Below are 57,671 nucleotides of genomic sequence, written 5' to 3'. Positions count from 1 at the left end.
AATCAAATTATGATTCAAATAAGCTATCTATTCAAATCAAATAGTGATTCAAATAAGCTGTTTATTTGCATCACGAGATAAAACAAAGGCAGAACAAGTGCGCATGTAATGATCATGAGCGCTAAATTCTGCCTCGGGAAATAACTTAATGTCAGCGTGCTAGCTCAGCGCTAAGTGACTATTGATTAACTACGGCGCTTTCACTGCCCAACCAATCTGATTTGGATAAACACGGTTGAATACCGCTTTGTGTTTGCGCTTGAGCAAGATATGACAACTTTCCATGACCAGTCCGAAGGCCATCGCAAAGTACACATACCCTTTGTTAACGTGAATCGCAAAACCTTCAGCCATCAGCAAACCACCAAGCAAGACTAAGAACAGTAGCGCAAGTGTTTTAAAGCCCGGGTAGTCCGTCACGCAGCGGTTAATTTTCTCAGCACATAGCACCATCACTACGGCTGATGCCAAAATCGCGGCAACCATCAGTGGTACTTCGTCTGTCATACCAACGGCGGTGATCACTGAGTCCATCGAGAATACGGCATCAACCGCAACAATCTGCAATAACACCAGTGCAATACCAGCTCTAACTGTACTTGCGGTTTGTTGTTCATCGTGTAGCAGCCACATCCATAATTCTTTTAAGCTTTTTGCTAACAAGAATGCACCGCCGAAGATCATAATCAGATCACGACCATTGAACGCACTGCCAAAGACAGTAAATAACGGCGTGGTTAAAGACATAACCCAACTGATTGAGAATACCAAACCAATACGTGTTAACACGGCTAAACCGATGCCAAGATTACGTGCGAGTTTACGTTGATGAGCTGGTAGGCGTTCGCATAATACAGAGATAAACACGACGTTATCGACACCTAATACCACCTCTAGAGTGAACAAGGTTGCCAAAATAATCAGCGCTTCAGGTTGAAGGAAAAGTTCTAGCATGATGCATACTCCAGGAAAATGGAGTAAGTAAGGAACGAGCGACTCGTGGGGTCGTCCATATAAGTTATTTTTGCCTCTTGGTTAGAATGAGTCTGTAGTAAGCCACCAAGCTAAATTCTCAGCAATATTTTAGTTGTAACAAGCTGTAACCAAGAGTAGCGTGTAAATAACACAAAAAGAATAACGCATTGAGAACGAAATGATTTCACTCGTAAAAAACTGACTATTCAAGTCAATATTTTGTGCAAAATGTTAACTGGATTTCATAATGAAAAGAGAGGCTCATCTATACTCAAGGCGTAAACCCTGCTCTTTCAAGGAACCAACATGAAATACAAAGCACATGATTTAAATTACAAAGGTGAAAACAGTGGCGTCCACAACTGGATCACCGAAGATGGGAAGAGTTACTACTGGCACCCTGATTGGCTACACATTGCAGAAGACCAAACTGGTTTGCACGCCAAAGAACAACTTGAAGTAAAAACTGGCGATCACGGTACAAAAGATCACGCAATCACTGCGATTTTGAAGCACCTAAATAACTGGGTTGTTGATGGATTCAACAAACACCAACAAGTTGAAGACTTTGCCAAGCTTTCTGAGCAAGATCTAACGAAGCAAGACAAAAAATAATCTGATATTACGGGTAAACGCCTGATGCTAAAAAGCCTGCCACATTACATGTTGCAGGCTTTATTCTTTTCTTGTCTCACTTAGCTAACAAGAACAAGCGTTACTTGTATTTCTCAGCCGTTGTTTCAGCTAGTTTAACAATCACTTTCACCGCAAGTTCCATACCTTCAACGGTAATGAACTCGTGAATGCCGTGGAAGTTATAGCCGCCAGTGAAAATGTTTGGACAAGGCAAGCCTTTGAAAGACAAGCGAGCACCATCTGTACCGCCACGAATTGGCTTGATGTTTGGTTGCACATCACAGGCAATCATCGCTTCTTTCGCGTACTCAATGACGTGTGGATGAGGCTCAACCATTTCACGCATGTTGTAGTAGCTGTCTTGAAGTTGTAGCTCAACATGACCTTTTTCAAGCGCCGCATTTAGCTCATCAACTTTTTGCTGCATGAAAGCTTTACGCTGTTCTAAACTGTCGCGGTCGAAGTCACGAATGATGTACTCAAGTTTAGTGTTCGCTACACCGCCATCCATTGATGTTAGGTGATAGAAACCTTCGTAACCTTCTGTGCACTCAGGGGTTTCTTCCGCTGGCATCATTAACTGGAATTTCGCTGCGATAGCCATGGCATTCACCATTTTACCTTTCGCAGTACCTGGGTGTACGTTAACACCATGACAGATCACATTCGCTGATGTTGCATTGAAGTTTTCGTACTCCAATTCACCGATTGGACCGCCATCAATGGTGTAAGCCCACTCTGCTTTAAACTTCTCAACATCAAACAGATTCGCACCACGACCAATTTCTTCATCTGGTGTGAAACCAATGCAAATGTCGCCATGTTTGATTTCAGGATTTGCTTTAAGGTGCGCGATGGCTGTCATGATTTCAGCAACACCGGCTTTGTTATCTGCACCCAGCAAGGTTGTACCATCAGTTGTGATGATGTTGTGACCGTGTAACTTGTTCAAGTCTGGGTACTGTATTGGTGATAGGATTTCATCACCCACACCCAATGCAATATCACCACCACGGTAGTTTTCAATGATTTGTGGTTTTACATCTTTACCTGACGCATCTGGCGCGGTATCCATGTGAGCAATAAAGCCAATGGCTGGTACATGATGGTCCACATTTGAAGGCAAGCGAGCCATTAGGTAACCGTGCTCGTCGAGCGTAACGTCGCACAGTTCCAGTTCTTCCAATTCACGTTTGATTTGCTCTGCCAGAACCATTTGCCCAGGAGTACTCGGACAGTGTGTCACTTGAGGGTTAGATTGAGAGTCAAAGCTAACGTATCGTAAAAATCGCTCAATTAATTTATCCATGATCCACTCTTATAAGTAACAATAAATCGTATCAGAGCAGCCATCATAAGATGAAATTGTAAATGAAAATTGCGGTGGGTCAGCTTTTACTAAAAAAAAGCGATAAAACTTAAACCCAGCACACAAAACAAGAAAATAGTTATTGGTAATTAGGATGTTAGACAAAGTAATAAATCATCATTACGTCTTAAAGACGTCCTAATAATGCGTTATTAACCTGTTAATCATTAGAAACTCACCCCTGTTTTGCTCACATTTTGTAAATGGAGTACCACTTCTTGAGGTGTAATACTTGGGTCATTAAAAAAGCGATATAGCTCACCCAATGCTGCTTTTTGGATCAAGGGGCTCACAGCCATTGAGTCGACAATACTAGGCATCACAGTGCCCTGCTCTATTGCTAAGTGAAGGTCTTGCTTTGACTTCACCGCGCAGCGATTGTAACCCGATAAAGAAATATCATGACGTGCAGGAATTGAACCTTTCACCTGATTAAAATCATAAAGAAACTCAGATTTTGCCAACGCTTCTGATACCAGCTTAGCTTTCGTCTTTTTGAAAGTAGCGTTCTTAAAGAACGCGAAGCTATCAATGTTATACAAAAAGCCGCTGTTTTTTGATGGTACCGGATAACAGCTAATCTCAGCAGGTAGCACCCCATCTTGCATTAACTCGCCAGCAATCCAGTCTCCAGAGATCTGAAAAACATATTCACCACGCAATAAATCGTGCGTTGCTTCATCCCACTGTTTCTTGGTGACATAGTCAGATAATAGATCACTCAGCGCGCGAAACTTGGCTAGCGCTTCATAGGTGATATCGCTACCTAGCGCCTCACTATCGAGTTCAATAAAAGCTTTGCGATAATAATTGGCGCCACCCAAGCTAAAGGCGATATTTTCAAATAACTGCACCACCTGCCACGATTCATTTCCCAAAGCTAATGGCTTAATACCTTGTTTTTTTAACTCCGCAAACGTCGATAACATCTCGTCCCAAGTCGTTGGCACACTGAGCCCTGCTTGCTTGAGTTTTTGGGTGTTGATCCACATCCAATTCAGTCTATGAACGGTTATTGGCACCGCATAGTAGTCCTGCTGGTAACGGTGAATACCACGGATAAATGGATAAAGATTAGCATCCCAGTTTTGTTGAAGCGCAGCACTTGTTACTGGATACAAAAAACCAAGCTTTGCCCAAGCTCGAATTGCAGGGCCTTCCATTTGAGCGATATCAGGTGGATTACCAGCAATCGCTCGCGCTTGTAAGATTGATTTTGCAGGTAAACCACCGCCACCTTTTACTGGTACATCGATCACCTGTAAGCCTTGATCTTTAATGGTGCTTTTCAAAATTGCGTTCGCCGCTATCTCACCTTTAGATGTCCACCAATGAAGAAAATGTATCGCATCACCTTGCTGCGTATCAGATACCTGTTCTGGCGCTATTGTAGGTGCTGACAACGCAGCGCCTGAATATAAGCCAACCAATAATGCTAATTTCTTCATGTTTCTCTCGATAGAATGACTTGTACTTCTAGCCCTTGCTCTGCATGGTTACGTAGCAATAAATCACCACCATGAGAACGCGCAATACTGCGTGAAATTGTCAGGCCTAATCCTGAGCCCGACTGGTCTTTGCGATCCGCTCGATAATAAGGTTCAAATACACGATCAATTTGCTGCTGAGTGAGCCCTTCGCCAAAGTCTCGAATAATCACGACCAATGCTGATTCACTGGTACTGGTATCAATTGTCACCGCCACCTTATTGCCGTAGCGCACTCCGTTATCGATTAAGTTGTGAAGACAGCGTTTGATAGCGACAGGTTTACCCAGATATAGAACGTCTTTTTCACCAATAATTTCCACCCTTGGCGAATTGATCGCGGCGTCAAAGTTATAATCATCGGCAATATCAGCCAACAGACGACTAATGTTGATCTGCTCTAACGGCTCGTGCGCATCGGTATCACGAATACACTGTAAAGCGCCGTGGAGCATGGCATCCATATCGTTGAGCAACTTTTCAAACTTAAGCCGAGTCTTGTCGTCATCAAGCATTTCAGTTCGAAACTTCAGGCATGCTAACGGGGTTTTTAAATCGTGTGAGATGGCACTAAACAGCATGTCGCGATCAGCCATATATGCCTGAATACGGCGATTCATCTTGTTAAAGGCGTGAATGGCGGCACGTGTTTCGTTACTGCCTTCTTCTTTAATCTCCATCAAACTCAATGTAGAGCCCATTAAAGTCGCTGATTTAGCGAGCTTTTTAATAGGTCGAAACTCACGCTGCAACAAACGCGTGGTACACAACATCAACAATGCGGTAGCGATAATAAGAAAGATCACTTGGCGCATATCGATAAACTGAGTCGTAAGCGCTGAAAAAGATAACGGCAAAACAGAGGCAATATAGAACCACTCATCAGGCTGCATTTCGATTTGTATAACGACTATCGGTAAATCCAACTCACTCAGCGCTAAGCCGTACCGCGTCCAAATTTGTGGTAATTCGTTCAACTTAATGCCGCTGTTAAAAAGCTTTATCTCGTCGCGATTAGTGATAGAAACGCGAATATCACCGACATTATCTAATTCTTCTTGCAATAGGTCGTGCGTGTAATCAGTTAACCAATCAGCAAAAGTTATCTTCGCCAAATTATCGATCTCTAATGGGTTGCTGTTAATTGAGATGAAAAAGCGTGTCGCCCCCGCCTCTCGCAGTTGACCTAAAATCAAGTGACGATAATTAACAGGTAATGATTGGAAATACTCAAACGTTTCCACAACTGAGCCAGACAAGCTCACCATGGTGTCTTTGGCGGTATCTTGTTTATCAACTTTGCTGGCATAAAACCAAATGGCCCCTGCAACGAGTTCAGCCGCAGTGATCACGACCAATAAAGCAAAGCTAAAACGGAAAATTAAAGAGTTGCGAATAGATTTACTCATGCCTTTATTCTTCGCTAATGGCATCAACCGCTAACATATAACCTTTGTTTCGCACGGTAACGATTAATGAACGATCGACATCATTAAAGTGCTTACGTAAGCGGCTCATTTGCACATCAATACCACGCTCGAAAGGATCGGCATCACGTCCCCAAATACATTGAGCAATATCATCTCGACTGAGTAACTTGTTAGGGTTTTGCAGCATCATAAGCAACAAAGAATAATCACTGCCCGACAGTTTTATTGCATTGCCATCAATATGACTGAGTTGCCGTTTTACAGTATCGAAAGTCCAATCTAAAAATCGTAATTTTCGGTTAAGCGGAATGGTCGAGGTAAACTGACTACGGCGCAGTAAGGCCTTTATGCGTGCTAGCAGTTCTCGTGGGCTAAAGGTTTTGGTGATGTAGTCATCTGCCCCTATTTCCAACCCAGCAATACGGTCTATCTCATCAGTAACTGCGGTGAGCATGATAATAGGCACATGCGAGGTTTGGCGGATTTTACTACAAAGGGTCAAGCCATCATCACCGGGTAACATGATGTCAAGAATGATCAAGTTCACATCATGTTTTGCTAAACACTGCCACATGGCATCACCGTCTTCAGCAAGGTGAACAATAAAGCCTGAACGAGTTAGATACTCACTCAGCGCGTCTCTAATTTCTTCATTGTCATCAACAACTAACAGTGTCTTTTGTTCCATGATACGGCTCGCATTTTCAACTCGTTGCATTATATACAGCTGATCCATGTATCGCGAGTCAGGTAGCCGAAAGTTTTGTAAGCACTCTCTTACAAACCGCTGACGATCTTTAACCTTCACCAAGAGCACGTTCGATATTCTAAATAGCGTCTGTTGACCCTAGTACGTGAATCAAAAAAGGATGACTACAATGATCAGCGCAACATTTGGACTCTTACAAAGGATCGGACGGTCGCTCATGCTACCCGTCGCTGTACTACCTATCGCCGGCTTATTGCTTGGTATCGGCTCAGCAAAATTTGAATTTCTGCCCACCGTAGTATCTGAAATTATGGCAATGTCAGGTGATGCTGTTTTCAGTAATCTGGCATTAATCTTTGCGATTGGTGTCGCTCTCGGGCTTAGTGATAACGATGGTGTTGCAGGTCTTGCTGCAACCGTTGGCTTCGCGATTTTAACTGCCACCATGGGTGTGATGGCGAAGATTCACGGTATCGAAACAGCGCAAGTGATCGGTATTCCAACCATAAATACCGGTGTGTTTGGTGGTATTGCCATCGGTGCTATCGCCTCTGTAATGTACAACAAGTTCTACAATATCAAGCTTCCTGAATACTTAGGCTTCTTTGCGGGTAAACGCTTTGTACCTATCGTGACAGGCTTAAGCGCCATCGCCCTCGGTATTGTTATGAGCTACGTTTGGCCGCCAATTGGCAACTTGATCAACACCTTCTCTCATTGGGCTGCTTACCAAAGTCCAACGCTTGCTTTCGGTATTTACGGCTTTGTTGAACGCTCACTGATCCCATTTGGTTTACACCATATTTGGAACGTACCGTTCTTCTTCGAAGTAGGTGAATATGTGAATCCAGAAACCGGTGCGGTGATCAAAGGGGAAATCCAACGCTACCTTGCTGGTGACCCAACGGCTGGTAACCTTGCTGGTGGCTATATGTACTCTATGTGGGCGCTACCTGCGATTGGACTCGCGATCTTCCACTCTGCTCGTCCTGAAAAACGTGCGTTAGTGGGCGGTATCATGGCATCGGCAGCACTGACATCATGGTTAACAGGTATCACTGAGCCAATGGAGTTCTCTTTCTTGTTCGTTGCACCTGTGCTTTATGTACTGCACTGTATCTTTACAGGGATTGGTTTTGCACTGGTTAGCGCATTGGATATCCATCACAGTGTCACTTTTGCTCATGGTGCCATCGACTTCTTGATCTATTACCCACTCTCGCAAAACGCTTGGTTGTTTATCATCATAGGTCCACTATGGGCACTGATGTACTACACAGTGTTCCGCTTGTTAATCAGCAAACTGAATCTAATGACTCCAGGACGTGAAGCGGATGAAAAAGACGTCAGCCAAATTGCAGAAATTGGTACAGAACTGGCTGAAAACCTTATCCAAGCGTTAGGTGGTAAAAGCAACATCAAAAGTGTCGATGCTTGTATCACTCGCTTGCGAGTAACACTTCATGCGATGGAAAAAGCTGATATAGAAAAGATAAAACAGCTCGGTGCACGCGAAGTTTTAGTCATTGGCGATAACTTACAAGCGATTTTCGGCACCCAGTCAGACAATATCAAAACGGAAATCAACCAAGTCCTGCTCGCGAGTTAATTGACCTCCCCCCCTGAAAAAGGTCGTGAAACTCACAAGCCCCTGAGACCTAAACCTAGCTCCAAAAACAACAAAGGCTTTCAATCTGAAAGCCTTTCTTTGTTTCATTCAAAAATAAGCGTCTAAGCAAAACTTATTGATTAGGCGGTAGCACTATTAATTAGGTGGTAACCATGGAGTCACTTTTGAAGGTGGTACAGGTAATGGCAGTGATTCATTAGCCTTAAGCTGACTTAATTTTAGTACTAGCTTGCCATCTTGAAGCTGAAATGGCGTATCCTGATTCGATACAATCTTAGCGTCAGCTTGTTCAGGGAAATGCAGCACCACGCCCTCTACGCTTGGCATGAACCAAGATGAAAACATACCACCTAAATCAGACAGCATATTATTCATTTGCGGCACCAAGCTCATGATGTCTTCGCGAGAGATATGCTTGCCATATTCAGTATTCGCAATTACCTGCATCGACATATCACACGTCACGCCATCATCAATAACAAAAGTCACGTCAGGGTTTGCTTGGCGTAAATTCTTATCAACAGGTACCACCAATTCGTTATTAGCAGGGATCACCAACTCTTCAAAATGCTCTTCTTTCTGCATCCAACCTTTGTAAACTTTGCATGCTTTGCCTGTTTGTTGATCAAGCAAGAACAAAGCGATTCGGACATCATCATGCCCTTCTTTGTAATTTTGTTTGAGCTTACTGTATAAGTTGCTATAGCGCAGTTGAACTTCTTGCGCTTGAGTGACGCTCGAAAATACCAATGCAGAGGCACAGCACCCAGCAACTAGCCAATGACTAAACTTCATTCCTTTCCTTGGCTCCTTTCTTTTATTCCTGAAATCAGGGTTTAACTCCACTTTATCACTCTTCACTGCTGACACTAAGCTGGAATCTATTAAAGCGTGATAATGGCGTTGTATCTTTACTTATGACGAAAAACTTTCAGGGGAATAGTCACGCACAAAAAAGCCCCTGTAAAAACAGAGGCTTTCGCATTGAACTTGTTGCAATTACGAGTGACTACGCTTTGTTATGCATCAAAAACATCACCGCGTTGGCTTGGTTTGCTATTTTCGCCTGAACCATTGTCTGCGTCACCGTTGTCGCTAGGTGGATTCTGATCATCAGAGCTTTTCGCAACTGACGTAACCTGCAGCGTGATACCAAACAGGTTACGATAAATAATGCCTTTCACGTTGAAGAAGAAAGGAATCGTCCACAGTAAACCTAACCCCGCTGTCGCAAACGAAACCATGAACATGATCAGCACAACAAGGTAAATCGCTGTCATTGGCATCAGCTTACGTACCGTAGCCATCAAAGAATATTGGATCGCTTTTAACGGTGAAGTGCGTTTCTCACACACCAAAATGATTGCCATCCCAAACGCCATCGATAGGAACATACCGATAATTGGGAATAACGTGTTGCCAATGCCTTGGATTGAAGATGTCAGCAACATCGTAATGATAGACACGATAGCAAACGGGAAACCTTTCACTAGATGGCTTGGTTTTGATGGCAAACCAACCGCGTGGTTAAGCGCCATTAAACTCACGCCAACATACAACGGTGCACTTAATACATCTGACCAAAAGTTTGAAATATAACCTGCTTGAACGATTTCAGCCGTCAACTCTTGACCATTGGTAAAGGTATCAAAGAAAACTGCAGGGTTACCGAGCTGTATTTTTAGCCCTAACATCAGCAAAGCAACTTGTGCTAAGAACAAACCAATAATGGCAGGCAGGAAAGTGAGGAAATGGCGAGCAGTGATTTTCCATGCTTCTTGCAGCACGCTCACTGCTTGTAGGTCAGCTTCACCTTTGAGGGCTTTTTCGACAGAGCCGCCAATGTGGAAGCTTTTCTTCAGATTATCATTCATAACCGATCACGTATTACATCAGAAGGCGCACATTGTACTCAGCCATAGGCTGTAAAGCATCAAAACCCTGTAAATAAATGGGCGGCTTTGTTGAATTGTGCAATTAATAGCCGATAATAACAGGGTTGTAAGTTTATGTAACGCATATTCAGAAAGAGGTGATAGAGGCAACGCAACGCGCAGTTATTAGGCATATCGAATGCAAAGATATATGAGAAGAATCCGAGACTTAATTCACGTGGAAATTTTCGTGCTTTTTTGCAAAAAAAACGCTTTTATTTGACAGAGCTGCGGTCTATTATGCGCCTCCTGAATTTTAGCCTTTATATTAGGGACTTCCCCATAAGTTCCGAGGTGGAGATAACGTAGAATTGAACGCTGCACACACATCTAAGAAACCTGTGATTCAACTTAAGAATCTATGTAAGAGTTTCGACGGCAAACAAATCATCGCGGGTTTGGATTTAAACGTAAATGATGGTGAGTTCCTTACCATTCTTGGCCCATCGGGTTGTGGTAAAACCACGGTATTACGTTTAATTGCTGGTTTTGAGAATGCTGATGATGGTCAGATCATTCTTGCCGACAACGACGTTACCGCGATTCCAGCCGAACAACGCCATGTAAACACTGTATTCCAAAGCTATGCCCTATTCCCGCACATGACTGTGTTCGAGAACGTGGCATTTGGCCTGCGCATGCAGAAAGTTGCTGAGAGCGAAATTGAACCGCGTGTAATGGAAGCATTACGTATGGTTCAGCTTGATAAGTTTGCCCCACGCAAACCGCATCAACTGTCGGGTGGTCAACAGCAACGTGTTGCGATTGCGCGTGCAGTTGTAAACAAACCTAAAGTTCTGCTGCTGGATGAATCTTTATCTGCGCTTGATTACAAATTACGTAAGCAAATGCAGATCGAACTTAAACAGCTTCAGCGCAAGTTGGGTATTACCTTTATTTTCGTTACCCACGACCAAGAAGAAGCACTGTCGATGTCTGACCGCATTATTGTTATGCGTGATGGTCACATCGAGCAGGATGGTTCACCTCGTGAAATTTACGAAGAGCCGAAGAACCTGTTTGTTGCTCGCTTCATTGGTGAAATTAACGTATTCGATGCAACGGTAATTGAACGCCTTGACGAAAAGCGCATTAAAGCGAACGTTGAAGGTCGTGATTCACTGGTGCACTGTGATTTGGATGTTCAGGCTGGCGATAAAGTGAAAGTACTACTTCGCCCTGAAGATATTCGCATTGAAGAATTGAACAACGGTGACCAAGCCAAAGGCATTATTGGTTATGTACGTGAACGTACCTACAAAGGCATGACATTAGATTCAGTTCTTGAGCTTGAATCTGGAAAGTCTGTGATGGTTAGCGAATTCTTCAACGAAGATGATCCAGATGTTGATCACTCTTTAGATCAGAAAGTCGCTGTTACCTGGGTTGAAAGCTGGGAAGTGGTATTGGCTGATGAACAAGAAGCTTAATCTACAAAACATCATCATCACCGTCATTGTTTCGTGGCTGGTGCTGTTTGTCTTCATGCCAAACTTGATGATTATCGGTACGAGTTTCTTAACTCGCGATGATGCAAACCTGATCGAGATGACGTTCACGCTGGATAACTATATCCGCCTGTTCGATCCACTTTACGCAAAAGTAATGTGGCACTCGTTCTACATGGCAATTATCGCTACTTTCTTGTGTTTGCTGATCGGTTACCCGTTCGCTTACATGATTGCGAAAATGCCTGAGAAATGGCGTCCTTTCATGCTGTTTTTGGTGATTGTTCCATTTTGGACAAACTCACTGATCCGTACTTACGGCTTAAAAATCATGTTAGGTACACGTGGTGTGTTCAATAACACCCTACTGTACTTAGACATTATCGATAAGCCGCTACGTATCATGTACACCGAATACGCTGTAATGATTGGCTTGGTTTACATCCTGCTGCCATTTATGGTGCTACCACTTTACTCTGCAATTGAGAAACTGGACCACACCTACATTGAAGCCGCACGCGACTTAGGCGCAAGTAAGCTACAAACATTTACCAAAGTGATTATTCCGCTAACTATGCCGGGCATTATTGCTGGCTGTTTATTGGTACTGCTACCGGCACTCGGTATGTTCTATGTTTCCGACCTTCTGGGTGGTGCGAAGAACCTATTGATCGGTAACGTGATTAAGAGTCAGGTACTGAACGCGCGTGACTGGCCATTTGGTGCCGCAACAAGTATCGCGCTAACAGCTGCAATGGCAATCATGCTTTATGCCTACTACCGTGCAGGCAAGTTGCTCAACCGTAAAGTGGAGCTGGAATAATGTTAGGACGTACCGGTAAATTTAGCTTTATGACATTGGTATATGCCTTTCTGTATATGCCAATCATTATCCTGATTGTGAACTCATTTAATGCCAGCAAATTTGGTATGAAATGGGGAGGCTTCACCACTAAGTGGTATGAGCAATTAGTAAATAACGATAGCTTGATGCAAGCAGCGTGGCACTCAATCAATATCGCGGTTTTCTCTGCGACTGCAGCAGCAGTGATTGGTAGCCTGACAGCCGTTGCCCTATTCCGCTACCAGTTCCGTGGTAAGAACTTCGTGAACGGTATGCTGTTTGTGGTAATGATGTCACCAGATATCGTGATGGCAATTTCATTGCTAGCACTATTTATTTTGCTAGGTGCTGAACTTGGTTTCTTAACCTTGCTACTGTCTCACATTACATTCTGTCTACCCTTTGTAGTGGTAACAGTGTACAGCCGATTAAAAGGCTTCGATGTGAAGATGCTAGAAGCGGCGCGTGACCTAGGTGCAAGTGAGTGGGTGATCCTAAAACAAATCATTCTACCATTGGCAAAACCAGCGGTTGCAGCAGGTTGGCTACTAAGCTTTACCCTATCGTTAGATGACGTAATTGTAAGTTCGTTTGTAACAGGCCCAACTTACGAAATTCTACCGCTGAAGATTTACTCCATGGTTAAAGTGGGTATTTCACCAGAAGTGAATGCGTTAGCAACGATCATGCTGATTGTTTCTCTGGTCTTGGTTGTGTGTTCACAGCTACTGGCGAAAGAGAAAATTAAGTAATTCGCCTTTCGGCAACGTTTTTAAATTTGGCTAAGCCAAAAGATGCAAGTGGTTCAATATGAACCACTTGTTTTTTATTAACACCTCGTTGAGGTTTTGGAGTTGATACAAACATGAAAAAATTGTCCGCTTTTCTAGCCGGCACTGCGTGTGCTGCTGCTTTGTTCTCTAACATGGCAACAGCTGCAGATAAGGAACTAGTCTTTATGAACTGGGGTCCGTACATTTCAACGGAGCTACGTGAACAGTTCACCAAAGAAACGGGTATTAAAGTGATTTATTCGACTTATGAGTCGAATGAGACAATGTACGCTAAGTTAAAAGCTCACCCACAGGGTTATGACTTAGTGGTGCCATCAACTTACTTCGTTGCCAAAATGCGTGATGAAGGCATGCTACAGAAGATCGATAAATCGAAGCTTACCAACTTCAAAGAACTCGATAAGAACTACTTGGACAAACCTTTTGATCCAAACAACGACTACTCTATCCCGCACGTAATTGCGATGACTGGTCTAGCCGTTAACACTGATATGTATGATCCTGCTGATTTCCAAAGCTGGGCTGACTTATGGAAGCCTGAGCTGAAAGGTCAGCTAATGCTGATGGACGATACGCGTGAAGTATTCCACATCGCATTACGCAAATTGGGTTACTCAGGTAACACAACGGATCCTAAACAAATCGACGAAGCACACGAAGAGCTGAAAAAACTAATGCCAAACGTATTGGTATTCAACTCTGACAACCCAGCAGCTCCTTACCTAGCAGGTGAAGTGGGCTTAGGTATGCTTTGGAATGGTTCAGCGGCTGCAGCACAGAAAGAAGGTCTTCCAATTGAGCTAGTATGGCCAAAAGAAGGCGGTATTTTCTGGGTTGATAGCCTAGCGATCGCGAAAAACGCACAAAACGTTGAAGCGGCGCATAAGATGATCGATTTCTTGCTTCGCCCTGATGTAGCAGCAAAAATCTCAGAAGAGACGGGTTACTTAACCGCTGTAGAGAAATCTAACGCTAAGTACAAAGACAACCCTACTCTATTCCCACCTCAAGAAGATCTTGACCGTGGTGAATGGCAGGACTCTGTTGGCGACATGAATATTCACTACGAAAACTACTTCTTGGAGCTTAAAGCGGGTCAATAATTGCCTCTTTAATGGTTCAGAATTCATCTAAGGCTTCCCTCGGGAAGCCTTTTTTGATGCACATATCACCTACCAAATTGTTTTTATACGATTAATCACCTTTTTGTTATTTGCGTCTGTTATAATTCGCGCGCTTTAAATTTCTTAAATCTACACTAAGGAGAGACGGTTTCGCCGTCCGAGAACACCTAATACTTTAGTTGGAGCTATAAACAATGAAAAAATGGTCTTCCCTCGTCACTGGTGGCGTATGCGCTATGGCAATGATGGCTAACACAGCCGTGGCTGCGGATGAAGAACTGTACTTCTATAACTGGTCTGAATACATTCCTAACGAAGTGCTAGAGCAGTTCACCAAAGAAACAGGCATCAAGGTGATCTACTCGACTTACGAGTCGAACGAAACCATGTACGCCAAGTTAAAAACTCACGGTGAAGGCTATGATCTTGTTGTTCCTTCAACTTACTACGTATCTAAGATGCGTGAAGAAGGCATGCTACAGAAAATTGACCGTAGCAAACTTGCTCACTTCAAAGACTTGGATCCAAACTTCCTAAACAAGCCTTTTGACCCAAGCAACGACTACTCTATCCCATACATCTGGGGTGCAACCGGTATCGGTGTGAACACAGAGATGATGGATAAAGGCGAAATCAAAGGCTGGGCCGACTTCTGGGATACCAAGTGGGAAGGTCAGCTAATGATGATGGATGACGCACGTGAGTTCTTCCACATCGCGCTACGTAAACTGGGTTACTCTGCGAACACTCAAAACCCAGACGAAATCAAAGCGGCTTACGAAGAGCTGAAAAAGCTAATGCCAAACGTGTTGGTATTCAACTCAGACTACCCTGCGAACCCTTACATGGCTGGTGAAACATCACTAGGTATGCTTTGGAATGGTTCGGCATACATGGCACGCCAAGAAGGCGCTGAAATCGACATCGTATGGCCAAAAGAAGGCGCTATCTTCTGGATGGATAGCCTAGCAATCCCTGCAAGTGCGAAACACACTGAAGCCGCTCACAAGATGATCGACTTCCTACTTCGCCCTGAAAATGCAGCGAAAATTGCGATGGAAATTGGTTACCCAACGCCAGTTGAAACAGCAAAAGACAAACTACCAAAAGAGTTTGTTAACGATCCAAGCATCTACCCACCACAAGAAGTGATGGATGCTGGTGAATGGCAAAACAGTGTTGGTAGTGCAAATACCCTTTACGAAGAGTACTACCAAAAGCTAAAAGCGGGTCAATAATCGAATCGCTTATAATATAAAAAAACCAGCCAAACACGGCTGGTTTTTTATTTGTTAAGCAAAAACTAGATGCCATCGCGATGGTAAACATCACCATTCATGATTGTCATCAGCACGGGCACTTTGCTAATTTCGTACACATCGACATCAAATAAATTCTTCTCAAGCACCACAAGATCAGCAGCTTTACCGACTTCTATTGAACCGACGTTGTTCTCCTGCCCTAACGAATATGCCGCACCCATGGTATGAGCATGAATTGCTTCATCTAAAGTTAAGCGCAGTTTCTCCCCGCCTAATGGTGGTTTACGAGGTGGCTTAACGAACTGACGTGTAACCGCAACTTGAATTGTCACTAAAGGTTCGTGGGTTGCACTCCAACCTGCAACGGGCCAATCTGAACTAATCGCGACTCGCCCGCCGTTCTCGATTACAGCTCGAGGGTTAATAGTCGACTCCAGACGTTCTTTACCAACTCGACGCAAAGTGACGTTTTGTAATAACGCATCTCGCGCAGCCCAGTTAGTTTGAAAATCTGCAATTACATTCAGCGCTTTAAAGCGTGGCAAATCATCAGGGTGAATGAAATTGACATGACTTGCGGTATGACGGCGATCTCTCACCTCATTCTTCTTCGTTGCCGCTTCAACAGCATCTAAATAAATACGCGTAGCACCGTCACCAAAACAGTGGCAATAAGTATCAAACCCCGCAGCATCAGCTTCTGTTACCACCTTTGTTAAAACATCAGCAGGAATGATGGGCTCACCTTTCCAGCCATCATCACGATCACTGTATGGTTTTACAAATACTGCGTTTTGTTTATCGTCACCACCATCAACATTCACTTTTAAGCGTAAAACTTTGACCAAATCTGAGTTGTATTCCTTATGAACACGCTTCAGTTCAGGGATGGGGTCAACACTCGGGTCATTCCAATAAAAAGATGTCCAGGTTTTAAATCCAAGCTTCCCTTCTTTCTCTAGCTTTTGGTAAAGCTGCAAGCCTTCGTCTGTCGAAACACCTTGAATACCTGCATCAAATACCGTGGTAATTCCCGCTTGAGAAAACTTCGTAACCCAATTACGAAACCCTGCTTCTACATAGGCGGTATTCACGTCGGTTAATTTGGAAAGTACTGCTAGTTGCGCGGGTATTTCCACTATCCAGCCAGTTGGCTCACCATTTTCATCACGTTGAAAATAACTAAATGGTGGCTGTGTATCTGGCGTATCTTTGGTAATACCTGCAACTTCTAATGCTTTAGTATTTACCCAAGCAGAGTGACCATCAACAGCCCATAAATACACAGGACGCTTACTTTCAATCGCATCTAACTCTTCCTTGGTTGGCCCTGTTTCTGGAAACACATTAATGCGCCAACCATAACTTATTACTGGGTTTTGCTTAGGGTTATCCGCTAAATGCTGTTTAATTTTCGCCATCAACTCAGCTTTATCATCCGTTTCTAAGCGACTACCACTGGCGATTAACGACCCCGCCAAAGGATGAATATGATTATCAATAAACCCCGGAAGTACCATTTTCCCTTTTAAGTCGATCACTTCCGTTGTATTCCCGACCATTGGCGCAACTGCGTTATCATCACCAACAAAGATAATTTTACCGTCCTTAATCGCGACACTCTGCGCCCAAAGAGAAGCAGTATTAACCGTATAGATCTTTCCGTTTTTTAATACTTTATCAGCCACTGTAACATCGGCATTTGCGCTCATGCCCGCCACCATAAATAGCAACGCCATCACAACACTACATGCATGATAAAACCGAGAATTTAATCTGTTAAACATAAGCTACCTTCAAAGAGCTAATCGTGTTCAAAGTATAGACTCAGTAAAACAGTTAGAATGAGAAAGGAAGTTGGGACGAGAATCTTTTACTCACCAACATCAGTTATATTAATCTTCTTCTGGACGGCGATTAGAGGGATAAGTTTGCTTGTTAAACATGGCTTTGGTTTCTTCAGCGCTAAACTCAGGAAACGGATACGCCTTATTATCACGCCACTGCTGAACATCATGATGAGCTTGCTGCCGCTTTTGCAAATCTGGCTTATAGCCCTTTTCGACAAAAATCGTTTGGGATGGAAAGGCAAATTCTGTACCTGACTTATTTACTAATTCAAACAACTTCAACAAAATATCTTCACGTATTGCCCTATAAGTCAGCCAATCATTAGTGTTAATTTTTGCATAAACCTCAATATCAACCGAATGATCACCCAACTTACACAAGCGAACATTCAGTTTTTCTTCTAACACTAACGGATGCCCTATCATGAACTTACGCAATGACACGAGCAACAGCCGTAATTGTTCATCTGTTACATCGTAACGTATTGCAAGTGAGGTTCGCAGTAACCTATGCCTAATCAGCGAGTAGTTTTCAATTTCCATCTGACAGAAATCTGCATTGGGGATCGTCACCAACTTATCATCTAACCGTCTAATACGCGTTGAGCGCAGACCTATCTCTTCCACCGTACCTTGCTGCTGACCAAACTTACAAAAATCACCAATGCGCACTGGTTTATCCGCGAATAAAGTAAAGCCAGCAATAATATTTTCTAACGTCGGCCTTGCTGCTAACGCAATGGCTAATCCTCCAAGCCCGACCCCAGCTAATACTGGAGTTAAATCAAAACCAAGGTACTTAGCAGCAAACAAGATGAGAGTCAGACTAACCACAACCCCACTTAATCTAGCAACCGCTTTAATTAAGTGTGCATCAATACTTTGATAGAGTATTTTTTGTGAAACGATAAGGTATTCAGCGATCAGCTGCATGAAAAGGTACACCGCCCAAATAGACGAAGCGAAGCTGATCACCCATAAACCCTTTGATGAAAATGCCATTGCGCCAAAACGCAATGCGATAACATCCGACAGTATCAAGCTAACAACCGTAGGCAACACCGCCAAGAGCAGCGACAAGATAAATTGATTTTGAATACGTGCAGGAAGTTTATGGCTAAAGAAGTGTTCTCGTTTAACAAACATTTTAATCGCAACAATGCCAGCAACGAGGATAATCACTGACGCAACCCACTTCCATACAGGGTTACGTAAAACCTGATAAAGCGCCAAATCTGGCAAACGATTAACCCACTGATAAGGAAAATAAATATCTGGACGATTTACAAACTGCTCATAGTTACCCGCATGATAATGAGTGCGAATGGGTAAGTGTTTTACGGCTTCATAATAATGGTAGATATTTTCAATCGTACTCGGACTAAACAAAAATTCACCCGACCGTTCACCATTTGCTACACGATGAATGAGAATATTTGTCTTCGGTAATTTCCATTGCTCAATCTCATCACGCAGGGTTTGTTGTTTATTGGGAATCGCTTCAACGTCAGGTAAACCAATTCGATTGATTACCTCATAAAGCAACAAGCTAGCTTCTATTGCTGTCGTTTGCTTCAAATCTGGTGAAACTTGGCTAAGGTCGAGATAATACTCAGCCCGTTGAAAAGACTTAATTAAGTATGAAGGATGCTGCCCTGCATCAAAGGAAGCGAGTGAATCTGAGGTATAACGCATAAAGCTCTCAATTGTGGTTCGAGGGCTTGAGGTGTCAGGCATTTCTAATGGCGAGTCTTGTAGCGGTGCCGCTTGCAGTGAAAACACACAAGCGAGCACCATTACAACGAGTTGACTCATTATTCGGTTAAGAAATAAGATGACCTCTTGCCTACTACTAGGCAAGCTTCTGTCTTGGTTTTTACCCAACATCCACTTAGCATTAACTCGTATAAATAAAACATCATTAACGCTAAGTGTAATAATTAGGATGTCATTCGGTTTTCTTTAATCTAATAATCTTGTCAGTTAATACCAACAAATAACGGAACATCCATATTCTTCAATAGCACTTAACTCATAGGAACAACTTGGTAATCCTGAATCTTAATTTCACCATCAGAAGTTGATACCAGCCAAGTTTCATTTACATTTAAATCAATTGTTTCGCCTTTAAACACAGACTCCATAAAAGTCTCAGCCTTTAAGCGAACACGAAGTTCGAGTTGATAGCCTTGCTCTGATGGCTTCATCGTAAATTGTTCAACCAAATGTTCACAGCCTGATTTAAAGGTAGCCTTCAGGTTTGAATACCATTCACTAAACCCTTCATGACCTTTGAAATTCCCCTCAGGCGTACTCAGTACAGCATCTGAAGCTAAAAACTGTGTAAAGTATTTTTCGTCATCTGACAACACATCGAATTTAGCAAACCATTGATGAACAAAATTACGTAAAAGACGTTCATCTGATTCAGTTACACGACGGATCTCCGACACAAGACGATCTGTGTGTGCTCGTGCTCTTGCTTGAACTTCATCCAGCTCGTTATATACGCCAGGAATGTACACCATACGATGAGTGTACACTGGCTTGTGGTAATTCATGCCAGCCAGATAAGCGGTCTGCTGTAGGGGGTATATAAACTGCTCAATTGTGAAGTGGTTATAGCCTTGAGGATCGTATGACTCTTCAGGCCCACCAATCGTAAAAGATAAGAAGAAATCTTTACCTTTTAGCTTATTACCCTCAGGTCCATAGGCAAAATTAAAACTCATCACGTCATCCACCCACTTTTTTAGCAGCGCCGGAACGGAATACCAATAAAATGGGAATTGAAGAACGATCACATCAGCTTCAAGCAATGCAGCCTGCTCGGCTTCAACATCAATCTGGTAATCAGGATATAAACGATCAAGACGACGAACCGACACATCATCTAGTTGAGTTTGCAAGCCATCAAGAATAACCGTATTGGTGAATGACGCTTCTAGATTTGGATGACCAGAAATCACAATTGTTTTACTCATAATACTGTCTCTATCTGCTTAGTCTCATTTGATAAGACAATTCTATGAGCTGCGATTATGTAGTTTAAGACCGACTTTAGCTAAATGACTATTAGGTAAAAGCTAATAATCAACTAAAATACATTTAATCAATTCTCGTGGTGATATGGCATAAACAATGAAAGGTGCAAGTTATAATCAATTATTAATATTTCACGCCATTGTCCGTGAAGGTTCAATCTCAGGCGCTGCACGTAAATTAGAAATTGCTCCTCCCTCTGTCAGCCAATCGCTAAAATCATTGGAAACGCAGCTTGGCTTACCACTTTTTACTCGAACAACGCGCCGAGTTGAGCCAACAGAGGCAGGTCAATTGCTGTACGATAAAACAGTAGGTATTGTTGCTGATTTATCTAGCGCTTTTGAAAGTGTCAGCGACCTCAGCGAACGCCCTTCTGGGCGTGTTTCAATCACCATGCCTCGCTTTGCTTATCAATCACTTATACAGCCTATTTATGATGAGTTTTGTGCTCGTTATCCACAGATCGAGCTTGAGTTTTCTATCTCAGATGGGACGGTTGATATTATAAAAGAAGGGATCGACTTGGGGATTCGATTTGGTGATAAAGTCGAAGAAGGCATGGTTGCGAGACAACTTACCCCTAAGCTACGTGAAGCTTTATTTGCCTCCCCTGCGTACATACAAAAACACGGCATACCTAAAAGTATTGAAGAACTGAAACAGCATAAGCTCATTCAATACCGTTTCATTACTTCAAACCAATTAGCACCATTAATCCTTAGTAAAGACGACTCTACCGTACACGTTGATGTTATGACCTCTCTCGTCGTTAATGATACGGATATTATGGTAGATGCAGCGATGAAAGGACTGGGGATCGGTCGTATCGTTACTCCGTTAGTAGAAAGCTACTTTTCTAATGGTCAACTCATTCCGGTACTAGAAAAACATTGGTATAACACGGCAGGGCTTTATCTTTACTTTCATCGCAACACGCAAAAAGCACGTCGAGTAAGGGTATTGATTGATTTTCTTTACGAGAAATTACTTCATGGGAGTGATTCGTAGTATTAATCAATTATTATACGCCCCAGAGCCTTTAAACTAGGGGCGTCTTGCTCATATCAAATTATTAATATCATGGTGTAAAGAGCTACCTCTAAATAACCGTTGAGTCACTTAATAGCTCACCAACTAAAGCAGGAACGAGATCGGTTGCCTTGCCATAACGCTTTTCTGCGAACTCACTCTCAACCTCACTGGGTTCTAGATTTAGCTCGATCGTATGTGCGCCATGCAAAGCCGCTTCATGAACAAAGCCAGCCGCTGGATATACAGCACCAGAGGTACCAATGGAAATAAAGAGATCGGCTTCCACGATCGCTTGATGAATTTGTGACATTCCAATCGGCATCTCGCCAAACCACACGACATTGGGGCGCATAGGTGCCGGAATTTGACAGCAGTGGCAATGATCATCTAATGAAATATCACCACTCCAATCAATCGACTGCCCAGTTTCACTACACTGTGCTTTTAGTAATTCACCATGCATGTGGATGATATTTTTACTTCCCGCCATCTCGTGTAGGTTATCAATATTTTGGGTAACCAAAGTTACTTTGCCATCAAGCTTTTGCTCTAGTTCAGCGAGTGCTTGGTGAGCAGCATTAGGCTCAACAGTGCCGCTCTCTAATTGCTGACGACGCAAGTTATAGAAGTTTTGTACCAAAGCAGGATCACGGTGATAACCTTCAGGCGTCGCTACATCTTCAATACGGTGGCTTTCCCATAAGCCATCTTGGTCACGAAATGTTCGGATGCCACTCTCAGCAGAAATGCCAGCGCCGGTAAGTACGACAATATTACGGTAGGGAAAAAGCATAATGGTATCCTTCTGCTGGTAATGATTTCTTTCTTTAGTTCTTTATTAGTTATACCACTAAAACTTTGTGGTTATAAGGTAAGTCTGTTAGACAATAGTCTAATAAGTCAGTGAGTTAATAGGCATTCTTTATATTTACCCTACCTCTCAACACATAATTATCTACCTATACAGCTCAGTCACCTACCAAGCTATTAGAAGTCATGATTGTGGATGTTGAGAAATACTCATTGTATGAGTTTAGTAGTTTCCACTTCGCTAAAAGTTATAGTGCATTAGTAAGCGGGTATCTGGGGGCGTTTTATGCAGTACTCACCCTATCAATATCCATACGATACCTGCCATAGCCAGCTATCGTGATAAATATAAAAAAACGCCGCAATATACATTGCGGCGTTCTAATATCATGAAATCAAATTAAGTTGATTATGATGTCTTTTGGCTTGGCTCGCCTTTCGCTTCTGCTTCAACTTTTTCATCATAACCTGGTTGGTTTTCAGGAAGATCTTTCACTTCTTCATACCATAGGTCGTGGTGTTCTTTAGCCCAAGTTTCGTCAACTTCACCCGTGATCATGCCATCGAGTGCTGCTTCCATACCGAATAGACCGATGTAAATGTGGAAGATGAAACCACAAATCAGAATCAGTGCAGAGAACATGTGAACAAGGTTCGACAGCTCCATATCACGGCGAGTTTGCTCGAAGATTGGGAAATCAAGAACAAAACCACTTACCGCAGCGATAGCACCGAAGAAAATCAGTAGCCAGTAAATCGCTTTTTCACCACCGTTTGAGAAGCCCGCTGATGGATGAGTACCTTTATGCTTACCCACCATGCCGCCCATTTTCATGAACCAGCGTACGTCAACCATGTTGAAGATACTCTTGCGCCACCACTTAAACAGCACAGCCATCAACAAGATGAAGAAGATTGGACCGATATAGTTGTGGTATTGCTTAGCGGCGTAGATGATCCAACCCCATAGCTCGGTAGGTAAAATTGGTTTCAAGAAGTGCTTACCGTAAACCAAAGTCAAACCACTAAACGCCAGCGTTAGGAAGGTAAATGCCATGCTCCAGTGAAGTGCACGGTCCAAACGGCTCCAACGCTTGATTTTACGACCTGTTTTTGGCTTGCTCAGCTTCAGTGGACCAACAACGACGTATGCCAATGTCACCATCGCCAAGCTACCGAAGATAGCGAGTGCGCCAAGTGGTGACATCCACTTTTCTTTCAATACGTACCATGTTTGTCCCGGTACACTGATCAACACACCGTGTTCTGGTGATTTTGATGTGGTGTAACCTTCTTGACCATCCTTGACCATGCGCCAGTAATCAGCGCCAGCAAAACCTACGATTTCTTTTTGAACCACAGATTCGCCTAAGCGCTCGATATCCGTTGATTGATTGGCTTCTTCACTTGCAGTTACTGACAGAGAGAAAGTCAGCACGAAGGCAGTGATAAGTAAAGAGAACCACTGTTGGATTCGCTTAGTCATTGAAACTCCTGACTGTTTGATAACAGTTAGCAGGGCTGGCATGCAGCCCTGCTGATTTAGATTAACGGCGTACCGTTATGCTTTACGTACTTTACCAGCGTCGAAAGCTAGCTCATCAACATTGATGTTGCTCGCCCAACCCGCTTCTTTTGCACCACGTGCAACTACGCGCTCACGGTATACATCCGAAATCTTCGCTGCATCACCCGCTAGTAGTGCTTTGGTTGAACAAAGTGATGCACACATTGGTAGTTTGCCTTCAGCAATACGGTTAGCACCGTACTTCTGACGCTCTTCATCAGAGCCAGGCTCAACACCTACACCACCTGCACAGAAAGTACATTTATCCATTTTGCCACGCTCTGCAAACGCTTCCTGTTTAGGGAATTGAGGCGCACCAAACGGACAAGCAAACAGACAGTAACCACAACCGATACATAGATCTTTGTTGTGACGTACGATGCCGTCTTCTGTTTGTTCAAAACAGTCAGCCGGACAAACCGCCATACAAGGTGCATCACTACAATGCATACACGCTACAGAGATAGAGGTTTCGCCAACTTCACCATCGTTAAGAGTGACAACGCGACGGCGTTGAATACCCCACTCTAGTGCATCATCGTTTTCGTTTTTACATGCAGTAACACAGCCGTTGCACTCGATACAACGCTTAGAGTCACAAAGAAATTTCATACGTGCCATTTGATGACTCCTTACGCTTTAGAGATCTTACATAGAGTTACTTTAGTTTCCTGCATTTGAGTAACAGGATCGTAACCGTATGTGGTTGCAATGTTTGCTGATTCGCCCGATACATACGGAACAGAACCTTCAGGGTAATTGCCGCGTAAGTCTTCACCTTGGAACTTACCGCCGAAGTGGAACGGAATGAACGCCAGACCAGGTTTCACACGACGTGTCACCATAGCTTTAACGTGGATGCGGCCTTTCTCTGCACCTTCAACCCACACCATGTCGCCGTCACGGAAACCAAGATCGTTCGCATCTTTCGGGTTCACTTCTACAAACATTTCTTGTTGTAGTTCAGCTAGCCATGGGTTTGAACGTGTTTCATCACCACCACCTTCGTACTCAACCAGACGACCAGAAGTCAGGATGATTGGGTAGTCTTGCGATACGTCTTTCTCTTGGATTGACTTGTAAAGCGTTGGTAGACGGAACATTGCTTCGCTGTCATCCCACGTAGGGTAATCAGCAACAAGATCACGACGAGGTGTGTACAGTGGCTCACGGTGTAGCGGTACTGCGTCTGGGAATGTCCAAACAACTGCACGCGCTTTTGCGTTACCGTAAGGGATACAACCGTGTTTGATTGCTACGCGCTGGATACCACCAGAAACGTCAGTCTTCCAGTTTTTACCTTCAGCCGCTGCTTTTTCTTCAGCTGTTAGCTCGTCCCACCAACCTAGTTGTTTCAGCAGTTTGCTGCTGAATTCTGGGTAGCCGTCTTCAAGCTCACAACCAAGAGAGTAGCTGTCTTCAGCCAATAGACTTACACCGTCACGTTCTACACCGAAGCGCGCACGGAAGTTACCACCACCTTGAGCAACCGTCTTAGATGTATCGTAAAGAATGTGCGTACCTGGGTGCATCATCTCTGGCGTACCCCAACATGGCCATGGTAGACCGTAAGTTTCGCCGTTGATTGGACCACCTTCAGCTTCTAGCGACGTTTTGTTAAACGTGTGCCAGTTTTGTTGGTGTGCTTTTAGACGCTCAGGGCTTTGACCTGTGTAACCGATAGTCCACATACCCTTGTTGTATTCACGGGTAACGTCTTCGATCACAGGTTGATTGTTTTCAACGCGGATGTGTTTGAATAGCTGATCAGCAAGACCCAGCTTAGTTGCAAGCAGGTACATGATTTCGTGGTCAGGCTTAGATTCAAACAAAGGTTGAATAACTTGGTCACGCCATTGGATTGAACGGTTAGTTGCCGTTACAGAGCCGTAAGTTTCAAATTGGGTTGTTGCTGGTAGCAGGTAAACGCCGTCAGTACGACCGTTCATTGCCGCTGCAACACCTGGGTATGGGTCAACAATAACCATCATATCCAGTTTGCCCATTGCTTTACGCATTTCTGGACCACGTGTTTGTGAGTTCACGGCGTGACCCCAGTAGAACATGGCACGGATGTTATCGTTCTGCTCGATGTTGTCTTTGTTTTCAAGTACACCATCGATCCAACGAGATACAGGAATACCTGCATTGTTCATTGGTTTCTTACCACGGTAGTCAGCTTGGTCGAAACGACCTTTTAACCACTCGTAGTCAACATCCCAAACGCCTGCCCAGTGTTTCCATGCACCTTCAGAAAGGCCGTAGTAACCTGGTAGGTTGTCAGATAGTACGCCAAAGTCAGTTGCACCCTGTACGTTATCGTGACCACGGAAGATGTTAGCACCACCACCCGCTTTACCCATGTTGCCTAGTGCAAGTTCAAGGATACAGTAAGCACGAGTGTTGTTGTTACCAGTCGTATGCTGAGTACCACCCATACACCAAACAACACAACCCGGACGGTTTTCAGACAGTGTTTTCGCTGTGCGGTAAACTTCTGCTTCAGGCACGCCAGTTACGCGCTCAACTTCTGCTGGAGTCCACTTCGCTACTTCTTTGCGAACGTCTTCCATACCGTAAACACGTTGACGGATGAACTCTTTGTCTTCCCAACCGTTTTTGAAGATGTGGTATAGCACACCCCAGATGAACGCAACGTCAGAACCTGGACGTAGCGATACGTATTCGTCAGCTTTTGCAGCAGTACGAGTACGACGTGGATCCGCAACAACAATCTTACAACTGTTCTTCTCTTTCGCGATCAGAATGTGCTGCATTGCTACTGGGTGAGCTTCAGCGGCGTTAGAACCAATGAACAGAATCGACTTACAGTTGTGCATGTCGTTCAGTGAGTTGGTCATTGCACCGTAACCCCAAGTGTTCGCTACACCTGCAACCGTAGTTGAGTGACAGATACGCGCCTGGTGGTCAACGTTATTAGTACCCCAAAGAGATACCATCTTACGGAACAAGTACGCTTGTTCGTTGTTGTGCTTCGCAGAACCTAGCCAGTAAACAGAATCTGGACCCGACTCTTCACGAATCTTAAGAACATTCTTACTTACTTCGTCTAGTGCTTGCTCCCAGCTTAGTTTGGTCCACTTACCGTTAACCAACTTCATTGGGTACTTCAGACGACGCTCACCGTGACCGTGTTCACGTAGTGCTGCACCTTTCGCACAGTGTCCACCAGCGTTAAAAGGGTGGTCAAAAGCAGGTTCTTGGCCAGTCCAGACACCTTCTTGCACTTCAGCGTAGATACCACAGCCCACAGAACAGTGAGAACAAATAGTACGTTTAATTTCAGTTGGCGCAGAGCGATCCACTTCTTTCGCTTCTGCTTTTTTCATCATGCCCGGAGCGAACATGCTTGCACCCGCAACACCACCAGCAGCCGCTAGTGACGTGTTACGAAGGAAAGTACGACGAGATACACCTAATTGGTTTTCGTCCTTGCTCACGTTATCGGAACGTTTTGTCAGTTTCATTTAATGCTCCGCTTACAAGGTTTCGTAGTAGTCGCGAATGTGTTGAGTTTCGCGATAGCCAGTTGTTTTAGTTTCTTTCGCTTCAGGCTTTTCTACCTTCGCATTAGCTGTTGTTGCTGTACCCGCAACAACCGCACCTGCGGCCACGCTCAGACCAATGTTTTTCAACAATTGGCGGCGACCCTCATTAGGTTTATTTTGCTCACTCATGGAAGCATGCTCCTTTATCGTTTAGTCCGACGTTGCGGCAATCGATAGTTTGTTATAGCTATAATGACGACAGTTCAGTCACTCAAGGCAAAGTGCAGGATTAAGCCTGCACCTCCGACTTAAACAAATCGTGTCTTTTCTACAGTCAAAAATTGCAAAGCCAATTCACCAATAGCGCTATAGAACACAGCACTGTCGGCAGACTTTAAATCGGCACAAAAACGTTCAAACCAAGTCGCGATATGACGGTTAAAAAACGTTTTTTGTAGATGGTCATCGCCCCCTTCCACCAGCATTGCCATTACTTCAAGTAGGGCTGCAATGTGGTCTTCCGGTTCTTTCACTTCTTCTTCGCGCTCAAAACCAAGTTGAGCTAAATCACGACGAAGGTGTGCCAAAGGCATTTCCATCAAAGATCCTGTTAGGTACCAAGAGCCAAATGGCACGATCTCGCCACGACCGATACCAATAAATAGGTCTTGATATTCTTCCTTCACAGAAATAGGTGTTGCTTTCTCAGCTGCCAACTTCACCAAAGGCCAAGTTGCCGCCATACCTGAAATATGAGGCTGAGGAGTTGCAACATCTAAAGTAGAGAGCCAGTTAAGAATATTTTCGTCAGGCGCTTGGCGCAGCAGGTGTGCCAGCATGCCGTAAATATCTACACGTAGGGAGGTCTCTTCGTTTTGCATTACTTGTTGTTCCATGGGTTATTGCCTACACCTTTAACTGACTTTCAGGATCGCTTTCCATCTGCGCAAAAATATCGCGTACACGACAGTCTTCACACATAGATAAACGACGGATAGCTTCGCCTTGAAATTGCGAGTGACCTTGTAACTTTTCAGTTAGCATTTTCACCATAGAAGCAGGTGCGAAAGCTTTACCACAATTGGTACAACAAGCTGCCTCTTCTTCATGAACAACTTTGGCTTCTGTACGCGATTCAGCATCCCAATTGAAACCCGGTTTCATTGAAATCACTTTCTCAGGACATGCTTTTTCACACATGCCACATTGCACACAATCTTGTTCAATAAATAGAAGGCCCGGACGATCGCCAATAGCATGTAGGGCGCGAGTTGGACAAACCGACACACAACTCATACATAAAGTACAATCTTGCGTCTGACATTCCACAGAGCCAAAAGGCGCATTAGCAGGAAGTTCAGAGCGTGTTGGTTTAACCTCAGCCGCTTGTGTTAGCAGATTCAGAGCCGCGAATAATTTGTCGCGTTTTGTACCTTCAAAACGTGTTTGTTCCGCTGGGATCAACGCAGCGTCATATGCTGTGAAGTTCTCTGCATCAGCAAAATCAAACAGACAAATACGATCAGCGTCATAACCCAATTCCGTCAAGAAGGCTTGCGCAATTGAGATTTCATCAGCCAGAACACGATCAATCGTTGCTGGAATGTAAGCCGTATTCGTAGCCAAAAGAACTTGATGGGCGCCGTAAGCTAATGCACTAAACCAAGTATCCACACCCACTGTTGCCAGTTCTTCTAAAGCAACTGGAATCACAGTAGAAGGAAGTGTTGAAAGCGCATTAACAACTGCTTGCTCATCACGGTTACCGTAAAACAGAATAGTAGGCTTCTCGCCACCTTCTGCCTGATAACGCTCTAAAAGGCGAAACACAAAATGTTGCGTGTTATCAGGATCTGGTAATGCATAACTGATCGCTTCAGTTGGACAAGCCGTTGCACACGTCCCTACCCCTTGACACAAATACGGATTGATCTCGATAGCATGACCATTACTGGTAAGTGCACCAGCAGGACAAGCATCAACACAACGATCACAACCACTCACACCACGAGATGAATGAGCACAAATGTCAGGATTCAAACGGAAATATTTTGGTTTATCAAACGTACCTACCATAGCAGGAAGTTCTTCCACCAAATCAGCAACAACAGCACGACCTCGACCTGCTGCGTAATAACCAGGAGCTGGGATTTCAGTATCCACAACGCCTTCTGCAGTCATATCAAGAACGATATCAAAGCTATTACGACCAAGTGCAACAGTAGCTAGGTTTACTTGGGTATCTGTAATTGTTCCGTCTACACGACACATTACTTCAAACGCACCAAGGTAACCTTTTACTGACACCGCTTGGCTAAAGAACAGGTTCTCAACTTTTTCAGCGGTCGCTGATTTTTCAGTCGCCAGAAGCGTCACTGAATTAAGTGCTGAGAATTGATTTGCCAATGCTGTAATTGTTGCCTGCTCACCAATGATCAAAAGATTTCCGCGGCTCTCGTAAGAAACCGTCGGTGGAATCAAGTTCGCCAACTCAACTGTGCCAGTTACAGCAGCAAGACGAGCTGTCGCGTGTTGATCTTTGGTTGCTAGTGCTTCAAGTGTACTTTTTAACATTCTTATTCCTGTGTACTCGTCACCGCTAGTGGATGCCGATTGAAGGTTAAATTACAAATTTATCAACCTTCGCTCTGTATAAGAGCAATAACCGATCCAACTTTTAACGGAATAAAATGACCTAAAAGGAACTAAAGTCTGAAGGGGAGATTTGGGCGGATAGTGCGTGAGACATTTTGTCTCTTGCTATGCATCCGTATGCGCCAAAATGTCCCGCTTATTTTTAAGGGTATTTTTCCCTTTTTGTCCCAGTACTGTTTTTACTTAACTTTTTTCGCTATCAAGTTAAGCGTGTTTTACTTCATCACTCTCTTTAAGTGATGCTTGAGCAGACTCATCAATCGAATCTGTCTCGGTATTTTGTGCTAAACGTGTCTTGGCATCAGTATGGTTACCCTCACCCGCTGCTTGTTGATCAATTTGACCTATTTCATTTGCAGCTTGTGTTTGAGTAACCTCGGTAGGGATTGATGTTTCAACACCCGTTTGCAGATTGGCTTCTGTGCCAACCTCCAAACTTGTTTGGCCCAAAGTGTCCGTTTGCGCAGAAGCCGTTGCTGAAGTTGATGCGTTATCTACATCGGTTTCTGCTAGTGCTTCTACTTTCTCAGCTGCTTCATTCACCCAATTACGTAATTGCTTAACAACTGACGTATCAAGTTTAGGTACATTTGAGAAATCTTCCGTGTGATCGTCCATGTCACTGATATAGTTAAACTCATCTGAATGAAACAACTTACGCAGTGCTGCTTTCTTAACGGATTTCTCAACCCCTTGTTTAAGAAATGCAGCTGCGCCAGACTGATAGTTCACTTTCTCGACATCATTTAAAGAAGGTGCTTCATCTGAAAGCTCAGACTCTTGAATAACACCGTCGCTATCAATCTGCGTTTCAACAATCGCTTCACTCTCAACCGCCGCCTCTAAGGTGTTGGTTTGAGCCATCGCTTGGCTTTCACCATCCGCGCTTGGTAAATCGACGCTTGTTTCATTCAAGTCAGATGCGATTACATCTTCTTGAACCTGTTCAACATTCTCTTGGCGAGCCGATAGTTTTCGACTCGACCAACGTTGAAAAAAGTTAGTTGCCACTTGAACGACCTTTGCCTTGTTTGTTTTTGCATTTCTTGCGTTTGCTCTCGATCAACTCACCATGTCGACCAATGAAAGCTTCCATCCATGCTTGAACAGGTAAAGGCGTTTTGATGTGAAGAACTTGGTAATCACCGTCCATATAACTTGCTGCGACCGCTTGAGCCGCAGTAATTTGAACGGGCTTTAATTGCTCGTCTTCTTCTTCACAAACAATGAATAAATGCGGATCACGCGAACTTAAGTTAAATCGGTAATCCGAACGCTCGTCGCGATACAGTTCTAAAGGCAATACATGACTGTCTTCAGCGCGATGCTCTTCATGCAAAGCAACATCTTCAATAGACCATGACAAAGTAGACCAACGTCCGACCTGCTTTTCTTCGGAAACTAATCGGAATGCGATAGGCCACAGTGATTCATTCTTATTCAGTTCAGGCACATTTACTCCTTTTCCCTAGCTATCATTGTGAATGCATTAGCTACTACGATACGAGTAAGTGCAGTTAGAGAAGAAACATGCTGCGACAGACTCAGTATTTTGCTACAGGTATAGCAATTATCAGACCAACTTATACACTTATAAAAAACAAGGAATATAATTCCCTGGCATTATAAGGTTGGAACAATCCTTGCTAAAGTCTATGGACGCACGTTTTAAAGATGTTTTTGTTGTAATGACAAAATCATTATCACCTTATAGATCAATAACTAATAGTTACAAATAGATCCATAACTAAGGTGATTACGACTTGACGAGAAAGCAGGCGCATTAGTAGAGAATAGACGCATTACGTCTTTTTGCCGCATAAACAGCGCGACAAATTTGAATAAGCACTCTATTTTATAATTCAAATTGTCGCGTTCCGTCAGTCACAACCCAGAGCCCTCATACCCAAACAGGATACCTATGAACCCGTTGCCGAAGATTATTAAAACCAACGCAGCCGTTAAACAGACGATGACAGTCGATATCATGGATGAATACGGCGATATGATGACCAAAGAAATCGCCTGCGAACATCCACTGACTGTGTACTTGAACTGGGTCGAAGTCGTGACATTGATGACACTGGGTGAGCGCCCTGCCGCGCTGGTATTGGGATATCTGAAAAACCAAGGCTTTATTTCCGACTTGGACTCCATTGAATCTGTAATTATTGATTGGGATACCAACTCAGCTGCCGTAATTACCAAAGAGAACACCGACAACCTAGCGCAAAAGCTTGAAAAGAAGACAGTAACGTCTGGCTGTGGTCAAGGCACCATGTTTGGCAATGTAATGAAAAAGCTTGAAGGCGTAACTCTTCCTCAGCCAAAACTACCTCAATCTCAACTCTACGGTTTGCTTGAAGCGCTGACTCATCACAACGAAACCTATAAAGCTGCAGGTGCCGTTCATGGCTGCGCCGTATGTAAAGGCACAGAAATCATGTCGTTTGTTGAAGATGTAGGTCGCCACAATGCGGTGGATACTCTTGCTGGCGAATTGTGGATGGCTGGAGAAACAGGTGAAGACAAGATTTTCTATACCACAGGTCGCCTAACGTCTGAGATGGTCATTAAAGTCGCCCAAATGGGGATCCCTATCCTCCTTTCTCGCTCTGGTGCGACTCAAATGGGATACGAACTAGCGCAAAAACTCGGTATTACTATGATTGCTCGCGCCAAAGGTCATCGTTTCCAAGTCTATAACGGCATGCAAAACCTTGTGCTTGATATTAAAGGTAATCTTGATGAGCAAGCCAAAGGCTTCAAACTGAAAGACTCCAAGCGTGCGAGTGATACATCAGGTGAACAACAATGAGTGCTAGCTTCCCTGAGTTCATGAATGCCAAACAAGTAGCAGAATATTTAGATTTAAACGAAAAGAAAGTCTACGCCCTTGCTAACGACGGCTTACTGCCTTGTACCAAAATTACTGGTAAATGGCTTTTCCCTAAGGCAATGCTTGATAAGTGGTTACTGGAATCTTGCAATAATGGCGTGCAAAACGATCGCTTGTTGATTGCAGGTTCAGACGATCCTCTACTTCAAATGATCATTGGAAAAATGGCCAATCAGCTAGGTAGCACTGCGCTTGTTGGTTACACCTCAACTGGCACACGTCAAGGCTTAGCCATGCTGAGTAAAGGTCATGTTGATATGTGTGCTATTCACTGGGGTAATGTAGAAGAATCAGGGCTTCGTCACCCTGCACTGCTGCAACAATATCCGGGTCATAAAAACTGGGTATTAGTCCACGCTTTCGAGCGCCAACAAGGGTTGGTCGTAAGTCAAAAGATCGCAGAGCAAGTTGAGAAACAAACGCTATCAACAACTGACTTGCTTTCGCCTCGCTGGCGCTGGGTGCTTCGTCAAGAAGGCGCAGGCAGTATGCGAGCTCTTGAAGAGTGGCTTCATACCCATGCGTTTAACTTAGATATGCTGACCCCTGCCGATTTAGGTAACACAGTGTGTAACTCAGAGCGTGAATTGGCGTCTGCGATTGCACGTGGTCATGCCGATGTTGGTTGTGCCAGCCAAAGTACCGCGGGCGAGTTTGGTCTTGGTTTTATTCCACTGAGTCGTGAAGCGTTCGAATTAGTCATTCCAAAGAACATTTACTTCCGTACGCTACAGCAGCAATTGATGCAGCAACTTGAAAGCCCAGAAGTGCAAATGCGTGGCGATCAGCTTGGCGGTTACAACTTCCAACGTACAGGTAAGCAAATGTGGAGCGCGAGCTAACACGCTAACAAATTGGCTGATACCTATTAACTGATACCCAGCCAAACATACCTCTGATTCATTTCTTTATATCAAGCTCAGTTGCCACTGGTACAACTGAGCTTACCTAGCCTGCACCATACGAAATTATTGCGACATTCTAGGTTCATTTCGTTGCTTTCTCGCTCTGCGTTTTACCCTAAATTTACCGCCTAACAAATATATTAATAGCATCTATTTTGTCACGTTAGATGGACCTTCTCACAATGACAAAACATACCTATCAATACTATACAGCCAGTAAGCACGCTTCCGTGAACACCACAAAAACAACAATAAAAGACCAGATTGTCTCTGCAATTAAGCCTCTGGCAATCTCAAGTATGGTGATTGGCGCTTGTTATGCTTTTTTTCCACAAGAGCTAATCAATCGCCAAATTCTAACCAGTAAAACTTGGCAAGCGACGACCTACAACAGAATTGAAACTGTAATGGCACCAAACAAGGTTAACCAAGAGCAAGCGAGAAAAGAGGCGAATAAACCCGTGCTTGCTTCGTCGATTATTTACGATGTCTATAAATCAAGCCAAATGGTGTTTTTGCCCAACAATCAGTATCAGAAAGTTACTCTGATCACGATGACCAGCAAAAAAGCAAAATCTATCTATTTTCGTTATTCCGAGACAGGAAATTGGCAAATCAGTGGCAACTATATTGAAGCCAAACCGACCAATGTAGGCGACGACAGTTTTGACAGTGAAGTGATCGATATTCTGCAGCAACACGATTTAATCGCGTTAAACACTAAACAAACCTATCGTCTTAACTATAAAAGCATCGACAGCGTAAGTTTAAATGATTTAGCATTTAAAAAGACTGAGTATCTTTAATTATTTATAGCTTTCAATTACGGTCAAAACTATAAAGCCACGGTTATTTGTAACCGTGGCTTTTTCACATGGCTAACCGCCAAAGTACCAAATTAGAGCAATGATAATAGCGATTGAAATAAAAGCATCGCCAAAGAAATAAAGAAACAATAAGAAAGCAATGAATGCGATCATGTAAGTGGGTATATCCTAGTTATTATTAATGTACCATCACATAGAAACATAGACCGCATCATCATCACAATACGTTTGGTCATAAAATCGCTAAACAAAAGTCAGGGCTTGTTTAATTAGCGACTACAGTGAATCACACTCTGCACTGCCGGTATTATCACCAAATAAAAATCACGTAGGAGCTGAACATCATAATCAAGCCAGATCATTATACCTGTAACAAAATAAATGCTCGTGTTTATCAAAGCGTTACTGAGCTCAGCCTCTCTTATCCATATTGGGGATAGATACCACTTCTGAAGCCATTTGTACCCTATCCTTGTAGCTAAGCTGACCAATTGTGTGAGTACCACATACATTAATGCCATGCGTATAAAACAGATTAAACACTCAGGAGATTCTTTGATCAGACCATTCCATGGTATCAACACTTGATTGACTATCAGTTGGGTATAGTCCAGCTCGTAAACAAACTTAACGCTATAGGCAAAACTAACTACAACTATCCCTGTCGCCACTTCACGTAAATTCGATAGTGGACGAACGAGGCGCATTATTTGACTCGTTTTCATTTATCACCACAAACACAAACGCCATAGCAAGACTGCTATGGCGATAGATAATGATTATCCATTAAATGCTAACTTTGATTACCAAAACTAGGCTTAGCTTTTGCCGTGGAATGCAAAACGACCGAACTCTTTACCCTCTGGTGTTACCGCTTTATATTTCACAGCTTTTGAAGCATTCATTGTTAACGGAATAAACACGCGTCCTTTCTCGTTTGTTTTATACTCAGCTTGGCTTTGTGCAACATTTGTTGCTTTAACAACTGCATCCGCTACAGGCTTTCCATTATCCGTCACTGTTACCCACGCTCCATTTTGTGAGTCAACTACTTTCATGCCTGCAAAAGACATTGAAGAGAAAGCAATAAGCATTGATGTGAGTACGATATTAGACTTTTTCATAGTGAAACCCTTCGTTGTTTGGGGATTATTACTGGGTGATAAACGATTTCACCCTGATTATTCTTTGCTCAGAGGTTTAGGTTTTGAGTTATCCTTTGCTCTTGAACATGTCTATAAAGTACCAAGTAGTAGGTAAAAGCGCGGTAAAGCAAAGTAAAGATATTTAAATTAATCCCTTTTACTTGAGTAAGGACATGATTTAACACCCCATTTATTGATTAAATTATTACTTCACGAGCAAACAACCCTCATTTAAAACGATTTAATCGAAGTTACTAAGAAGCTGTTATTAAGAAGCTAGCACATATAAAAACAGCGCCTAGAATATCGATTCATAGGCGCTGTCTTAGGTTTATATTAATTCAGCTAGTGTGAACTATTCGTTCTCTAGCACAGGCTGTTTTGGCTTTTGAGTTGCTATAACAGCATCCACATCATCATGGTGAACTTCTGGCTTTTTCTTCACATACTTGTTAATCAGTTCGTTGATAAACACAAAGAACACAGGTACGAAGAAGATGGCTAGCACTGTACCGCTGATCATACCGCCTAGAACACCAGTACCGATGGAATTCTGAATCTCAGAACTTGCACCAGTGGCGATAACGAGTGGGATAATGCCGCAAGTAAAGGCCAATGACGTCATTAAGATTGGGCGCAGACGCATCTTCGCCGCTTCAATCGTCGCCTCTATTAACCCTTTACCCATTGTACGCTGAATTTGCGCGAACTCGATGATCAAAATTGCGTTCTTCGCCGACAACCCTATGATGGTGACCAAGCCTACTTTAAAGAACACGTCATTCGACATATTGGCAACGAGCACAGCCGCAATTGAACCAATGATCCCAAGAGGTACTACAAGAATAACTGCCAATGGCGTCGACCAACTCTCATACAAAGCTGATAACACAAGGAAGATCACCAACATTGAGAAAGCCAGCAACATGGTAGTTTGCGATTCTGCTTGTTTCTCTTGGCGTGATAACCCTGTCCATTCAATAGTCGTACCCAATGGCAACTTAGCAACAATCTTCTCGATTTCTGCCATTGCATCACCACTCGATACACCTTGTGCGGGTGCTAACGACACAGCGACAGATGGAACACCGTTGAAGCGAGTTAATTGCAGTGGCGTTGGTTCCCATACAGGTTCAATAAACTCAGACAGGTAAACCATGCCGCCACGCTCATTACGAATAGAGAGCTTCAAGATATCTTCAAGTTCCATTCGTGATTTCGCATTCGCTTGTAAGATGACTTTCTGCAAACGTCCGTTATTAGGGAAATCATTGACATAGTTTGAACCCAGCGCGGTTGAGATAGTTTCACTGATAGAGGTGAACGACACACCTAAAGCTTGCGCTTTCTGACGATCAATCTTGAGTTTGATGCCGTTAGTCTCAGGCAACGACTCAAAGAACACACTCTCGAATAGGCTACTCTCACGTGCTTTTTGCAGGAACTCACGCTGTACTTGTTGGAATTTGTCATAGCCTAAGTTTGAACGGTCCATTAGCTGGAATGAAATGTTCGATGACACACCCAAACCATCAATCGCGGTTGGTAGCATGCTAAATACCATACCTTCATTAATGTCTTGCATATGTTCGGTTAACGCTTGCACCTCTTGTTGTGTGGTCGCGCCATGACGATCATTCCAGTCTTTCAAGGTAGTGATCGTAAATGCTGAACCGGCACCTGAACCACTAAAGCTAAAGCCGAGAATCGCCATACTTGAATCTACCGCTTCACGCGATTGAACAAAGTCTTCGACCTTAGTTACAACTTCCATTGTACGCTCAACCGTAGCATCCGATGGCAGCTGAATAGACGTCAGGAAGTGGCCTTGATCTTCTTCTGGCAAGAAAGTACTTGGGATTTTACCAAAGCTATAAATCGCCAAGGCAACAAACGCTAGGTAGAACACCATCATACGACCGGTACGAACCACCAGCTTGGCAACCCAAGATTGGTAACCTTGCGTCATACGATCAAACTTGCGGTTAAACCAAGCAAAGAAGCCTTTTTTATGGGCATGCGCTTCACTGTGCGGTTTCAAGATAGTGGCACATAGCGCAGGTGTTAATGTGATTGCCAAGAAAGCAGAGAACAAGATAGATACCGACATCGCAAGCGAGAATTGCTGGAAGATGATACCTACCGACCCCGCAGCAAACGCCATTGGAATAAATACCGCAGACAGTACCGCTGTGATACCAACAATCGCACCATAGATATCTTTCATCGCCATTTGGGTGGCTTTCTTCGCGCTTACTCCTTGCTCTGAAATGACGCGCTCGACGTTTTCCACCACAACAATCGCATCATCAACGATAATACCGATCGCCAGTACCATCCCGAACATCGAAAACACGTTGATGGAGAAACCAAACGCCAGCATCACGGTGAATGTACCCAGCAAAGCAATCGGCGCTACAATCGCAGGAATAATGGTGTAACGCACGTTCTGCAAGAACAGGTACATTACCAAGAACACCAATACCATAGCCTCGAACAAAGTCATCACAACCTTAGAGATCGAGATCTTGGCAAAAGGTGCCGCATCGGAAGTAATGCTGTAATCCATACCCGCAGGCATAGCACGTTTTAGCTCATCTAATCGCGCACGAATACCGTTTGACGCTGCAATCGCATTAGCACCCGGTGAAAGTTTTACCGATGCCGATGTAGAAGGCTTACTGTTTTCGCGGTTAGCATACTGGTAACTTGCCGAACCCAATTCAACATCTGCGACATCACCCAATACCACTTTACCGCCGTTGGCATTTGAACGAAGAACAATGTTACGGAACTCTTCTGGGGTTTCTAACTGGCCTTGGGCAGTTAAAGGAACAACAGTTTTCTGACCTTGGCTAATTGGCGCATCACCCACTTTACCCGGTGAGATTTGCACGTTTTGCTCTTGAATCGCTTTGGTTACATCACCAACCGTTAAGTTGTAAGCATTCAGTTTTAGCGGATCGACCCAAATGCGCATCGCAAATTCTGCACCGAACATCTGAATACGTCCGACACCCGGTACACGTTTTAGCTCTTCAATGATATTGCGGATCATGTAATCGCTAAGTTCTGCCTCGGAATATTCTCCATTAGGCGAAATCAAACCCACATACATCAAGGTACTTGATGATGAAGACTCAACCTGAATACCCGATTGACGAACCGACAGTGGCAAACGTGCTTCAACCGCTTTGATCTTATTCTGAATTTCTACCTGCGCCATTTCTGGGTTAGTTCCACTTTTAAAAGTCGCAGTAATTTCAGCACTACCGTTAGAGTCAGATGACGACTTGAAGTACATCAGGCCCTTTACGCCTGAAATCTCACGTTCAATCAGAGAAACAACGGTATCATTTAACGTTTTTGGACTTGCACCCGGATACGTCAGGTACAAACTAACACTTGGTGGCGCTACACTTGGGAAACGTTCGACCGCCATATTGGGGATCGAAATCACCCCCGACAAGATGATCAAAATCGCGATCACCCAAGCGAAAATCGGTCGATTAATAAAAAATGGAGACACAATACACTTCCTATCGGTTAAGCCTGATTAGGCTGCTCGGCAGTTTGCCATTGCGAGATATTTAGCTCGGCCCCCGGCATCAGATTGTCGTAACCTTCAACAATCACACGATCACCCGTTTTCAGGCCTTGTGACACAACGTATTGGAAGTTCTGTACACCATCCAAAGTCACAACTCGTTTTTCAACTTCGTTGTTTTCACCTACAACAGCAACGAAGGCGTCACCATTGCTAGCACGTTGAATGGCCTGTTGAGGCAATAGGAAGGCATCTAATTTACGGCGTGGAATTTCGGTGCGAACATACATACCCGGCAGTAAAGTATGATTTGGGTTATTGGCAATAATACGAACGATTAAATCCCCCGTATTCACATCAACACTGATCCCAGAAAAGACGATCTGACCTGTCATGTTTTCGCTATTGTCATCAGAGACAATCACATTCACATCTAAGCCGCGAGCATTGGTTTTACTGCCTTTAGCCACCAGCTTACGTAAGCTAGCCAGTTTTGATGCTGGCTGACGAACATCGATATACACCTTATCGATCTGTTTGATGATCGCTAGTGCGGCACTATCGCCTTTATTCACCAATGTACCTTCGGTCACCAAGGCTTGTTCGATGATCCCAGAGATTGGGGCTGTAATCGTGGCGTACTTCAGATTCAAACGACTCTGATCTAACGTCGCTTCATTTTGCAGTACATTGGCGCTCGCTTTCTTAAAGTTAAAGCTTGCCTCATCAAACGCCTGCTTACTTACGGCACTACTTTTATCTAGCGCTTGCAAACGCAGATACTTACTCTGTGCTTGATCAAGATTGACTTGCGCCTGCTCAAGGCTGGCTTCTTTTTCTTTAATATCAATAATGAATGGCGCTTTATCGATCTGGAAAAGCGGTTGGTCTTTAGCCGTTAACTCCCCTTGTTTGAACAGGCGATGGGTAATAATACCGCTCACTTGCGGACGTATTTCGGCAATACGGAAGGCAACGACACGCCCTTGAAGTTCATCGACTAAAGTTACTGATTGTTTTTCAGCTTGAAGTACAGAAACATTAGACACCATCGGCGTCTCCATTTCTGCAGGAACACCCTCGTTACAGCCTGATAGCAGGCTTGTTGCCAGCAAAGTAGCTAATAACAACCGAGGTTTTTGAATATCTAGCGTCATTTTATTCTTCTCAAGATACCAGCACTCCCCCCTTGGGAGCCGCTCATATAATCGAAGACAAACATAATCTTGAGTCGGTAAAATCACGGTAAAATGAAACTGCTTAATAAGAGTTATTTTTATTTAATTCCACTTCTTAACTCTCTGTTCGATAAAAGTTGTTCGATAAAAGTTATTACCCTTTTACCCACTTTTTACCGAAGCTTCTCTACAGTCCCTTCGTAGTTATAATCTAGGCACATTGTTTGTCGCGGCATGAAAACTTATAGTGTTCAGAAACGAATAACTTATTACGCCTATTAATACCAACTTGGTATAATTTGATTAATAACTGCAACAAAATCGATTCTAAAGTTCGCACGTTCACTAAAGGTAACTATGACCCGCGTATTATTAATTGAAGATGACCGTGATTTAGCGGAAACCCTGCTCCAGTTAATGGAGTTTGGTGGAATGGTGCCAGATTACGCCAGCAATGGTGTCGCTGGTTTAAACCTCGCCCAACAGAATCGTTACGATGTGTTAGTCATTGATATTGGCTTACCAAAAATGGATGGCTTAACTTTGTGCGAACAACTGCGCAAAGACGGCTGCCAAACTCCAATTTTATTCTTAACAGCCCGTGGCAGTATCGACGACAAATTAGCAGGTTTTGCTTCTGGCGCAGATGATTATCTTGCCAAACCTTTCGACAACCGTGAACTGCTGGCGCGTATTACCGTGCTTTCTGGTCGTCGTAGTAGCCAAAGCACAACAATTAAAGTCGCTGATCTCGAACTAGACGCAGACGCTCACCAAGTTTCACGCGGAGAACACCAACTCAAGCTAACGCCAGCGTCATTTACGATTTTGGAAGTGTTAATGCGTGCTAGCCCCAATGTCGTTAGCCGAGCACAACTTGAAGACGAACTATGGGGCGAAGACACGCCAAGCAGTAATACTTTGAAAGCTCATATCTACTATTTGCGCCGGTCATTAGAACAAGTACCCGGCAGCCAATTGCTACATACGGTACCGGGCAAAGGCTGGGTAATTAAAGAAGAAGCTGCGAGCTAATTGCACAAGGGATTGTAAGCTAAACCTAGATAACTCGAAGGCTAGCAGCCTTCATCAACAAGTGTGATGTTAAGTGGCAATAAAGATTTGGGATAGGTCGCGGTAGTTACGCCCCTAGCAATAAATAACACACAACGTTGACTTGGGTAGCCATTTTCAATTTTGTTATTGTCAAAGGCGACATAAACAGACGGCATATCTGCCGTTCCATGATCAATGATTTTAAAGCCATCAATATCCATTGCCGCGGCTATATTTTTAGCACTTAATGTCATCACGCCTTGGCGGACATAGATACCGGTATTGGGAATTTCGGTATCGTTGATGGAATCTTCAAGTCCGGATGCCATCGCTTTCGACATCACGATACCATCAGCGGCATAAAAGGCACCTTCGAATGCTTTCAAAGCCGCAATTCGGGCATCGCGCTGAATATCTAAAAAACGAGGAGCGGCCGTCACTGCAATAATGCCAAGGATGACAATCACAACAACCAGTTCAATGAGTGTAAAGCCTTTTACTTTCAAGTGAATACCATTGTACATGTTTTTATTATGCTAGATTAGCATAATGGCACCCGATTAATTTTCAGCCTTATCACGTTTTATCGATAAATATCGCTATAAGTAAACAAACCATGAAACTAAACCAAAGCTTGCTACGTATCGTACTTGCCTTCATCAGCGGCACATTGCTTCTCATCATTCTTGGCTATTCACTGTTAGCGAAAAGCTTTTATCTCTGGGGGCTTGATAACTCGCTGGCAATGAACGCGGTGCACATTCAAAAACTCATCGATGAGCAAGGATTCGATGCCATAGAGCCTAAACTCGATATTATCGATACAGAGCTATATCACAGTTATCAAGCGCTACCCCAAGATATCAAAGACCACTTTCAAGCGTCTGAGCTGCAAGCTCAAGATCACCACAGTATTGAAGTCAAAGAGACTTGGTACGCCTACCCTAGTGTGGCGTATTTTGTGCACCCTGAAATCACAACAAGTGGTGAAATGTACTATATCGTCAACACCTTCGAGGAAGACTTCTTAGTCCCTGAATTTGAACGTATTGAAGACCAAATGCCATCTGTTTGGTTGATTTCCTTACTGACGATTTCAGTATTGTTGTTGCTAGTCCTATCTTTAATCCAGTACATCGCCCGCCCAGTTAATAAACTCCATCAATGGGCACAACAACTCACCTTAAAATCTCTGGCTGATCCTGTACCGCATTTCGGCTTTAGTGAACTCGATGAGCTAGCAGAAAAAATCCACACCAACTTACAAAGCATTGAAAAAACATTAAGTCGTGAATCACAGTTTCTTCAACATGCAAGCCATGAGCTACGTACCCCTATTGCCGTTATTTTAAGTAACGCTTCGCTAATGGAACACATGTGGCAAGATGCACCATCAGCATGTAAACAACCACTAGACCGAATTAACCGAGCAGGTCTTACAATGAGTCACCTCACTGAAACCCTACTCTGGCTAACCCGCAATCAGGCCTACCAGCCAGAGATTGAAGACGTGAACATTACAGAGTTAACTCGTGATTTAATTGAAGAACATCAGTATTTGCTGAAAGGCAAAGAAGTCACGATAGAGCAAGCGCTCCTGGTCGATGAGCAGTGTCAAGTGCGACCACTTCCTAAAGTGTTAGTCCGTATCATTCTTGCAAACTTGATCCGCAACGCCATGCAACATACCGATACCGGGCACATAGTGATTCAACTTGATGACAACAAACTCACCATCATTAATTGGGGTGAGTTATTAACTGGCGAAAAAAGTGATGGGTTTGGCTTAGGTATTAAGCTGGTTCGCCAAATTTGTGATAACCAACAATGGCACTACGAACAAACCGTAACCGATACTTCATGTACGGTAGAAGTGGTCTTTGATAAAACACAAACCAATAAAAAGCCTAAGCCATTAGCCACACCAACCTAATAAGGCTAGCTACGTAAGCAGCAGAAACTTGCCCCGCAAATAATTAAATATCAAAAATTTAGATAACACTAGGCTCGCCATGCAAACAGGCGAGCCTACTCCCCCCCAAACGCCCATCTAAGAACTCAAACCTCACAGCGACTCTGACTATAGATAATCAACTCACCGACTATTGATAGTTTGCACTTTTCACTCTGGTATTCTTATTCATAACTCCTATAATGCTGGCTTGTACGTCTTTAGGAGCTAATTTTGTGAGCAAAAAGCCAGACAGAATCACGGCTATGCAGCAAATCATTGATGCCGTCAAACTAGAGTTTCCGCTATATCAAGAAGATACTTTCGTGTGTGGGCCAGACAACAGTTGCATAGGCTGCCCGAAGAAATTAATGGAAATGGTTGATTCTGATTTAACCTACTGGGAACACCAGATCAATCGCGGGTTGCCACCCACTTTCGATGAGATCGCAAGGTTCGGTAAGATGTGTAAAAATATTCGCAGAGCCCTAGTGCGAAATAACAGAATTGCTCCTTAATACTAAAACCCAACGCGTGGTAATAACCAAGCGTTGGGTAAATTGATCTCAAACGTTTAGCTCCCACCTGAAGCGCAAAGTAGCGTATTGCACTCACTAGCTAAAAAGATAAAGATTAAAGAACAAAAACGCTCCCATGCTAAGAATAATCGACAGCAAGACATTGCCTGTTTTCCAAACCAATAATCCAGCGATAATTGCGGCTAGCAAATATGGGTTTTGATAGCTAATAAAGAGCTTCCCTTCACTTTCAGGAATGAAAATAATGGGTGCCCAAATAGCGGTTAGTATTGCTGGGCTAGAATAACTTAATACACGTAGTGCATGGTTGTTTAACTTGAGCGGCACGCGTGGCTCAAGGAAAATATAGCGGCTAAAAAATACAATGGCTGTCATCGCTAGTATCGATATCATGATCATGCCTACTCTCCTTTTGAATGCTCAGTTTCAGTTGAGCCTCGTGCGGTTGAAGCTGTGGCTCGTTGTGATGAACGCGCTTTTTCTAATAACAGCTCACTAAGATACCCCGAAGCCATACCACATAAAGATGCAGTCATCAGTGCCCCTTCTACTTCAACAAGCGTTAACACCACAGATACCATCAGCGACACGATAACAGACACAACAATTGGTACGGATTTGATCTGCGGGATAACCAAAGCAATAAAGGTTGCCGCAACCGCGAAATCTAGTCCTACCTCATTTAATGCAGGAAACTGACTCCCCGCGACAATGCCAACAAAACTGGCGAGGTTCCAAATCAGGTAGAATGACCCACCAGCGCCTAAAGCAAACCAACGGTTGAACTCTTTACTCGTTTGTCCGCCACACACAGCAAACAGCTCATCGGTGAGCCAAAAGCCCAACACGAGTCGCCACCGAAATGGAAGATGACTAATTTTGTCTCGCATCGACACGCTATATAAAAAATGGCGTGACGTGATGAAAAACGTCGTCAGCAGCAAAGTTCCAATACCGACACCTGCCTTGAACATCCCCGAAGCCACTAATTGTGCCGAACCTGCAAATAACACCGCTGACATAGCTTGCGCTTCTATACCAGTTAACCCAGCATCAATAGCATACGAACCTGCCAATATTCCCCACGGGATAACTGCAATACTTAGCGGCAGCACCGCTAATACGCCTTGCCAAAAAGGTGTTTTTCTATCGGCTGAATGATCGTCATTTTGTTCCACGGCTATGCCCTCTTACCAACTGGGTTATTACTTTTCACGCTATTTTCAAAACCTACTCTAATTAGATTTCTGCTGCGTTTTTTCAATCTAGTTATTTCAAGCACTCATCGCTTGTACAAAATTGCTCAGAGTGTTTTGACGTACTGACCCGGTGTATAACCGTTCGTTTTTTTGAAATGACGATGGAAGTGACTTTGGTCATGAAAACCGCACTCTTGAGCGGCATCCGAAATACTGTAGCCTTGCTTCAAAAGCTTTCTTGCCAACCTTAGCCGCGATTGAATTTGATATGCATGAGGTGGTAAGCCAAATTCTTTCTGAAATGAGCGTACTAAATGATAAGGACTGATCGCAGCAAGTTTTGCTAAATCGTCTAGCGACACATCGGCTTGCGGAAAGTCATCTAAGAATTCTTTCACTAATAGCAACTGCCTTTGTGCCTTAGTTTGTGTGTTGATGTTTAAGCTTGATTTTGCATGCTTAGCCATCAACTTAACTAGAGTGCCGTAAATCAACGTCTCTCTTAACAGCCGATTATCCGAATTTTCAATGGTGTTAAACACCAAGCGTATTTGATTAGCTAAATCAGGATCCGAAACCACGGCACTCGGAAAATACGGCGCGCCATAATTTGGTAAGTTTAAGTCTTGGGTAAGTTGTTCCAACTGCTGAGGAAGTGGATACATCGCTCTGTATGCCCAGCCTCCTTCTGTTGCAGAATGACCACTATGCACTTCATCGGCATTAACTAAAATGATGGTATCTTGCGGTGCAACATGGTGACCACCAGTACGATAGAAACGCTGTGCTCCGTTTTCAATCACACCTATGGTGTAGCCTTCATGGCTATGACGCGAAAAGTTCTGTTTTTCATATTCAGCATCAAGGATCTCTAGGCCACCAAGTTCATCCGTGATCTTATAATCAGCTCTTTCTTTCGCTGTTTTCTTGTTAGCCATTCAATCTCGATTATTTTTCTAAGTTAAACGCAATGTTTCACTTTCAGTCTAGCGTACACCTCACAGATATTTTTGTACAAAATTGCGGTTTATTCTTGCAGCGTTTAAATCTTCACTCTCAATTTCCAGACACAAAAAAGGCTTTCATACGAAAGCCTTTTGCTATCATTTTAATTTTTAGCGCTTTATTCTCGCACGAGAGAAAGCCATCATCTCATTTTTATTACTTTTAAAACCCAACAAATTGATAGCTTTCAAGCTCTTGCTCAACCTCAACTAATTACCGTCGCGATAACGCTTTTCAACCTCGTCTTGTGGCTCAAACTCTTCCAGCTCGATTGGTGTCACCTCTTCTGTACTGAACTTCAACATTGCTGGTACAGAATAGTTAGGCACATTGTCGTAACTAAACACGGAATAGTATTTAGGAAGATTAGCGTTACCGAAGCGATCAAAGGTATAGCTATCTTTGCCGGCATACAACTTCACGCCATCGAACGGTGAACGTGGTGGGTGGAAACTATTTCGCACCACATAACAGCCAACAAAATCAGGATGGTCTGGGTTATCCCAAGTCAGTTTCACTAGACCATCTTGCAACTGTGCTTCGAGGTTTTGTGGCGTTTCAAGGGCATGGTTTCGACGCTCGATATATTCAATCACCAACTGCGGGCGATGCTCGCCTTCTAATCCATGCCAATCAACAATGGCTTCTTTTTGTCGTGATGCGGAAGTAGCACGAATGATTAGCGTCACATGTTTACCTTCGGCATGAAGCTGCTCAAGATATTGTCGTGCCGAGCTATCGAACATAAAGCGCTGACGTGGTGATTTAGCCAGATCTTCGCTACTGACTTCGTAGCCAATGAACTCGATTTTCTCGCGATTTCTAACACTGTAATAATCAGGGCTTTCGAGCTCTGCCATTTCTACCGTAAATCGCATCGGTTGATTAATGCCAACCAAAGAGCCACTTTCAATTTCAAAATACGCTTCGGTAATGGCGATATCGCTATTATTGCTAATACACGATAGCGAGAATCCAACTTGGCCAAACACAGTTTCGCCTTGATGATCAAACCCAGAGCGAAGTTCAGCCGGATAATGCGCTTCACGCTCGATAGTATGACAATCCGTTGCCGACAGCGCGATTTGATAAGGTTTGCGGGTGTAGATCAAATCGAGATTTGGTCGGTAATGAATGCCACCACCGAAACGTCCGTAACCGATATCAAACTGCATCATTTGCGAATCATTGCAAAGCGGTAGATTATCTGGCCCTTGCAATCTCAATAACAAGCGCCCTTTTTCAAGCTGCTCTTCCACCAATCTTTTTTCTAAGGCGCTAAATCGCCATGTTTTCCAAATGCCTTGAGTGAGCTGATCGGAATCAATCGCATCACCCAAGGTTTGAATTGGTGTTGCCGATCGAATTTGCTCGAAATCAGTAATATCGGTGATCTCTTCTGGATTAAGGATCGACACTGACCATTCGCCGTAGTTCTCAATTTTGGCGCCAACGCGGTTCATTGGGTAAAGCGAGAACACGGCATCTTTAATAATGGCGTCCGCAGGTAAACGGTCGATATTAAAATCAATCACCCCATAACAAACACCTTTGGTTTTGTTCACCCCGATAAAGAGTGAGTTGTAACCAAAGTGTTCACGGTTATTAGCTTTAGTTAACTCGCCCACGTAACCAATTTGTTCTGGGGTTGGGAAAAGCGTGAAAGCAAATTCATCTTTTTCCAGACAGGTTTTAATTTTCACCTCTGGCGCGAAAGGCGATTTCACACGGTTTATACGATTCACTTTGCGCAAGTTGTAGTAATAACGGTGCCCTGATTTCAATTGCTTATCAACGTACTCGTTTTGTGAGGTGATCGCGATAAGGTTCTCGCGGGTACATTGGTACTTAGGCGACTCAGCACGATAAACCTGATAGTAGCAACCGTCATCATCCGGTGAGGCGTCCCAACTCAACCACGCTTGGTTGGCTGTAACCTCTGTAATGGTGAAGTTTTCTGGTCGTTTCGGTGCTAAATCGGAATAGTTGATGGCTGAGCCTAAGGCATATAACAATGCCGGAATGTTCTCATCCACGCTTTGCGACATGTTGATCATATAGTCAGGAATATTGCGACTTCCCACTTCAACAACTGACGACAAGATCCCGCGATCATAGTAATACTCACGGCCACTTCCGTGGATCAAGTTTGCTGGAGGCTTACCACGGTGAATACCATATTGACGCTTAGTGACCTTGTAGATTTCATTCGCCATATTGGCACACAGAATGTTCAAGTCTGTGCCTTCCAATTCAGCTTCATGATTAAACTTATGCGCAGGGAAAAAGACATTGCCCTGTGAGTGATAATCTAATGCAATCCGAATATTGTTATGGTTTTCCACAAACTGTTTAATGGCTTGCGTTTCTGGTTCAGAAAACGCTGCAGGTCCGCCATAGATATTGGATTGGGTATTAGTTGAACGTTTGAAATTAATGCCGAAGTTACGGTTTAAATCGACCCCGAATGTACCATCACCGTTGTCGCGTCGATTCTTACGCCAGAAGGAAAAGTGCTGACGAGAATATTCAAAACCATCCGGGTTCAAACACGGCACCATGTACAAGGTATTGCGTGTTAATGCTTCAACCACATCTGGGTTACTTGGATAGTTATCGAGTAAATACTGAATGAAGTTGACGGCGAGTTCGATACCTATCCACTCTCTTGCGTGAATAGTACCGGTATACAGTAAAGCGGGTTTTAAATCGGCATAGGCGACATCTTGTGACACTGTCACCATCATAATCGGTCGCCCTTCGTGGGTATCACCGATATTTTCCAGTCGGATCAAGTTCGGGTGCTTTTCCATAGCCCGAGTAAGAAAATCGATTGTCTCTTGATACGACAAATATTGCTTCTTCATCGGAAATCCTTATTTCATCCCTAATCAAAAAACGCGCTGAGTAGGCGTTAAAATTAGCCTACTCAGTTTGGTATCAACTACTTGTTCACATTTCTTCTTTTACAGCATGCGCTTTATTACTGCGCATTAATTAGCTCACGCTCTCAAAATCAAAACGTTGCCATTGTTCTAAAATTGCAGTGAGCTTCTTCTGTTTTAAGTTACGGAAACTCATCAATTGTTCTGGCGCTTCTCGCAGAACAGCTAATGTGCCTTCAACACCCAATGTCTCAACAATTTCCGTTGGTAACTTTTTCCCGATCCCTTTGACCGATGCAAAGAATGCTATTAATTGCGCTTTGGTCACAGGGCGACAGCTCTCACCTGCCATTTCACGAGCGCTCGACGAATTTTCATCAGATGAAAGTGACTCAGCACTGGCGATATCTTCTATTCCTGTATCAAGAAGAAAATCTTCAATATCACGCTCAATATCATCATCAACTTCTTGAGGTGCCGCATCTTCACCAAAGTAAGGGTTATGTTTATTACTTTGGAATTTATCTTGGAAGTTCCAAGCTTCACTTGGCCACTCTTCACCCGCTTCACGGTAGGTATTTAATAACGAATATTGCTCATCAGCTGGAGCATACTCGCCAGTGTCAGTCGAGACGCTTGCATGACCAAATCGGATATGGCGCATAGTGCGAAGTAAAGATGAGTCAATCTTTCCTAACTCTTCCCAGTTACGATCAGCAAAGAACGGCTTACGGAAATGATCAGGCGCGAGATGCCACATCAAGTATTGGCCAATCCAATCTCGAATATATGGGAAAGCTGCAAACGCGGTGGCACATTCTAAGATGGTGTATTCATCTTTAGTGCTCACAGCAATATCACACGCCCAGTATTCCGCTTTTGCCGCTTTTGACACGCGCACTGCTAGTTCAAGTACTTCACGAGGCACAGCTTGGTAATCCATGCTGCCACCTTGACTGGTATTGGTGAGCCATTCACCTTCCGGTGGGCGACGCCAGAATGCACAGACCGGCTGATGACCGACCAACATCACGCGAATATCCGCCTTCATTGGTACAAAGTCTTGAATATAGGCTGGGAAGTAGCGACGCTCTGAAAATAGACTGATTGCCTCTTCAGCACTATCCACTTTATGGACAAAATAACCGCCATAGTTAGATGGCCCATAAGAGCGCTTCACAATTTTCGGATAAGTGGCGGTTCGTAAATACTCCAAAGCTTGGTCAGCTTGATAGAAAATGTGTGTTTTCGGGATCGGTAATTGGTACTTCTCACAGAAGTGAGTCACGTTTTCTTTTGATTTATTACTGAACTGGCTATCTAGCGATGGAATGAATTTAACGTGTGGCAACGCACGCGCAATATCACGGAAAGTTTCGTACGCCGTCGCTGGGATATTACCAATCAGCACATCGATTTTTTTACGTTTCACTTCATTGATAAAACGCTGTTTGTCGTTGCCCCAGTGGTACACCACTTGTTCAATCTTATCGGGCCAGCCTTGGAAGTTTGAGCGATCGAAAAAACGCAGCACATGATCGAGATATAACATACCCAGCTTAGGTAGCTTGCTTGACTTCACGCTGTTATCTGAATGCGCTGATTGGGTATTTGTCGTCATCATAGTGCTTTATCCTCCACAAAAGTCTCTGTCGCTAGCCCAAGATCCGCTTGCAATAATTCCTTTACTGGGCTGGTTTGCGCATGTTCGTCTTTCTTGATGGTTCTCTCTATCAAATCCACCAAGTACTCAATTTTGGTATCGTTGAAATTCAATCCCACTTTTTCTTGGTCTGGCGTCGCAAATGCTGGGATACCATTTACTTCAATCACCACGTATTGCTGGTGTTCAATGTCGTAAATAATATCGACCCCAGCCACTTCCAATCCGGTGACTTTGGCGGCCTTCAATGCCAGATCAATGACCTCTTGGCTCGGCTCACGCAACATCACACTACCACCACTGGTGACATTGGTTTTCCAACAACCTTTCGCCGCTTTACGTCCATAACACGCCACGTATTTGTTATCGACGATATCAATGCGGTAATCGGTGTAATCGTTTTCAATTACACGCTCAATATAGAACTGAGGTGAGTTTTGCAAAGTGATATATGGCAACAGCAAATCAAGGTCACGCTCACTTTCTAGTTTGATAATGCCATTGCCGCCCCAGCCATTGACGGGCTTGCAAATCGCTTTACCTTGCCAGAAGCGTAAGTGTTCGCGCAGTTGCTCAATATTATGTTTGTTACAAACAATATGATCAGCAGTCGGAATGTTGTGTCTTTTCAGCAAATGCGCGGTGCGGAACTTATCTTCCGTGAGTTCAAACGACGCGTAGTTGTTCACGGTTGGGATCATGCTGCTTAATGTCTCGTACAAGTACATTTGAAATGGGCCTTGCTGACCAGCGTTGTACGAGAAAAACAAATCCAAATCTTCCATCGCATGCCCATTGCAGAAAATACTGCCGTTATGAGCAGAGGCATGATTCAAGTCTAACCCTGTGATTACCTCGACATCTCTTTCATTTAACTGAGCGACAATTTTCTTCTCGATTTCTGTCCCACCTGAATTTTGATACATCCATAAACCAACTCGATGCGCAGCCATAACTTTTCCTTAAATCACTCGACTTCAAAAATATGCTGAATGAGAATCCAAACATTCCAAAAATGATAGTATTATAGTTGCATATCATAGTGTTGCATCACTGTGATAACAGTGACCCAAGTGGAAATTCTCATCGACAAGTCTCCGATTAACGCATTTACATTGAAGAAGGAATTAAGCTGTGACGCGTATCGATTTTAGTGATTTAAAAAGATTGGTAGACATCAACTCATGGACGCAAAACAAGGCGGGCGTTGATGCCAACGGACAACTCATGCAACAGTGGTTAGAAAAGCTAGGTATGTCGACGACGACCTTCCCACGAGAAGAAATTGGTGATCACATGTTGTTTCAAAGCAATGTGATCGACAATCAAGATCGACTACTACTACTTGGTCACCTCGATACCGTGTTTCCACCCAATACCTTTGAAGGATTTAAAGAAGATACAGAGTGGGTATACGGTCCAGGCACTTGTGATATGAAGGGCGGGAACTTTGTTGCCCTTTCTGCACTTCGCAACATCTTTATCGAATATGGAGAAATCAACAATATCGACTTCTTGTTAGTCAGTGATGAAGAAACAGGCAGCGACGACAGCAAAGCCATCACCAGTGCTATCGCCAGCCAATACCAAGCTTGTATTGATTTTGAAGCTGCGGGTGAAAACCATGAAGTGGTTAATGGTCGCAAAGGCGTCGCGACCTATTGTGTTGAGCTAACTGGCGTTGCTGCACATGCGGGTAACCATTACACCAGCGGCCGTAATGCGAACTTAGCCGCAGCAAGATTATTGATTGCCCTAACCGAGCTGACTGAACTCGACAAAGGCACCACAGTAAATGTTGGCTTAATTGAAGGTGGCACCAGCACCAATACTATTTCCCCTTATGCCAAGCTGATGGTTGAAACCCGCTTTACTACCCGAGATGAGCAAGATCGGATCTTAAAAGCGATCCCTGCCCTTATCCCTAATCATGGCGTTGACGGTGTTTCAACCGAGTTAACTGGTGGCTTACAACGAAATGTCATGACCCCGAGCGCTGAGCAACAAGCATTGATTGAAAAACTATCACAGCTTATCGGTACGCCACTGCTGACTGAGCAACGAGGTGGTGTGAGTGATGCCAATGTAATGGCTGGTGCAGGAGTGCCAACCCTTGATGGGTTTGGCCCTTTCGGTGATGGCGATCATACCGAATTTGAACGCGCATCGAAGCAAAGCTTCATCCGTAGAATAAAAGAAGTGACCGCAATTTTGGCCCACTTTAGCCAAATAAAAGAATAGAAAGTAAAAGAGTAAAAAGTTAAAGAAAAAAAGAAAGCCCGACGAGCATCACTCGTCGGGCTTGATTTCATTTAAGCGCTATAATTCACGACTTAACAGTTTGGTATTGGCTTAACCGTTTTTCACCGCTAAAGAACGCGCCAAAATAGCGAGAGTTGTACCATTGTGAAGTAAAGCACTCGCCGCAGGTTTCAAGAAACCTAGCGCTGCCGCAAACATAATACCGCTGTTCACATACTCAGCTAACTTAATGTTGCTATTCACCAACGACATCGCAATTTGTGCCAACTGGCGCGCTTCGGCAACACCGTAAAGAGTATCTCTCAATAACACAACATCAGCCGCTTGGCGGGCAAGTTCTGTGCCTTTGCACATCGCAATGCCAACATCTGCTTTAGTCAGCGCTGGTGCATCATTCACACCATCACCAACAAACATCACGGTGCGACCTGACTGTTTCAGCGATTCCACAATACCAGATTTACTTTCTGGTGTTGCTTCAGCAAAAACACGATCCAGTTTCAGCTCATCACCAAGCATTTGTGCTTTAAAGGCACGGTCACCGGAGATCATTACCAACTCATTAATACCAGCATCACGAAGAGCTTGGAAAGTTTCAACCACATCTTCGCGCAGATGATCACGCAAACCAATCATACCGATCAGTTTCTTCTGGTGAGAAATGAAAATCAGGTGACGACCAAGCTGCTCCATTTCACGGATTTCTTGTTCATAAGCAGAAAAATCTACGTTTTCATGCTCTTCCAAGAAGTGACGGCTGCCCATCATCAAACAATGTTCATTCAGGGTACTGCGCAAACCGTGTGCAATTACGTATTCCACTTCACCGTGATCGATATGTGGAAGTTCGTTATGTTTAGCTGCATTCACCACTGCCTGTGACAACGGGTGGCTACTGTGCTCTTCCACTGAAGCTGCAATCGCAAGCAAGTCACGGGCGGTATTGGAATCACACAATGGAATGACATCGGTAACTTCCATATCGCCGTAAGTCAGCGTACCGGTTTTATCGAATACACAAGTATCGACTTTCACCATCTTCTCGATTGCGCTGCCACCTTTTAACAAGATGCCATTTTGCGCTGCACGGTACATAATGGATTTGAACGTCACTGGCGTACTCAGCTTCAACGCACACGAGTAATCCACCAAGAACACGGACGCTAAGCGGTTCACATCTTGAGTCAACGCGAATACTGCCGCACCGATCCCTAATGTAATCTTCACTCGACGATCTGCCATCTCTTGGGTTACTTGCTGGATTTCACTTTTCTCACTAAGAGATTCGTAAATCAGCTTCGCGATTTTAGCTGTCGTCGCTTCACTGCCCACTTTTTCAACGCGAACCTTGATGCCACCTTCGTGAATCGAAGTACCTGAGTAGACTTGTGCACCTTGTTCACGACGAACTGGTACACTTTCGCCCGTCAGTGTTGATTGATTTACTAACGCTGTACCCGATTGCACTGTACCATCGATAGGAATCGCATCACCCGGCATCAACTCGATCAAATCACCAGCCACAAGGCTTGAAGACAAGCATTGTGATTTACCTTCGGAAGTGATCTTCCAAACCAATGATTCTTGCGGGCGCATTAGATCAGCCAATAGCTGATCACTGCTACGGCTAGTACGCTGCTCCATGTATTCACCCAAGCTAATTAAGCTTTGGGTTAACATCGCGGTTTGGTAATCGCCGCGCCATGCCGATAAACCAACCGCAATGGCATCAAGTACTTCTACCGAAACACGCTTATCACGGATCTCTTCAATACCTTCAACCAACGTTGGGGCAATCAAGGTCGCTGTCGTTAGCGCACCCCAACGTTTTGGTAGCATGGCTGCCGACAAAGTACCGATAACATTAAGAGCAACATCACCACGAGTGTACTCATGTTCGACATCAGTAGATTCCGCGTCTTCAAGGTTCAGCGCTTCAATACGGGCGGCTAGCGTTTTGCAATCTAGCAACAATGGCTCGTATTGAATAATGATCGAACACGCATGCTCGTTCACTCGTACTTCATTGATACCTTGAATTGCAAGCAAGCTTTGCTTGATCCACTCACCAATGTCTGAGTAATGTCTTAGCGCTGGTACCTTGAAGCGAATACGACCGGGGAAGCGGTGCTGTACGCGCACATCAATCATTCGTCACCTTTGTGAAGGTTACGGTAGTATTCAAGTTCCGCTTGGGTATCTTCCAAACGTTCTTTTAATTCTTCCACTTCACCGCGTACTGCTGACCATGCTTTCTCGCCTGTCGCAGCAACGCCTTGTTGGAACTTCTTGTTTGATAGCAAGTAAGCCACAGCAGCACCCGCAGCCACACCCATTACAAAGTGGGTTTTCGAGTTTTGCTTTTTGTATGGCGTTTCTTGTTGTTGAGGCTGTTGAGCAGCGTAACCACCGTAATATGGGTAGTTATAATAAGGATGTTTATTACTCATTATTCTTTTTTCCTGCGTATTGATCCATTAAGTACATGCCAACGGCTGCGGTACTTAATACGGTCAACATGGACAGTGCGGGACGCCCTGCCATTTTGTCAGCGACATAGGTCGCGGCACCACCTGCGACGCCTGCTTTCAATGCGTCTTTCACCACGTTTGAAACCATCTCGTTAGTCTCGACGGTTTCTTCCTGATAACCCTTCCATTGGCGAGCCGCCGATGCTGCACCACCAATAATGGTACCTGCAATCATGGCGCGACTCGCTGGGCTTAACTTATCAGTCGCGTTACTCATGGTTATTTCTCTTGTGGCGCATCGCCATCAAATTGTTGTGGTTGCTCTACTTCTTCTGACATTTTTTCTTGTTTATGGCGCTCAACAGATTGTTGGAAACCTTCTTTACCAGCTGCGTAGGTATCACGGAAGATTTCGTTACCCGCAGAAACATTTTGCTGAACTGCAGCAGCGGTTTGCGTTGCAGTATCTTTTACTTGCTCGCCACCGGTTTTTAACATGTTGCCAGCACCAGAAATCACGTTCATTAGACCTTTACGTACATTTTCGTTGCTTAGTACTAATGCCGCAGCAGCGCCAACCATTGCGCCTTTCCAAAATTCTTTATCGTTCATACCTACAGTCCCTAATAATTCTTTAAACATACCTGCTTCTTCACCTAGAGCGCCTTCTAGCATAGCTTGCGCCTGCTCAAACAAAGGGTTAGGTTCAGATTGCATTTCTTCTTGAGGTGCCATACCTGGGTGCATTCCCGGATGCATGTGAGCATACTCTGGGTGAGCCATATGATGCGCCATGTGTGGGTGCATATGCGGATGCATATAACCCATTGAAGGTGGCGGCATCGCACCAGGATGCATGTGCGGGTGACCCTGATAATGCGGATGCATATGTGCGGGTGGCGGCATATGACCCATTTGGTGCGGGTGCATCATGTGCGGCGGGTAGCCGTAGTAATGCATAGCTTGAGCTTGCTGTTCTGGGGTTGGAGCTTCGCCGAATTGGCCGTAAGGTGAATACTCTTGACCTTCAGTCTCTTTCTTAGTCATCAATTACTCCACTTATAACTCTAAACAGGCAGCAATGGCATAGCAGGCTTGCTCTGCTTCTTGCTCCGACTCAGAGAATAAACCTTCAATCAAATGAGGCTGAACAACACTTGGGTCATACTCGATCAAAATGCTGCTAGTGGCATTATTGATTTTGTATTGCTTTAAAGCAGGAATACCCTGAAGTGCTTGTTCGACACTCGCTTGATTGAACGATGCCAGGTGTGCCAACACACCCAGCTTATACTTAACGCGAATGCGTCCCGGAATGTGGTGCGCAATCGTCACCAACTTTCTCAGCTTTAGTGCTGTAAGTACCTGTTTTTTCATATTTCCAATTATATCTATTGAGCGAATAATTACTTTCCATTTATGGAAAATCACTAAGTTTATCGCTTTTCTTTTGCGCTTAATCAAACTCAGTGATATGGTTGCAAATAGAAATGATTATCATCACAACTTGCAAGTGCATTGGTAGTGCTATGAACACCTATATTCACAAAACGCAACAACGTTTACGTATTCGCTCCGACTATATTCAACAGAACCCTGAAGCCGTTGCCGAACTCATTGAACAGTTAGAAGAAATCGATGCTATCACCCAAATCAAACACAAGCGCTTTGCAGGCTCGGTGGCAATTTGCTTTGATAACAATGAACTCGATTGTGAAACCTTACTTGAAACCCTCTCTAGCCACGGCTGGACTAAAGGCATTGAAAAATCAGCGTTTATTGAAAATGCAGTAATCAAAGGCACTAAAACCTTCATGAAAGGCATGGCAGTTATCGCCCTTAAACGTTTGGTTGGTCCTTCGGTTAGCCGAGTGATTATGAGTATTTAATCACTCGAACCCCTTTCTAAACGTCAAAGCTAATTATTTTGTGATACATACAGTAACAAATAAGTTACTGAAAACATTAAGCCGCTGATAAGTTAAATTTCTTCATCGCACACTTGCACAACCCATTCGACATAGCTGGG

Annotated in this window: 50 protein-coding genes and 1 pseudogene (1 of these 51 running past the window's edge); 16 read left to right on the top strand and 35 right to left on the bottom strand. The window is 43.8% G+C overall.

What is annotated here, in order from left to right; translation table 11 throughout:
* Window positions 1-189: 189 nt before the first annotated feature.
* Window positions 190-954, bottom strand: coding sequence for a TerC family protein (locus A3K86_RS02930; RefSeq protein WP_068327430.1), 765 nt, complete (start codon window positions 952-954; stop codon window positions 190-192).
* A gap of 327 nt (window positions 955-1,281) precedes the next feature.
* Between A3K86_RS02930 and A3K86_RS02925 the strand changes: the two genes are divergently transcribed.
* A complete protein-coding gene (locus A3K86_RS02925) occupies window positions 1,282-1,590 on the top strand; it encodes a hypothetical protein (protein WP_068327427.1) in 309 nt (102 codons plus the stop codon).
* A gap of 100 nt (window positions 1,591-1,690) precedes the next feature.
* Here the strand turns inward: A3K86_RS02925 and pepT are convergent, their stop codons facing one another.
* From pepT to A3K86_RS02905, 4 genes are all read right to left on the bottom strand, one after another.
* Window positions 1,691-2,920, bottom strand: coding sequence for a peptidase T (gene pepT, locus A3K86_RS02920; protein ID WP_068327424.1), 1,230 nt, complete (start codon window positions 2,918-2,920; stop codon window positions 1,691-1,693).
* A 227-nt stretch (window positions 2,921-3,147) separates the two neighbouring features.
* Complete coding sequence (locus A3K86_RS02915) at window positions 3,148-4,428, bottom strand: ABC transporter substrate-binding protein (protein WP_084406484.1); 1,281 nt, start codon at window positions 4,426-4,428, stop codon at window positions 3,148-3,150.
* On the bottom strand, window positions 4,425-5,876 hold the full coding sequence (locus A3K86_RS02910; RefSeq protein WP_068330156.1) for an ATP-binding protein: 1,452 nt from the start codon (window positions 5,874-5,876) through the stop codon (window positions 4,425-4,427). The genes A3K86_RS02915 and A3K86_RS02910 overlap by 4 nt, the downstream gene beginning before the upstream one ends.
* A gap of 4 nt (window positions 5,877-5,880) precedes the next feature.
* Window positions 5,881-6,585, bottom strand: coding sequence for a response regulator transcription factor (locus A3K86_RS02905; protein ID WP_068330151.1), 705 nt, complete (start codon window positions 6,583-6,585; stop codon window positions 5,881-5,883).
* A gap of 190 nt (window positions 6,586-6,775) precedes the next feature.
* Here A3K86_RS02905 and ptsG point away from each other — a divergent pair, with 190 nt between their 5' ends.
* On the top strand, window positions 6,776-8,215 hold the full coding sequence (gene ptsG, locus A3K86_RS02900; RefSeq protein ID WP_084406483.1) for a glucose-specific PTS transporter subunit IIBC: 1,440 nt from the start codon (window positions 6,776-6,778) through the stop codon (window positions 8,213-8,215).
* 156 nt (window positions 8,216-8,371) lie between these two features.
* Here ptsG and A3K86_RS02895 read toward each other — a convergent pair whose 3' ends face one another.
* Complete coding sequence (locus tag A3K86_RS02895) at window positions 8,372-9,031, bottom strand: DUF2987 domain-containing protein (RefSeq protein WP_068327418.1); 660 nt, start codon at window positions 9,029-9,031, stop codon at window positions 8,372-8,374.
* A 224-nt stretch (window positions 9,032-9,255) separates the two neighbouring features.
* A complete protein-coding gene (locus A3K86_RS02890; RefSeq protein ID WP_068327415.1) occupies window positions 9,256-10,110 on the bottom strand; it encodes a hypothetical protein in 855 nt (284 codons plus the stop codon).
* Between the two features lie 371 nt (window positions 10,111-10,481).
* Between A3K86_RS02890 and potA the strand changes: the two genes are divergently transcribed.
* From potA to A3K86_RS02865, 5 genes are all read left to right on the top strand, one after another.
* Entirely contained in the window at window positions 10,482-11,600 is a 1,119-nt protein-coding gene (potA, locus tag A3K86_RS02885; RefSeq protein WP_068327412.1) for a spermidine/putrescine ABC transporter ATP-binding protein PotA, read from the top strand.
* Window positions 11,581-12,441, top strand: a complete 861-nt coding sequence (gene potB / locus A3K86_RS02880; RefSeq protein WP_198160411.1) for a spermidine/putrescine ABC transporter permease PotB — start codon at window positions 11,581-11,583, stop codon at window positions 12,439-12,441. Before potA ends, potB begins: the two co-directional genes overlap by 20 nt.
* Window positions 12,441-13,214, top strand: coding sequence for a spermidine/putrescine ABC transporter permease PotC (gene potC, locus A3K86_RS02875; protein ID WP_068327406.1), 774 nt, complete (start codon window positions 12,441-12,443; stop codon window positions 13,212-13,214). The genes potB and potC overlap by 1 nt, the downstream gene beginning before the upstream one ends.
* Before the next feature lie 113 nt (window positions 13,215-13,327).
* Window positions 13,328-14,359 carry an extracellular solute-binding protein gene (locus A3K86_RS02870; protein ID WP_068327403.1) on the top strand — a complete coding sequence of 344 codons (1,032 nt, stop codon included), beginning with the start codon at window positions 13,328-13,330 and terminating at the stop codon, window positions 14,357-14,359.
* A gap of 215 nt (window positions 14,360-14,574) precedes the next feature.
* Window positions 14,575-15,618 (top strand): extracellular solute-binding protein, encoded by a 1,044-nt coding sequence (locus A3K86_RS02865; protein WP_068327400.1) that lies wholly within the window; start codon window positions 14,575-14,577, stop codon window positions 15,616-15,618.
* 65 nt (window positions 15,619-15,683) lie between these two features.
* Here A3K86_RS02865 and A3K86_RS02860 read toward each other — a convergent pair whose 3' ends face one another.
* The 3 genes from A3K86_RS02860 to A3K86_RS02850 form a co-directional block, all read right to left on the bottom strand.
* Window positions 15,684-17,429: an amidohydrolase gene (locus A3K86_RS02860; RefSeq protein WP_084406482.1), complete on the bottom strand. Its 1,746-nt coding sequence runs from the start codon at window positions 17,427-17,429 to the stop codon at window positions 15,684-15,686.
* Between the two features lie 108 nt (window positions 17,430-17,537).
* The gene (locus A3K86_RS02855) at window positions 17,538-19,070 is read right to left on the bottom strand and encodes a mechanosensitive ion channel family protein (RefSeq protein WP_162844296.1); all 1,533 of its coding nucleotides are present in this window, start codon (window positions 19,068-19,070) and stop codon (window positions 17,538-17,540) included.
* Between the two features lie 449 nt (window positions 19,071-19,519).
* Window positions 19,520-20,476 carry an NAD(P)H-dependent oxidoreductase gene (locus A3K86_RS02850; RefSeq protein WP_068327394.1) on the bottom strand — a complete coding sequence of 319 codons (957 nt, stop codon included), beginning with the start codon at window positions 20,474-20,476 and terminating at the stop codon, window positions 19,520-19,522.
* 157 nt (window positions 20,477-20,633) lie between these two features.
* Here A3K86_RS02850 and A3K86_RS02845 point away from each other — a divergent pair, with 157 nt between their 5' ends.
* Window positions 20,634-21,545, top strand: a complete 912-nt coding sequence (locus A3K86_RS02845) for a LysR family transcriptional regulator (RefSeq protein WP_068327391.1) — start codon at window positions 20,634-20,636, stop codon at window positions 21,543-21,545.
* A 91-nt stretch (window positions 21,546-21,636) separates the two neighbouring features.
* Here A3K86_RS02845 and cobB read toward each other — a convergent pair.
* From cobB to A3K86_RS02800, 9 genes and pseudogenes are all read right to left on the bottom strand, one after another.
* Window positions 21,637-22,380 (bottom strand): annotated as a pseudogene (cobB, locus tag A3K86_RS02840) (Sir2 family NAD+-dependent deacetylase); the annotation flags it as partial.
* Between the two features lie 408 nt (window positions 22,381-22,788).
* Window positions 22,789-23,865 (bottom strand): formate dehydrogenase subunit gamma, encoded by a 1,077-nt coding sequence (locus A3K86_RS02835; RefSeq protein ID WP_068327385.1) that lies wholly within the window; start codon window positions 23,863-23,865, stop codon window positions 22,789-22,791.
* A gap of 75 nt (window positions 23,866-23,940) precedes the next feature.
* Window positions 23,941-24,567, bottom strand: a complete 627-nt coding sequence (gene fdh3B, locus A3K86_RS02830) for a formate dehydrogenase FDH3 subunit beta (RefSeq protein WP_068327382.1) — start codon at window positions 24,565-24,567, stop codon at window positions 23,941-23,943.
* 11 nt (window positions 24,568-24,578) lie between these two features.
* Window positions 24,579-27,434 (bottom strand): formate dehydrogenase subunit alpha, encoded by a 2,856-nt coding sequence (locus A3K86_RS02825; RefSeq protein ID WP_068327379.1) that lies wholly within the window; start codon window positions 27,432-27,434, stop codon window positions 24,579-24,581.
* 12 nt (window positions 27,435-27,446) lie between these two features.
* Window positions 27,447-27,644 carry a formate dehydrogenase subunit or accessory protein gene (locus A3K86_RS02820; RefSeq protein WP_068327377.1) on the bottom strand — a complete coding sequence of 66 codons (198 nt, stop codon included), beginning with the start codon at window positions 27,642-27,644 and terminating at the stop codon, window positions 27,447-27,449.
* Window positions 27,645-27,763: 119 nt separating this feature from the next.
* Window positions 27,764-28,351, bottom strand: a complete 588-nt coding sequence (locus A3K86_RS02815) for a TorD/DmsD family molecular chaperone (RefSeq protein ID WP_068327374.1) — start codon at window positions 28,349-28,351, stop codon at window positions 27,764-27,766.
* A gap of 10 nt (window positions 28,352-28,361) precedes the next feature.
* On the bottom strand, window positions 28,362-30,029 hold the full coding sequence (locus A3K86_RS02810) for a 4Fe-4S binding protein (RefSeq protein WP_068327370.1): 1,668 nt from the start codon (window positions 30,027-30,029) through the stop codon (window positions 28,362-28,364).
* Window positions 30,030-30,314: 285 nt separating this feature from the next.
* Window positions 30,315-31,121, bottom strand: a complete 807-nt coding sequence (locus tag A3K86_RS02805; protein ID WP_068327368.1) for a DUF3306 domain-containing protein — start codon at window positions 31,119-31,121, stop codon at window positions 30,315-30,317.
* A complete protein-coding gene (locus tag A3K86_RS02800; protein WP_068327363.1) occupies window positions 31,111-31,563 on the bottom strand; it encodes a DUF3305 domain-containing protein in 453 nt (150 codons plus the stop codon). Before A3K86_RS02800 ends, A3K86_RS02805 begins: the two co-directional genes overlap by 11 nt.
* Window positions 31,564-32,031: 468 nt before the next feature.
* Between A3K86_RS02800 and fdhD the strand changes: the two genes are divergently transcribed.
* The 3 genes from fdhD (at window position 32,032) to A3K86_RS02785 (ending at window position 34,720) form a co-directional block, all read left to right on the top strand.
* Window positions 32,032-32,928, top strand: coding sequence for a formate dehydrogenase accessory sulfurtransferase FdhD (gene fdhD / locus A3K86_RS02795; protein ID WP_068327361.1), 897 nt, complete (start codon window positions 32,032-32,034; stop codon window positions 32,926-32,928).
* On the top strand, window positions 32,925-33,851 hold the full coding sequence (locus A3K86_RS02790; protein ID WP_068327351.1) for a helix-turn-helix transcriptional regulator: 927 nt from the start codon (window positions 32,925-32,927) through the stop codon (window positions 33,849-33,851). The genes fdhD and A3K86_RS02790 overlap by 4 nt, the downstream gene beginning before the upstream one ends.
* A gap of 245 nt (window positions 33,852-34,096) precedes the next feature.
* Window positions 34,097-34,720: a regulatory protein ToxS gene (locus tag A3K86_RS02785; protein WP_068327348.1), complete on the top strand. Its 624-nt coding sequence runs from the start codon at window positions 34,097-34,099 to the stop codon at window positions 34,718-34,720.
* 839 nt (window positions 34,721-35,559) lie between these two features.
* Here A3K86_RS02785 and A3K86_RS02775 read toward each other — a convergent pair.
* From A3K86_RS02775 to A3K86_RS02765, 3 genes are all read right to left on the bottom strand, one after another.
* Window positions 35,560-35,865, bottom strand: coding sequence for a hypothetical protein (locus A3K86_RS02775; protein WP_068327342.1), 306 nt, complete (start codon window positions 35,863-35,865; stop codon window positions 35,560-35,562).
* A gap of 376 nt (window positions 35,866-36,241) precedes the next feature.
* Complete coding sequence (locus A3K86_RS02770; protein WP_084406480.1) at window positions 36,242-39,415, bottom strand: multidrug efflux RND transporter permease subunit; 3,174 nt, start codon at window positions 39,413-39,415, stop codon at window positions 36,242-36,244.
* A 17-nt stretch (window positions 39,416-39,432) separates the two neighbouring features.
* Window positions 39,433-40,590 (bottom strand): efflux RND transporter periplasmic adaptor subunit, encoded by a 1,158-nt coding sequence (locus tag A3K86_RS02765; RefSeq protein ID WP_084406479.1) that lies wholly within the window; start codon window positions 40,588-40,590, stop codon window positions 39,433-39,435.
* 378 nt (window positions 40,591-40,968) lie between these two features.
* Here A3K86_RS02765 and A3K86_RS02760 point away from each other — a divergent pair, with 378 nt between their 5' ends.
* A complete protein-coding gene (locus A3K86_RS02760) occupies window positions 40,969-41,646 on the top strand; it encodes a response regulator transcription factor (RefSeq protein ID WP_068327336.1) in 678 nt (225 codons plus the stop codon).
* A 41-nt stretch (window positions 41,647-41,687) separates the two neighbouring features.
* Here A3K86_RS02760 and A3K86_RS23045 read toward each other — a convergent pair whose 3' ends face one another.
* Window positions 41,688-42,173, bottom strand: coding sequence for a prepilin-type N-terminal cleavage/methylation domain-containing protein (locus A3K86_RS23045; RefSeq protein WP_068330145.1), 486 nt, complete (start codon window positions 42,171-42,173; stop codon window positions 41,688-41,690).
* A 110-nt stretch (window positions 42,174-42,283) separates the two neighbouring features.
* Here A3K86_RS23045 and A3K86_RS02750 point away from each other — a divergent pair, with 110 nt between their 5' ends.
* Entirely contained in the window at window positions 42,284-43,600 is a 1,317-nt protein-coding gene (locus A3K86_RS02750) for a sensor histidine kinase (RefSeq protein WP_068327332.1), read from the top strand.
* Between the two features lie 254 nt (window positions 43,601-43,854).
* Window positions 43,855-44,136 carry a hypothetical protein gene (locus A3K86_RS02745; RefSeq protein ID WP_068327329.1) on the top strand — a complete coding sequence of 94 codons (282 nt, stop codon included), beginning with the start codon at window positions 43,855-43,857 and terminating at the stop codon, window positions 44,134-44,136.
* Between the two features lie 96 nt (window positions 44,137-44,232).
* Here A3K86_RS02745 and A3K86_RS02740 read toward each other — a convergent pair whose 3' ends face one another.
* From A3K86_RS02740 to A3K86_RS02715, 6 genes are all read right to left on the bottom strand, one after another.
* Window positions 44,233-44,556, bottom strand: coding sequence for an AzlD domain-containing protein (locus tag A3K86_RS02740; protein WP_068327326.1), 324 nt, complete (start codon window positions 44,554-44,556; stop codon window positions 44,233-44,235).
* A gap of 2 nt (window positions 44,557-44,558) precedes the next feature.
* Window positions 44,559-45,335 (bottom strand): AzlC family ABC transporter permease, encoded by a 777-nt coding sequence (locus A3K86_RS02735; protein ID WP_068327323.1) that lies wholly within the window; start codon window positions 45,333-45,335, stop codon window positions 44,559-44,561.
* A 125-nt stretch (window positions 45,336-45,460) separates the two neighbouring features.
* Entirely contained in the window at window positions 45,461-46,294 is an 834-nt protein-coding gene (locus tag A3K86_RS02730) for an AraC family transcriptional regulator (RefSeq protein ID WP_068327320.1), read from the bottom strand.
* A 276-nt stretch (window positions 46,295-46,570) separates the two neighbouring features.
* Window positions 46,571-49,228 carry a M14 family zinc carboxypeptidase gene (locus A3K86_RS02725; protein WP_068327318.1) on the bottom strand — a complete coding sequence of 886 codons (2,658 nt, stop codon included), beginning with the start codon at window positions 49,226-49,228 and terminating at the stop codon, window positions 46,571-46,573.
* 130 nt (window positions 49,229-49,358) lie between these two features.
* Window positions 49,359-50,870, bottom strand: a complete 1,512-nt coding sequence (locus A3K86_RS02720; protein ID WP_068327316.1) for an ATP-grasp domain-containing protein — start codon at window positions 50,868-50,870, stop codon at window positions 49,359-49,361.
* Entirely contained in the window at window positions 50,867-51,862 is a 996-nt protein-coding gene (locus A3K86_RS02715) for an ATP-grasp domain-containing protein (RefSeq protein ID WP_084406477.1), read from the bottom strand. Before A3K86_RS02715 ends, A3K86_RS02720 begins: the two co-directional genes overlap by 4 nt.
* Window positions 51,863-52,043: 181 nt before the next feature.
* Here A3K86_RS02715 and A3K86_RS02710 point away from each other — a divergent pair, with 181 nt between their 5' ends.
* Window positions 52,044-53,150 carry a M20 family metallopeptidase gene (locus A3K86_RS02710; RefSeq protein WP_084406476.1) on the top strand — a complete coding sequence of 369 codons (1,107 nt, stop codon included), beginning with the start codon at window positions 52,044-52,046 and terminating at the stop codon, window positions 53,148-53,150.
* A 111-nt stretch (window positions 53,151-53,261) separates the two neighbouring features.
* Here A3K86_RS02710 and A3K86_RS02705 read toward each other — a convergent pair whose 3' ends face one another.
* The 5 genes from A3K86_RS02705 to A3K86_RS02685 are packed head-to-tail and all read right to left on the bottom strand — an operon-like array spanning window position 53,262 to window position 57,019.
* On the bottom strand, window positions 53,262-55,322 hold the full coding sequence (locus A3K86_RS02705; RefSeq protein ID WP_068327313.1) for a heavy metal translocating P-type ATPase: 2,061 nt from the start codon (window positions 55,320-55,322) through the stop codon (window positions 53,262-53,264).
* Entirely contained in the window at window positions 55,319-55,621 is a 303-nt protein-coding gene (locus A3K86_RS02700) for a hypothetical protein (RefSeq protein ID WP_068327310.1), read from the bottom strand. The genes A3K86_RS02705 and A3K86_RS02700 overlap by 4 nt, the downstream gene beginning before the upstream one ends.
* On the bottom strand, window positions 55,614-55,919 hold the full coding sequence (locus A3K86_RS02695) for a magnetosome protein MamC (RefSeq protein ID WP_068327307.1): 306 nt from the start codon (window positions 55,917-55,919) through the stop codon (window positions 55,614-55,616). Before A3K86_RS02695 ends, A3K86_RS02700 begins: the two co-directional genes overlap by 8 nt.
* 2 nt (window positions 55,920-55,921) lie before the next feature.
* Window positions 55,922-56,689 (bottom strand): hypothetical protein, encoded by a 768-nt coding sequence (locus A3K86_RS22915; RefSeq protein ID WP_084406475.1) that lies wholly within the window; start codon window positions 56,687-56,689, stop codon window positions 55,922-55,924.
* Between the two features lie 12 nt (window positions 56,690-56,701).
* On the bottom strand, window positions 56,702-57,019 hold the full coding sequence (locus A3K86_RS02685) for an HMA2 domain-containing protein (protein WP_198160398.1): 318 nt from the start codon (window positions 57,017-57,019) through the stop codon (window positions 56,702-56,704).
* A gap of 152 nt (window positions 57,020-57,171) precedes the next feature.
* On the opposite strand from A3K86_RS02685, the gene A3K86_RS02680 reads away from it, so the two are divergent.
* Window positions 57,172-57,531, top strand: a complete 360-nt coding sequence (locus A3K86_RS02680; protein ID WP_232321895.1) for an HMA2 domain-containing protein — start codon at window positions 57,172-57,174, stop codon at window positions 57,529-57,531.
* 76 nt (window positions 57,532-57,607) lie between these two features.
* On the opposite strand, the gene A3K86_RS02675 is transcribed toward A3K86_RS02680, so the two are convergent.
* Window positions 57,608-57,671: the 3' portion of a hypothetical protein gene (locus A3K86_RS02675; RefSeq protein ID WP_068327301.1), read on the bottom strand. It continues 413 nt past the right edge of the window; 64 of the gene's 477 nt are visible here — the last part of the coding sequence; its start codon lies beyond the right edge, outside the window; it ends in the stop codon at window positions 57,608-57,610.

It is taken from the genome of Photobacterium jeanii, assembly GCF_001650345.1.
Classification (GTDB): Bacteria; Pseudomonadota; Gammaproteobacteria; order Enterobacterales; family Vibrionaceae; genus Photobacterium; species Photobacterium jeanii.
The sequence above is the reverse complement of the archived record's forward strand: the minus strand, read 5'-3'. Positions and strand labels throughout refer to the sequence as shown.

Coding starts and splice junctions, on each gene's coding strand:
- A3K86_RS02930 (WP_068327430.1), bottom strand. CDS start 954: ATGCTAGAACTTTTCCTTCAACCTGAAGCGCTGATTATTTTGGCAACC.
- A3K86_RS02925 (WP_068327427.1), top strand. CDS start 1,282: ATGAAATACAAAGCACATGATTTAAATTACAAAGGTGAAAACAGTGGC.
- pepT (WP_068327424.1), bottom strand. CDS start 2,920: ATGGATAAATTAATTGAGCGATTTTTACGATACGTTAGCTTTGACTCT.
- A3K86_RS02915 (WP_084406484.1), bottom strand. CDS start 4,428: ATGAAGAAATTAGCATTATTGGTTGGCTTATATTCAGGCGCTGCGTTG.
- A3K86_RS02910 (WP_068330156.1), bottom strand. CDS start 5,876: ATGAGTAAATCTATTCGCAACTCTTTAATTTTCCGTTTTAGCTTTGCT.
- A3K86_RS02905 (WP_068330151.1), bottom strand. CDS start 6,585: ATGGAACAAAAGACACTGTTAGTTGTTGATGACAATGAAGAAATTAGA.
- ptsG (WP_084406483.1), top strand. CDS start 6,776: ATGATCAGCGCAACATTTGGACTCTTACAAAGGATCGGACGGTCGCTC.
- A3K86_RS02895 (WP_068327418.1), bottom strand. CDS start 9,031: ATGAAGTTTAGTCATTGGCTAGTTGCTGGGTGCTGTGCCTCTGCATTG.
- A3K86_RS02890 (WP_068327415.1), bottom strand. CDS start 10,110: ATGAATGATAATCTGAAGAAAAGCTTCCACATTGGCGGCTCTGTCGAA.
- potC (WP_068327406.1), top strand. CDS start 12,441: ATGTTAGGACGTACCGGTAAATTTAGCTTTATGACATTGGTATATGCC.
- A3K86_RS02870 (WP_068327403.1), top strand. CDS start 13,328: ATGAAAAAATTGTCCGCTTTTCTAGCCGGCACTGCGTGTGCTGCTGCT.
- A3K86_RS02865 (WP_068327400.1), top strand. CDS start 14,575: ATGAAAAAATGGTCTTCCCTCGTCACTGGTGGCGTATGCGCTATGGCA.
- A3K86_RS02860 (WP_084406482.1), bottom strand. CDS start 17,429: ATGTTTAACAGATTAAATTCTCGGTTTTATCATGCATGTAGTGTTGTG.
- A3K86_RS02850 (WP_068327394.1), bottom strand. CDS start 20,476: ATGAGTAAAACAATTGTGATTTCTGGTCATCCAAATCTAGAAGCGTCA.
- A3K86_RS02845 (WP_068327391.1), top strand. CDS start 20,634: ATGAAAGGTGCAAGTTATAATCAATTATTAATATTTCACGCCATTGTC.
- A3K86_RS02835 (WP_068327385.1), bottom strand. CDS start 23,865: ATGACTAAGCGAATCCAACAGTGGTTCTCTTTACTTATCACTGCCTTC.
- fdh3B (WP_068327382.1), bottom strand. CDS start 24,567: ATGGCACGTATGAAATTTCTTTGTGACTCTAAGCGTTGTATCGAGTGC.
- A3K86_RS02825 (WP_068327379.1), bottom strand. CDS start 27,434: ATGAAACTGACAAAACGTTCCGATAACGTGAGCAAGGACGAAAACCAA.
- A3K86_RS02820 (WP_068327377.1), bottom strand. CDS start 27,644: ATGAGTGAGCAAAATAAACCTAATGAGGGTCGCCGCCAATTGTTGAAA.
- A3K86_RS02815 (WP_068327374.1), bottom strand. CDS start 28,351: ATGGAACAACAAGTAATGCAAAACGAAGAGACCTCCCTACGTGTAGAT.
- A3K86_RS02810 (WP_068327370.1), bottom strand. CDS start 30,029: ATGTTAAAAAGTACACTTGAAGCACTAGCAACCAAAGATCAACACGCG.
- fdhD (WP_068327361.1), top strand. CDS start 32,032: ATGAACCCGTTGCCGAAGATTATTAAAACCAACGCAGCCGTTAAACAG.
- A3K86_RS02790 (WP_068327351.1), top strand. CDS start 32,925: ATGAGTGCTAGCTTCCCTGAGTTCATGAATGCCAAACAAGTAGCAGAA.
- A3K86_RS02785 (WP_068327348.1), top strand. CDS start 34,097: ATGACAAAACATACCTATCAATACTATACAGCCAGTAAGCACGCTTCC.
- A3K86_RS02775 (WP_068327342.1), bottom strand. CDS start 35,865: ATGAAAAAGTCTAATATCGTACTCACATCAATGCTTATTGCTTTCTCT.
- A3K86_RS02765 (WP_084406479.1), bottom strand. CDS start 40,590: ATGACGCTAGATATTCAAAAACCTCGGTTGTTATTAGCTACTTTGCTG.
- A3K86_RS02760 (WP_068327336.1), top strand. CDS start 40,969: ATGACCCGCGTATTATTAATTGAAGATGACCGTGATTTAGCGGAAACC.
- A3K86_RS02750 (WP_068327332.1), top strand. CDS start 42,284: ATGAAACTAAACCAAAGCTTGCTACGTATCGTACTTGCCTTCATCAGC.
- A3K86_RS02740 (WP_068327326.1), bottom strand. CDS start 44,556: ATGATCATGATATCGATACTAGCGATGACAGCCATTGTATTTTTTAGC.
- A3K86_RS02730 (WP_068327320.1), bottom strand. CDS start 46,294: ATGGCTAACAAGAAAACAGCGAAAGAAAGAGCTGATTATAAGATCACG.
- A3K86_RS02725 (WP_068327318.1), bottom strand. CDS start 49,228: ATGAAGAAGCAATATTTGTCGTATCAAGAGACAATCGATTTTCTTACT.
- A3K86_RS02720 (WP_068327316.1), bottom strand. CDS start 50,870: ATGATGACGACAAATACCCAATCAGCGCATTCAGATAACAGCGTGAAG.
- A3K86_RS02715 (WP_084406477.1), bottom strand. CDS start 51,862: ATGGCTGCGCATCGAGTTGGTTTATGGATGTATCAAAATTCAGGTGGG.
- A3K86_RS02705 (WP_068327313.1), bottom strand. CDS start 55,322: ATGATTGATGTGCGCGTACAGCACCGCTTCCCCGGTCGTATTCGCTTC.
- A3K86_RS02700 (WP_068327310.1), bottom strand. CDS start 55,621: ATGAGTAATAAACATCCTTATTATAACTACCCATATTACGGTGGTTAC.
- A3K86_RS02695 (WP_068327307.1), bottom strand. CDS start 55,919: ATGAGTAACGCGACTGATAAGTTAAGCCCAGCGAGTCGCGCCATGATT.
- A3K86_RS22915 (WP_084406475.1), bottom strand. CDS start 56,689: ATGACTAAGAAAGAGACTGAAGGTCAAGAGTATTCACCTTACGGCCAA.
- A3K86_RS02685 (WP_198160398.1), bottom strand. CDS start 57,019: ATGAAAAAACAGGTACTTACAGCACTAAAGCTGAGAAAGTTGGTGACG.
- A3K86_RS02680 (WP_232321895.1), top strand. CDS start 57,172: ATGAACACCTATATTCACAAAACGCAACAACGTTTACGTATTCGCTCC.